This is a genomic window from Aestuariispira insulae, assembly GCF_003385955.1.
Classification (GTDB): Bacteria; Pseudomonadota; Alphaproteobacteria; order UBA8366; family Aestuariispiraceae; genus Aestuariispira; species Aestuariispira insulae.
In genome coordinates, this window is sequence record NZ_QRDW01000011.1 from 56,900 (window position 1) to 114,570 (window position 57,671).

Below are 57,671 nucleotides of genomic sequence, written 5' to 3' on the forward strand. Positions count from 1 at the left end.
TTGAACAGATGTTCCGGCAGATCGAGGAATATAAGCCCAATGGCGGCACGGATATTTATGCAGCGTCCGCACGCGGCCTGACAATCTTGAATGAATCCGGTCACGGCGACACCCATAGCCAAATGATTCTGTTGCTGACCGACGGCCAATCCCAAGGGGCGCCGTCCATGGTGCTGGAGCGGCTGTCGCCGGATCCGGCGGCAAACAAGCCGATCTTCTCCATCCTGTTCGGGCAGGCCTCTGAAACCCAGGTAGAGCAATTGGCCAAAGCCAGTGCCGCCCGAGTGTTTGACGGGCGTAAGGGGCTGGTGGATGCGTTCCGCAATGCCCGGGGATATGCAAACTGATGACAGATGGTCTGAAAGACACGGTCCGTGTTGCTCTGGCTGTCACCATGGCGGCAGTTGTCGGAGTGGTCTTGTATTTTGCCACACAACTGCATGAGTGGGTTGTGATTGCTGCGGCGTTGGCGGCTTTTGTCGTTATGATTCTGGTTGTGCCGAAACAACGGGAAGATCATGAAGTTATGATCGCCCCTGGGGTCAGTCTGGCGGATCAGAAAAAGGTGACCGGTGAAGGGGGGCATATCCTGGGCAGGGTGCGTGATGCGCATGATGCCATACCGGTCGCGGATGAAGCGCATCTGCGCGTGGCCGGGATCATGGATGTGCTGGTATCCATCTACCGGCATTTCAATGAAGACCCTGCCGAGATCCTTACAACAGCCCGGTTCCGCGAACAGCATGTGAATAAGGCGGTGGAACTGGTCGAGGTTTATTCCAGGCTGGTGACCGACCCCTTATTGGATGAGAGCGGGCGCGCCTATATCGATCGCTGCCGGGAACGGTTTGCGGGGATTGAGGCCGCCTTCGCTGCGCAGTATAACGCCATGCTGCGCCATGATGTATCGGCCCTGGAACAGGCCGGCCGCAATCTGGAAACGTCGCTGCGGTTAGAGCATGGATTGGAAAAAGTCGCGGCCAAGGCGCTGCGCAAGGAGGCTGTATCATGAAGAATATTGTTATCGGCGTGGTTGCTCTGCTGGTCATTGTTGGCGGCGTGATTGCGGTGGATCGAATGGGGGGCGATATTCTCAAGCGGGCCGACCGTCCGGATGATGTCACCATCACGGCGCTGGTCGGTGGGGAAAAAATCGAATTTCTCCGCAATGAAGGGATCCTGAAGATCCTCGATCAGCGGTATGGCATCACTCTGGATGCGCGGAAGGCCGGTTCCATTGCCATGGTGACGGACAAGCCCGCGGGGGATATCGACGCGCTCTGGCCATCCAACGAAGTGGCGGCGGAAATATACAATAACCGGCATGGCAAGCCTGTGGCGGACGAGCTGATCTTCAACTCTCCGATCGTGATGTATACCTGGAAGCCGATTGCTGAAGCGTTGATCCAGCAGGGCATTGTCGAGAAACAGGACAATGTCTTTTACGTGGTGGATACCCAGGCCATGATCCAATTGGTTCTGGCAAAAAAAGACTGGAAGGAAATTGGCGTGAAGGCCCTATGGGGTAAGGTTGCCGTTCAATCCACCAATCCTGCCAAGTCCAATTCCGGCAATATGTTTTCCGGCCTTATTGCCAATATGCTGTCGGGCGGGCGTGTGGCCGGTCTGCAGGATGTGGCAACACATGGACCCACGATCCAATCGTTCTTCAAGTCTCTCGGCCATATGGAGCATTCTTCGGGGGATATTTTCCGGAAATACCTGGATACCGGGATTGGTGCCAAACCGATCATCGTTGGTTATGAAAACCAGCTCGTGGAGTTTTTCATCGCCAATGAGCGCTATCGGGATCTGATCCGGAAGGAGGTCATCACCCTCTATCCGCAACCGACCATTTGGGCTTCACATCCGGTGATTGCGCTGAATACCAAGGGTAAGAGGCTGATTGAAGCGCTGTCAGACGAAGAGATCCAGGAAATTGCCTGGCGCGAACATGGTTTCCGCTCGGGTTTGAAGGACCGCCTGACCGATACCAGTGCCGTTGAAATTGAAGGCCTACCGAAAACCATCACCAGCGTGATGCCGATGCCTGGCGCCGAAGCCATGGAAAAAATAATCAAGCTGATCGATCCGGATGCCTGAGGGTGTGCGGCTCAATATGAAGGGGAAGAGGGATGAGTGAGACTGCAATAAAAGGCGCAACCGATCTTGTGCCGGTGATGATGCCGGCGGAAGCGGTGATTTTTGAAGAAACGGAATTTTCAGAGGACGGTTGGAAACGGGTCCGGGACCTGGCCGAGATGGTAGACGCAACAGACTCAAACCTGTTGCTGACCTATGGGGCAAAACCGCAGCGCGAGGTTTCCGCTGTTTTTGACAGTCTGCTTCGAACGGTCCGCACAGAGGATGCAGGGGTTGGCGGTGATCTGGTGATTGCCCTGTCGCGCGGCATGGAAGAAGCCAAAATTAGGGAAATGCGAGCCGAGTTGGATCATGGCGGTTCGAGCTTTGCCTATTTCCTGAACCAGATCCCGCTGATCGGGCCGTGGATTGCCCGTCAGATATCCGCCTTTCTCTATTTCAAACATCGCAAGGATTTCATCATCAAGCATTTTGATGAAATGGAACGGCAGATTGCGGTCAAGAAGGATGAGTTGCTGGCGGCCAATACCCAACTGGATATGAATTACGAGGCGACGGAAAAGAACCTCCAGGATCTGAAGGTCTATATTGCCGCCGGTGAACAGGCCGGATTGCGCCTGGTGGCGGAATCGAAAATCCGCTTGGAACAGGCTCAGGCATCGAAGGATCCGGTGGTGGTCAATCAGTATCGGGACTTTCGCGGCAACGTGGAGTCTTTCCTGACCAGGATTGTTCGCCTGCATACGGCCTATGCCAATGCGGCCCAGAATTTGCCGCAGATCCGCCAGATCCAGGAAACCACCAAGATCGCCCTGGCGGACATTGTCGATACCCTGCTGGTGGATATCCCGCAGATGAAACAGGCAATCTTACAGTTGACCGCGCTGAGAACCATCAAGGATGCCAGGGTTGGCGCGGAAAAGCGTCGCGAGATCAGTCGTGAATTGCGGGAAATCACGGCCAATGCCGCCAACGACAGTTATCTGGAAGCCAAGGCCAGCCAGGGCCAGTTTGAAACCGAACTGGTGCTGCTGGAAACCATGGCGGCCAAATTGAAAGAAACCGAACAACAGGCCCGCCAGATCGAAAGCCAGAATGCTGCGGCACGTGAGGACGCCCATAAGCGTTTGCAGACCGTGACGCAGGAATTGGCTGAAATCCAAACTACGGTCTGAACCGGTCCGTCGAGAGTGGTATGATAAGGGGCGGTTCATTTCTGAACCGCCCCTTATCTGGTCTGGAGCAATCGGTCTTTACTGGCAACATCCTTAGATATCGCCTCGTCAAATCATCTGGCCTTGTATTAGCTTGACGGCGATAGGCATGCCTTCATCGAGGCGGCCATCTTTTCAATCAACTGCAGATACATATCGGCACCAGGTTGGATTGAGGCTCCCAAGGGATCAAGCGCACCGGTTTTTGCGTTCGTGCCTTCCAGAATCACCGAGACCAGTTTCGGATCGAATTGTGGTTCTGAAAACACACAGCCGGCTTTCAGAGATTTCACCTGTTTTTGGATCTCACGGATGCGTTCGGCGCCAGGGCGTACATCGGGATTAACCGTGATGGAGCCGGTGGCGTTCAGGCCAAAGCGTTTTTCAAAATATTGATAGGCGTCGTGGAACACCACAAACTCCTGGGTACGGACCGGCTCAAGCATGTGGGTTGCATCATGGATCAGTTGGTCCAGTTTTTCGCTCATCTGCTTGGCATTGGCTTCATAACGGGCGGCATTTCCCGGATCTGTGGCGACCAGGACTTCTTCTATCTCGTGAAGGAAGGCCTTGGCATTCACAGGATCCAGCCAGAGATGTGCATCGAATTCACCATGACCGTGATCGTCATGCTCATGTTCTTCATGTTTCTCATGGGCATGTTCGTCATGCTCATGTTCTTCATGTTTCTCATGGGCATGATCGTTATGCTCATGCTCTTCATGTTTCTCATGGGCATGCTCTTCATGCTCTTCATGTTTCTCATGGGCGTGTTCGTCATGGCCATGTTCTTCATGTTTCTCATGGGCATGTTTGTCATGCTCATGTTCTTCATGTTGCTCATGAGCATGGTCATCATGGTTATGGGCTTCAAACGCACCGCCCTCGCGGAAAGGCAGCTTGATCAGGCCGTGGCTCTCGATCAGTGCAACCGATTTTGCATTTCCGGCAATGCTGTTGATCGGCTTCTCCAGAAAGGCTTCCAATTGCGGGCCGACCCAGAAAATAATTTCTGCCTCTTGCAGGCTGGCCGCCTGGGACGGTTTCAGGCTGTAAGTATGGGGGGAGGAAGCACCTTCGATAATCAGTTCCGGCTCTCCTACCCCATCCATCACCGCCGCGACCAGGGAATGGACCGGTTTGATGGAGGTGATCACTTTCGGTTCCGCATAAGCGGTTGTTGCGGTCAAAGCCAAACTGGTTGCCGTGATCAGCAAGCTGCGGAACGGGTTCATAATTTTATCTCCAAGCGGGATGTGATGTTATTATGTAACGTTATTGCGTAACGGTATAACGTATGTCATAACCGCAGGCAATAATGGAAATGCATTTTCTGGAGTATCCGGGTTGAAGGAGTTAACCCCCCTGGTATCCCTGTCTTCGGCGGGGATCGAGCGTGCGGGCAGGTGGCTTGTGCGCAATGTCGATCTGACGGTGCGGCCGGGAGAAATCGTCACGTTGATCGGTCCGAACGGATCGGGCAAATCCACCACGGCGAAAATGGCGTTGGGGGTTTTGCGCCCGGATGAAGGCGCTGTAGAGCGCAAATCAAAGCTGCGGGTCGGTTATGTGCCACAAAAAGTGGCGGTCGATTGGACCTTGCCGCTGACCGTTGAACGGTTCATGCATCTGACCGGGCGTATTCCAGTGGCAGAATTGGATAACGCGTTGGCTCGGACCAATATCAGCCATCTGCGCCAAGCCGAGGTCCGGGTCTTGTCCGGTGGCGAGTTTCAGCGCGCCATGCTGGCCAGGGCGATTGCCCGCAAACCGGATCTTCTGGTGCTGGACGAGCCGGTGCAGGGAGTCGATTATTCCGGCGAGATTGCACTTTATGAGCTGATTGGCAGCATCCGGCAGGAGCTGGGTTGCGGAATCCTAATGATTTCCCATGATTTGCATGTGGTGATGGCGGCAACGGATCAGGTGGTGTGCTTGAATGGGCATGTTTGCTGTCAGGGCGCGCCGACCACGGTGGCGGCCAGTCCGGAATATCAGCGATTGTTCGGGACCCACAGCGCCTCGGCCATCGCAGTATACGAACATCATCACGATCACACCCACCTGCCCGACGGACGGGTGCGCCACGCAGATGGCAGCATCACTGAACATTGCCATCATGAAGATGGTCATCATGATCATGACAGCGATCATCAAAAGGATCCGGAGGTGATGGCGGGGGAAGAGAAAACAGAGAAGGGGCAGGCCGGTCATGCTGGATGATTTCTTTGTCCGTGCGCTGGTTGCCGGCGTAGGGGTGGCTGTGGTTGCCGGGCCGCTCGGCTGTTTCATTGTCTGGCGGCGGCTTGCCTATTTCGGAGATACGCTTTCCCATGCGGCGTTGCTGGGGGTGGCGATGGCGTTCCTGCTGGAAATGAATATCACTTTGGCGGTCTTTATTGTCTCGGCTGTTGTTTCCGTGACGTTGCTGCTGTTACAGCGCCGGGCGACCTTATCCTCAGATTCGCTTTTGGGGCTTTTGGCCCATTCCTCCCTGGCGTTAGGGTTGGTGGTTCTGGCCTTCATGACCTGGGTCCGAATTGATCTGATGGGATTCCTGTTTGGTGACATTCTGGCTGTATCGAAGCCAGATATTGCGGTCATATATGGTGGTGGCGCCTTGATTCTCCTTGTGCTGGCGCTGATCTGGAACCGGCTGTTTGCCGCGACCGTCAATCGGGAGCTTGCCGAGGCGGAAGGAATGAACCCGGACGGGGCGAATTTGGTCTTCATGCTGTTGATGGCGACTGTAATTGCCATAGCCATGAAGATCGTCGGCGTTTTGCTGATAACCGCGATGCTGATCATTCCGGCAGCAACCGCAAGACGTTTTGCGCAAGGGCCGGAACAGATGGCCGTTCTGGCTGCGGTGATCGGGGCTTTGTCGGTGACTGGCGGGCTTTATGGTTCATTGCAATGGGATACGCCATCGGGGCCGACGATTGTGGTGGCGGCCCTGGCCCTGTTTCTGCTAAGCCTGAGCGGGGCGGCGGCAAGGATCGCCCGTTTCACAACCAAGCAGGGGGAATGACTTCTCATGGCCGACCATAATCATGAGCTCCCCGAAATGACCAAAAACCAGGCTTTGGTTTATGGCGCGTTGAACAGTGCGCAGGCGCCATTGAGCGCCTATACCATTCTGGATCAACTGCGTGAAGAAGGTTTTCGGGCGCCGCTGCAGGTCTATCGTGCTTTGGATAAGCTGGTGGAGTTCGGCGTGGTTCATAAGCTGGAGAGCCTGAACGCCTTTGTTGCCTGTGCCCATCCAGACTGCTACAGCCATGAGACGGTCGCTTTCACGATCTGCGAGAAATGCGGTCAGGTGGCGGAAGTTAATGATGACAAACTAGGCGGGCGCCTCGAAAAGATCGCCGCAGCCGGTGACTTCGCTTTGAGGCGGTCTATTATTGAGCTGCGCGGCATCTGTGCCGTTTGTCGAGGCTGACGGCTGGATGTTTCTCTAGGAGGCAAGGCGGGCAAGGGCGTTGGCCAGTAGCCTGGCACCCGCTTCAATATCCCTCCAATTCGTATCTTCGAGCGGGGAATGGCTGACGCCGTTGATGCTTGGGACAAAGATCATGCCTGATGGTGCGAGATTGGCCATGAATTGACAATCATGCCCAGCCCCGCTGGGCATGGTTAATGAGCCCAGCGACAAATGATCGGCCTCATCCGCGAGCAACCGCTGGATATCCGGGTTGCACGGGACCGGGCTCAGCCAGCTTACCTGACGGATATCTAGCTGCAAATCGTGATGGCGTGCTATGTCAGACAATCTGCCGGCGCAAATTTCGGCGAGAGTCGTCATGATGTTTTCTTCCATATCCCTCAAGATCAGGGTGAAGGTGGCACGGCCCGGTATGGTGTGGGGATAATTGGGTTTCAACTCGACCTGGCCAATGGTCAGGCGGCTTTGGTCGCTGCCGGCCTGTTCAATGATCTGGGGTATGGCGCTGGCGAATTCGGCGAGCCCGGCAAAGGCATCGGCGCGCATGTCCATTGGTGTGGTGCCGGCATGATTAGACCGTCCGGACAAGGTGATGGAATAATTGGCGCAGCCGGAAATACCCTCTACGATCCCGACCGGTATATTTTTGCGATCGAGAACCGGTCCCTGTTCGATATGCAGCTCGATAAAGGCGCGGATTGGGGTTTGATATTTCAATTGCAAGGCTTGTCTGGCATCCAAGCCATGTTGTGCCATGGCATCTTTCAGCAAGGTGCCGCTGTCATCCTGTGTGGTTTCCAGCCAGTCCGGATCAATGGCCCCGGCAAGGGCCTGGCTGCCGAGCATGCCGCCGAAACGGCCCTCCTCCTCGGAAGTGGCGAGTATCTCGATCGGGAAACGGGGGGAGAAGCCTTGTTCCTTCAGGGAACGGACCGCTTCAAGCCCCGCCAGCACGCCCAATGTGCCGTCAAAACGACCGCCATTGGGCACGGTGTCAAGATGAGAGCCGGTCATGACAACCGGCGCGTTGCTGGCGGGCCAGAGCCCGAAGACATTGCCGACCGCGTCCATGCGCGTCGACAGACCGGCTTTTTCCATCTCGGCCATTAGCCAGCGACGCCCTTCCATATCGGCATCTGAAAAGCTGGTGCGGCTGATGCCGCCGGTTTCGGCAATACAGCCAAACGTATTCAGTCCGTCCAGATCGTCACGCAGACGATCGACATTGACGTGGAATTTTTCAGGCAGCCGGTTTACGGGCTGCGCCACACTTTCTAAGGTGGAATCGGTTTGTATTGAGTCCATCAGTGGTTACATTCGTCATAATTATAATGATAAATATTGAATAATTTCTATTTATCATTATAAAAATGGATCGAACAACAGATAAATTCACTTTGGAGCAGGGGAAAACAATGAGACGATTATCTCGAATGCTCACCGCGGCATGGCTGGGAATGCTGGCCGTCCTGGGCATGACATCCGTCGGCGCGGTCGCGCAGACACCACCGAACGTCCTGATCGTGGGGCAGATCGCCGAACCGAAATCGCTGGATCCGCACGCGGTTACAGCGGTCAATGATTTCCGCATTCTGATGAATGTCTATGACGGTCTGGTGCGTTACAAGGACGGCACCTTGCAGGTCGAACCTGCCCTGGCCGAATCCTGGACCATCAGCGAGGATGGCAAGACCTATACCTTTAAGCTGCGCGATGGGGTCAAATTCCATGACGGTTCCGCGCTGACCGCGGAGGCGGTGAAGTTTAATTTTGACCGGATGTTGGATGAAAACCATCCCTATCATGAGACCGGCCCGTTCCCGCTGTCGTTTTTCTTCAGCACAATTGAAAATGTGACGGCCAAAGATGCGCTGACGGTCGAGTTCCAGTTGAGCGCGCCTTATGCGCCTTTTCTGTCGAACCTGGCCTATCCGACGGGTTTGATCGTCTCACCTGAGATGGTGAAACAGCATGGCAAGGATTTTGGCCGCAACCCTTCCGGCACCGGTGCTTTTAAATTTGCCGAATGGGAGAGCAATGCCAAGGTTGTTGTGGTGCGCAATGATGATTATTGGGATGGTGCGCCGAAGCTGGAAGCCGTGGTTTACCGTCCGATCACCGATGCCAATACCCGGGTTGCCGAAATGCTGTCCGGCGGGATCGATATGATGGTTGAGGTACCACCCGACAATGTGGCGACCTTTGCCGATGATGCAACCTTCCTGATGCATGAACAGGCAGGCCCGCATGTCTGGTTCCTGATCCTGAATGCTAAAGAAGGCCCGTTGGCGGATAAACGTGTCCGTCAGGCGGTGAATTATGCGATCGACAAAACAGCGCTGGTGAATAATGTCTTGCAGGGAACCGCGGAAGTTGCGGCCGGTCCTACCCCGCCTGCGTTTTCCTGGGCCTATAACGACAGTTTGCAGCCCTATCCCTATGATCCGGAAAAAGCCAAAAGCCTGATCAAGGAAGCCGGCCATGATGGCGCGGAGCTGACATTTTATGTGACCGAAGGCGGTTCCGGCATGTTGGACCCCATCCCGATGGGAGCGGCGATCCAGGCGGATCTGGCGAAGGTCGGTCTGAATGTGAAGATCGAGACCTATGAATGGAATACTTTCCTCGGCAAGGTGAACCCGGGGTTGGAAGGCAAAGCGGATATGGCGGAAATGGCCTGGATGACCAATGATCCGGACACGCTGCCCTATCTGGCGTTGCGCACCGATGCCTGGCCGGACAAAGGGGGTTTCAACTCCGGTTATTATTCCAATCCGAAGGTTGATGAGCTGCTGGAAGCGGCAAGAAGCTCCACGGATCAGGCCGAACGGGCTAAGCTTTATAAGCAGATGCAGGAAATCGTCCGCGAAGATGCCCCCTGGGCCTTCATCGCAAACTGGAAACAGAATGCGGCCACAAGCAGCCGCGTGGAGGGCTTTGCCTTGCAGCCGTCCTTTTTCCTGATCCTGCGGGATGTAACCAAGAACTGAATTGGGGGGAAGAGGCCTTCGGCGCGATTGTGCCGGAGGCCTTTTCTAACAGGGGCCGATGTCCAGTTACATAGCCAAACGGCTGTTATATGCCGTGCCCGTTCTCTTCGGGCTAACCATCATCGTTTTTCTGATCATGGCCATGATCCCCGGAGATCCGGCAACGGCGATTTTGGGGTCTTATGCGACCCCGGAAAATGTCGAACGGCTGAACCGGCAGCTGGGGCTGGATAAGTCCCTGGCGGAACAATATTGGATCTGGCTGGGGAATATGTTGCAGGGTGATTTTGGTCGCTCCTACAGCCTGAATCGGCCGGTGCTGGATGAAGTGCTGGAGCGGTTTGGCGCGACGCTTATCCTGGCGGGTTCTGCGCTTCTTCTATGTTCCATTCTGGGCCTATTGGCGGGTGTTTATTCCGCCGTGCGCCAATTTGGCTGGGGCGACCGGCTGATTACCCTATTTGTTCTGATCGGTATTTCCCTGCCATCCTTTTGGTTGGGGCTATTATTGATCTTGCTGTTTGCGGTTGAGTGGAAACTGCTTCCGGCCAGTGGCATGTATGCAATTTATGGCGGTGGGGATCTGCCGGATCTGATCGCGCATCTGACCTTGCCGGCCATTACGCTATCTGTTGTGGCGACGGGCGTGATCGCACGGCTGACCCGGGCTTCCATGCTTGAAATCCTGCGCCAGGATTATATCCGAACCGCCCGGGCAAAAGGGCTGGGCGAACGCCGGGTGATCGCCCGTCATGCTTTTAAATCCGCGCTGGTCAGTGTTATCCCGGTGATAGGGATCCAGGCCGGATTTGTGCTGGGCGGGGCGGTCTATATCGAAACCGTTTTCCAATGGCCCGGTATCGGCCGGATGCTGGTTCAGGCGATCGCCACCCGCGATATCCTGTTGGTTCAAGGTGGGGTGCTGATCGTCGCGGCAAGTTATGTTCTGTTCAATCTGCTGGCGGATGTTTTGCAACATAAGCTGGATCCGAGGCTGAAAACATGAGTGGCAAACAAAAAAATTCCGGCCGACCGACGGCCTGGCGTTTGTTCGTGAACAACCGGCTGGCCCTTTCCGGTTTAGTGATCCTGTCGGTCATAATTCTGCTGGCCCTTTTGGCACCTATTCTGCCGCTTGCTTCACCCGATGAGACGGCCCCGGCTCAACGGTTGATCCGCCCTTTGGGGGATGGCTATCTGCTGGGCAGTGATCATCTGGGACGGGATCTCCTATCCAGGCTTCTCTGGGGGACGCAGGTTAGTATCGCGGTCGGGCTGTCGGCCACCATTGTTGCTGCTTTTTTTGGTTCCCTGATCGGCCTGGTTGCGGGTTATGCCGGGGGCAAGGTGGACAATAGCCTGATGCGGGGCATCGATATGGTGATGGCCTTCCCCTATATCCTGCTGGCTTTGGCCATTGTTGCGGCTTTGGGGCCGGGTTTGATGAATGCGCTTTATGCCATCGCGGTCGTCAATATCCCCTTCTTTGCCAGGAACATCCGGGGGGTGACTCTGGGCCTGGCGCGCCGTGAATTTGTCGATGCGGCCAGGCTTTCCGGCAAAGGGCATATCCGCATTTTGCTGACCGAAATTCTGCCCAATGTTTTACCGACCATCGTGATCACCATGTCGACCACGGTGGGATGGATGATCCTGGAAACGGCGGGTTTGAGCTTTTTGGGCCTTGGTGCGCAACCGCCGCAGGCGGATCTGGGTTCCATGTTGGGTGAGGGGCGCAAGCTGCTGTTCACCGCACCGCATGTGTCGATCATACCGGGGCTGATGATCTTTTTGCTGGTGATGAGCATCAACCTGATGGGGGACGGCATCCGCGATGTGCTGGATCCCAGGCTGAAATCGGGCGCTCTGAGTCGGCCCATGGCCAAGACGGAAGACGCCAGGAATATTACTCCTGGCAACCGGGATCAGAAAACCGGCACGGCGATGGAAGTCATGAATTTGCGCACTGAGTTTCAGGTCGGGCAGGAAATCTACAAAGCCGTTGGTGGTGTGTCTTTTGATCTGAGGCCGGGAGAGTGTTTGGGGCTGGTTGGTGAATCAGGTTCCGGAAAATCTGTAACCGCCATGTCCCTGTTGGGGCTGGTGCCGACACCGCCGGGCAGGATTGCCGGTGGCGAGGTTCGCTATGAAGGGGAAGATCTGCTGGGCGCATCGCTCTCCCGGTTGCAATCCCTGCGTGGCGGTAAAATTGCCTATGTGTTCCAGGATCCGCTCTCGACCCTGCATCCGCTGTTCACGGTGGGGGACCAGATCTGTGAGGCCATCCGCGCGCATCAGCCGCTAGGCCGGGCGGAAGCCTGGAAGCGGGCGGTCGAACTGTTGAACAAAGTACGCATTCCCAATGCGGAACGGCGGGCCCATGATTACCCCCACCAAATGTCGGGTGGCATGCGCCAGCGGGTCGGCATTGCCATGGCGCTGGCCAATGATGCCGAAATCCTGGTGGCGGATGAGCCGACCACGGCCCTGGATGTTACCGTTCAGGCGCAGGTGCTGAAACTGTTGAAGGAATTGCAGCGGGAAAGTGATGCGGCGCTCTTGTTCATCACCCATGATTTTGGTGTGGTGTCTGAAATCTGTGACCGGGTGGCCGTTATGTATGCGGGACGGATTGTCGAGGTTGGCAGCACCGATCAGATCCTGACCCGGCCCGCCCATCCCTATACCCGGAAGCTGATTGATTGTGTGCCGGTGATGGGACGCCGGGAAAAACGGCTGGAGGCGATAGCGGGTCTGCCGCCGGTTGTGAACCGCCTGCCCGCGGGCTGTGCCTTCGCCGACCGGTGTGAGGCGGCGGATGACGATTGCCGGAAAGGAGAGCTGTTGCTGGAAGAAATGTCGGACAGGCACGCGGTGCGCTGTCGCAAGGCAAAGGAGGCTGCCTGATGGATGCGACAATATTGGAAGCGAAACAGCTGGTGCGCACTTTCGGGGGAGGGCGCACACTCTTTGGCCGGGAGAAACCGGGGGTTCATGCTGTCAGAGAGATGGAGTTGCAGGTCCGGCGGGGCGAGACGCTGGGGATTGTCGGGGAATCCGGATGTGGCAAATCCACGCTGGCCCGGATGCTTGTGGGGCTGGACAGTCCCACGTCCGGTGACATCTATCTGGAAGGCGCAGCCATGGATACCCAGTCCGCCCGTCAGCGGCATGACCTGGCCAAACGGATTCAGTATGTGTTTCAGGATCCTGTCAGCTCATTGAACCCGCGCAAGACCATCCGTGCTTCCCTGGAAGCGCCGATGATCCATCTTTTGGGGCTTGATCGTGATGCCCGGCGCCGAAGACTGGATGAATTGATGGATGCGGTCAATCTACGCCCGGAATTCCTGGATCGGTATCCGCATGAATTTTCCGGTGGTCAGGCGCAACGGATCGGTATCGCGCGTGCACTTGCCGCACAACCGGAAATCCTGGTGCTGGACGAACCTGTCTCGGCGCTTGATGTGTCCGTTCAGGCGCAGGTTTTGAACCTTCTGGCTGATTTGAAGGATAAATACGGCCTGACCTATATCTTCATCAGTCATGACCTTTCTGTGGTTGAAGCGGTTAGTGACCGGGTTATGGTGATGTATTTTGGTTCGGTGGTGGAACTGGCGGAGTCGGAAAGCCTGTTCCGGCAGCCCCGGCATCAATATACGAAGCTGCTTTTTGATTCCGTGCCGCTGCCGGGGAAAAGGGGTGTCCGGGGCGAAGACGGGTTGGCGGAACTGCCGGATCCGCTGAACCCGCCCAAGGGCTGCGCCTTTGCACCCCGTTGCGCTGAGGCCTCACAACAGTGTAGAGAGGCGATGCCACCGTTAAACCCGGTGGTGGATATTCAGCATTACACCGCCTGTTACCATCCTGTTGGTACCGGGCCCCAGGAAAGTCAAAATACGCGTGACCAGTGATAAAAACGACGGGTTGGAGCGGGGATCGCTTTCTGCGCCGCGCAAACCGCGTAAGCGCACCGACGAAATCTGTGACCGTATCAAGGACTGGATCGTCGAGCGGGATATGCAGCCCGGTGACCGATTGCCACAGGAACCGGATCTGATCCGGGAGTTTGAAGCGTCCAAGGGCACGGTGAGGGAATCACTGAAATCCTTGGAAACCCAGGGTTTGATTAAAACCCGTACCGGACCGGGTGGCGGGGCGTTTGTTGCCGATATCGACGGCGGTCGGGCGATGGAATTGCTCGCCAACTTCTTTTTTTTCCGCCAGCCAACCATCTCCGATATTTACCAGCTGCGCCGCCGCCTGGAACCGGACTTGGCCGTTAGTGTAATCGGTCTGTTGAAGGATGAGGATTTTAAGCGCTTGGAAGACACGTTGCGGCTCTATGATCATCCGCCGGAAAATCGGGGTGAAGAATATGAACAACGCCTCGCGGAGCTGGATTTCCATACGGTTTTGGCAGAATTATGCCCCAATCCCTTGTTGGGGTTCTTTTGCGGATTCCTGCAGAATCTTTTGCGCAACCAGACTGTTTGCCAGCATATCTATGAAAAACCCAATCCGGAATTGCGGCAGCATGCCCTGCATTATCAACTGCGCCTGCTTCAGGCATTGAAAGCTGGAAATGCGGAAGCCGCCCGTGAGATCATGTTTGAGCATATGTGTGCTGCCCAGGCCTATATGGAAAGCTGCGAGGCCGAGATGAAACGTGGTTTTCTGCGGGTAGGGGATAAGTGATTCCCAATTGAAACCGACAGGATTTATCAGTTTGTTAAAACCTCCGCCGTCATAATCGAGCGTGAGGAAAACACTGACTGAGGCAGAAATGACCATGGCGGCTGAATGCCTGCAAGCGGCCCGGAAACTGGATATCCTTCATGAGGATAACCGGTTATTCATGGAAAAATGGTTTGCCCTTCGCGGGAGGCGTATCATGCCGGATAAATCGGCATTTCGTCCGGAAGAGGTACCCAAACTGCTCTCCAACCTTATCCTTCATGAATTGGAGGCGCCGGATCGGATCCGGATCCGTCTTGTCGGCACACGGTTGGTGGAAAAATACGGTGGGGATGTCACCGGTCGGAACTACCTGGAATTCGTGGCTCCCGACCGGCAGGAGAAAGCGTCAGAGGCCTTGTGGCTGATGGGCCATCATCCAGTTGGCATGCGGGTTATCCTCCTGCAGAAGCAGTCCAGCGGACGGACGATCTATTCGGAGGCGATGGGCTTTCCATTTGAGGATAAGATTTCAGGCCATAGAATGTTACTGTTTCACAGCAACCTGATTGATTCGGTCAAAATCCATGAGTTGATCGATGACCAGCTCCTGAAATTCAATGTCGCACGGCGCGATTTCATCGATATCGGCAATGGTATCCCGGATTTCTCGGACTGAGTGCGGTTGCAAACCAAACCATCCGCTATCCTTCACGCATTAGACAAAAGGCTTAAGCCGCAGACGGGATTTAGACGCTTGCAAAAACCGTTCGGGACAAAGAATCTGTCAGGACGATCTGCGGTCATGATCCGAAACAGGGAAGGATAGAAATGTCGATGCGGACAGACTGGTCTGCCTATGCGCGGCTTTTTAAGACTAAACCCGACAAGCGGCGCTTAAATGTGCTGTTCCTTCCGCAGGCGGGCGGCGATACCAGCCTGTATAACCGCTGGCAGCCAGCATTATCGCCTCATATTCAGGTAATGCCGGTGCAATTGCCCGGGCGTGGTGCCCGGCTTGGCGAGGCGGGGCCGGACAACATGGATCAGGTCATGGAGCTACTTTTGCCGGCGATGCCGGCTTTTGAAGGCGCGCCCTATATCCTGTTCGGGTCCAGCATGGGCGGATGGATTGCCTATGAATTATGTCTGCAACTGATGGCGACGGGCCTGGCCAGGCCTGAGGCGTTGTTCATCTGCGCCTCCAATGATCCTTATGCCAAGAGGCGGCTGCCGGATCTCGAAGGAAAAGACCGTGCGCAGCAGGTCGCGGCACTGACGGCCTTTAATCCGGGCTTTGCCGAGGTTGCTGCCAGTGAGGAATTGCTGGATCTGCTGTTGCCGACCATCCAGTCCGATTTTCGCATCTGCCGCAGCTACCAGCCATCCAGCCGTGAAAGGACCCCGGTACCTGTACATGCCTTTGCCGGTGAGAGGGATCAGATTGTGCCGATGGAAAACATGACCGGTTGGCAACAGTTGGCGGCGGGCCCCTATCACCTGGATCAAGTGCCGGGTGATCATTTTTTCATTGAAGAGAAACCGGCGCTGATATGCGAACGGTTGATCCGGCATGCAGGGGTGTTGGCGCTTTCATGACGGGTTCAATCGGTCAATGGTACTTGCAACTGCGATCTCGTTGGCAGGCTCTGCAAGCCCGCCCCGAGATTGCCCTGCTGGCGGTGGTTCCTATCGAGGCGCCGGGACCGCCAGAGGGGCAGTTGCTGCCGGAAGAACAGGACCGGCGGGATCGCTATCGCTTTGACCGGGACCGGAATGCCTATGCCCATGGCCGTCTGCTGGTCCGCTGGTTATTGATGGGTGATGGAGAAACCCGGTCCTTTTCCGTTGGTGAGAATGGCAAACCTTTTCTGCCAGGCAGTGCAGAATTCAATATTTCCCACGGGGCCGGACTGGTTGCGGTGCTGTTCAGTCGCGCTGGCGCGGTGGGGGTGGATGTTGAGGCGCTCGCCAAGATGAAACGGCATGAAAATCTCCATGATATGGTCTGCCACCCCAATGAGCGGCAATGGATTGAAGAACAGGGGGCGGATAAGGGCAGGGAAGCCTTCCTGAAATGCTGGACCCGCAAGGAAGCACTGCTGAAAGCGACCGGACAGGGCATCTTAAATGATCTGCCTTCCCTGAATACCTGCCTTGATGATGATATGCCGGACACCCATCTGGCAAGCGGGCATCGGTTGCGGGATATGGCGTTGCCCTTTGATGGGGTTGGCTGCGCCATCGCCATTCCGGAGGGTGTCCGCGATGTTGAACTGGCCTGCCTGGATCTTGACTAGAAAGGTATAACACTGATGGGTGGCCCGGTCAGGCTGACCGGGCAATCTCCACCTGTTCAATCATCTGAGCGATGCGCCCGATTTGCGGCATGGTCATGATGGAGTAATGATCCGCCGCCATTACATGCGCGTCAAAAATACCGGTCAGTTTGGCGCGCCATAACTGTAGGGCGGTTTCCATCTTGATCGGCGTGGGAGCCATGCCGCTGGCCTTTTCCGCGGCCAGGAAGACCGTTGCCCTGGTCCGGTTCAGCGTGGAAAGCTGGTGGCCGGTCATGCTGGCGATATTGGCCTTGCAGCAACGGATGAGGGCTTCCGCATACCGGGCAATCCCGTCCGGCAATCCGGCCTTGGATAGATCCGCCAGTGTTTCCAGACTGCCTGCGGCTGGCCACCTCTGGGATAATTCCCGAAGGAAAACGGTCTCAATTTCCCGGTCGGTCATCAGTTCCATTGGTACCTGTTGGCCGGGGGCGGGTGGATCGATCAACGTGATTGCCGCCGCCGGGGGAGCACCTTTTTCCAGGAGAGCTGCCATTTCCTGGGCAATCCAGGCACCAAAGGACCAGCCGATCAGATGCCATTGGTAGTCCGCTGCAGGAAATTGATCCTCCAGGGCCTCACGATAGAGCCTTGCGCGTTCCGGGATTGATAACGGATGTTCCTGGTCACGTCGCAATCCCGGATCTGCAATCACACAGACATGACAATGGCCGCCAAGGCGCCCTGCCAGTTCACGATAGGCTTCCACATCACCGCCAACGGGGTGAATGAGGCAGACAGCCTGGTTGCTGTGGCCTCGTTGCCAGACATCAATGTCAATGGTTGGCAGGGTCGGATCAGCTGTATTCTCCGCTTCCAGATTGCTGTCCGCCATATTCCCGGTTGCCTGTTCCAGGAACCAATTGATGGTCGCATCCTGGGGAATCTCGGAAAGTTGCAGTTCCGCCCCACCCTGTTTTTCAAGATAGGCGACCACCTCCAACATCGTCAGTGAATCCGCACCCAAGTCATAGAGAAGCGCTTCGCTGGCAAGCGTATCCAAACCAAGTTCCTCGCAGAGCAAATCGCGTAAACCCTGTTCCAGGGAGGGCTGATGACTGCCTTCGGACGTTTGGGTCTCCTGTTTCAATGAGAGTTCCAACAGCGTTTCATTTGCTGTGGAATTGGATTGGTAGAAATAACTGCTTTCTTCCAGGTCGCAGACATTGATGGCGATCTGGGCTGCGTCCATGGTCATGGCCTGATCAAAACAGAAAACTGCTTCGTCATTGCCAAGACCCACGGACAGATGGTCCTGATGACGTTTGTCCGGGCGCCTGACATTGACCGCCATGCCACTTTCCCGCCAGGCATCCCAATTCAAACTGACTCGCCGACAATGGGGATGGTCCGGATGGCGGATATGGGCAAATCCATCCATCAATGCATTGGTTGCTGCATAATCCATATGACCTGCCCCGCCGAAATGTGCGGTCATGGAGGAACAATAGACCGCCCAGTCCGGTTTCAACTGGGCAATTAGTTTTTCCATATGAGCCAGTCCAGCCAGTTTAGGGGCACAGGCGATCCGCATGGCTTCAGGATCACGACCCGATATCAGGGCCCCGGCCCCGGCTCCAGCGGCATGGATGATGCCGGCCAATCGTTTCCCGCCTAAGGCCTGCCGAATGGCCGGTAGCTGATCATCCAACCCGATGTCGCCGGTAATGACTGTGATCCGGTCGCTCCAATCCGCGAGATCCGGATGCAGCTCAGGCCGCCGGGATAGAATTAGGATCCCGTCAGCGCCTTGGTTCAACAGATGGCGTGCCAATGTCCGGCCGATGCCGCCATTGCCACCAAGGATCAGCCAGTTGTCCGATATATGAAGCGCGCGGTTATTCTGCTCAACCTTGGTGAGGGTGCGTTCAAACCAACGGCCGTCGCGATACATCAGGCATCCGCTGCGGTGGGCAAGGCCGTCTAATAGATCGGGTAGCAAGGATGCCAGGGCCCTTTCAGACATGGCGGGCAGGTCCAGCCAGTTGGCCGCGATACCATATTCCTGAGGGATTACCTGCACCGGCCCGGCCAGCAGCCAGGGAAGCGGTTTGGCAATGGGGCCGGCCTGACGGTGCGCATCCTGACTCAGGAAAGATATTTTCGCAGGCTTTAACCCGGATTGCAGCAGGGCCGAAGGCATATCCAGGCTGGTGAGCATCCCCTCAGACATGGTTGCGGACGGCTGCAGTGTTGTGGGCAGGAGATTTAGACAGTGGAACCCGTCGGACAGGCAATCTGTTAACTGTCTCCAATGGGCCGGGTCGGCAGGATTGAGCGAATAATGGTCTTCCCGTATGAACTGGAAACCATCGCCCGGGCTCACAAACATCAGTTTATCAATGGGACCGGCCAGTGATTGTTGGATGGACGCGCGGGCCTCCTCCGGGCAAAGAATCATCCATGTTCCGGGTTTCGCAAGCGGAAGGGATGAGCTGTCAGCTAACGGCATCCATTTCGGGCGGTAGAACCATTGATCCTTTGGCAGGCGTTTCGGACATTCTGCGGTTGCATCCAGGCTGCGGTTGTCGTTGAAATGATAGCGCGCCAGGTCAAAGGGATAGGGGGCAAATCCATCGGGCGCCTGTGCCGGTTGAACCGGCCAATCAATGGGGGCGCCATCGATCCAGGCCTCAATCAGATGACCTGTGGACGCATTCGTTGCCATCAAGGCGGCCTCGGTATCCGAGGCTTTTTTTTGGGAAATCCGCACCGGTTCTATCTCGGATAATTGCCGGATAAGATCGTCCAGGCTGCTCACCTTAATCGCAGCGCGCCAATCATGATGTATCCGCCCGGACTGGAAATGACGCAACAAGGCAGGCAGGTTCTCCGGATGTTGGACGAGATAAGTGCTTATCTGCCCGACAAGGACGTCAAATGCAGGCTTGCTATGGGCGGAGATGGGCAGGACCGCGATCGGCTCTGCAAACCCATTATTATCCGTTGTTCGTCCCGGATGGGATAGGATGACATGGGCATTGGTACCGCCAATACCGAAACTGCTGACGGCGGCAATGCGCGGACGGTCGTCCGGCCAGGGGGTAACGGAAGCGGACACGTAAAAGCAGGTCTCTTCCAGGCCCAGCTCTGGATTGGCGCGGTTGAAGCCCAGATTGGCGGGGATCACCGCCTGTTCGAGGGCGATGGCAGCCCGGATGAACCCGGCAAGGCCCGCACCTGCGCCCAAATGCCCGATCTGGCTCTTGAGGGAAGAAAGCGCGCAGCTTTTTTCCCGACCGCCACCATAGGCCCTGGCCAATGCATTCACCTCGATCGGGTCTCCCAGATGGGTACCGGTACCATGGCATTCCACATAGCCGATGTCTGCGCCGGACAGCCCGGCCCGGGCCAGGCTGTCCCGGATCACCTCATATTGGCCCTGGGCCAATGGTGCGGTGTAGCTCATTTTTGCACCGCCATCGTTATTGAGGGCCGAGGCTTTCAAAACCGCATGAATATGATCGCCGTCCCGGCGTGCTTGATCCAGCGGTTTCAAAACCACAGCCAGCGCGCCACTGGCCCCGATGGTGCCGCTGGCATCCGCGTCAAAGGGCCTGCATTTTCCATCCCTGGAAAAAATATGCTGGGCTTTGTAGGCATAGCCCTCTTCCAGGCTGGGATCGATCAGGACGCCTGCGGCCAGCATGATATCCGCATCACCCTGGCGCAGCATGCCGGCGGCCATATGCACCCCGATCAGGGAGCTTCCGCAGGCGGCCTGCAGGGTGATGGCAGGACCTTTGAGATTGAGATGATAGGCAGCCTTGGTCGCCAGGAAATCCTTGTCATGGTGCAGGGCCATTTGAAAGCGGTCCGGTCGTTTGTCGGCCGGGGTTTGATCAAGATAATCCTGGAAATAGGTGTTTTCCCCGCAACTGGCGATCAGGCCGATCCGTGGAGCACGCCTGGCCTCCGGGACAATACCGGCCGCATGAAGCGCCTGAACACAGATCATCAGCATATGCCGCTGCTGCGGGTCCATGAGCCGGGCTTCCTGGAGGCTCAGGCCGAAATAGGCAGGATCGAAATCGAGAGGCCCCTTCAGCAGGCTGCTGGCACGAACATAGCCCTCGTCATGGGAACCGAATTCATCAATCCCGGTGCCACCCTCACAGATCATTTCTTTGAATGCGGAAAGATCGGCGGCGCCCGGCAGGTTGGCGGCCATACCGACAACGGCAATATCCTGGCTCATTTTGGCGGAAGTGTTGATCTGGTTGGCGGGCCTGGATTCCCGACCACCGGAAAGGTGGTGGGCTAACTGATCGATGGTGACATGGGCAAAGAGATCCGCCATCTGGATGGATAAGTCATATTGTGCCCGACAATGATTCCGGAACCGCATGAGATCCAGGCTGCTGGCCCCGGCGTCGAAGAAGGTGACACCGGGCTGGATGACATGACCGGTCACCTGCTTGAAGGCTTCTGCCAGTTTTCTTTCGGTTGCGGTGGTTGGCCTGCTAGCGGTGTTGTTGGGATCGGTGGTGAGAGATATCCAGGCATGCTGGTGCAGCCCCCGGCGATCGATCTTACCGCTTGGGGTGCGGGGCCAGCTGGTTACCTGCCGCCAGTCCCGGATTTTTATATAATTAGGCAGCCATTCCCTGAGATGGGCATTCAAGGTTTCAGGGCAAAGCGGCTCCCGGATCTGTAGATAGATCATGAGTGATCCCTGTTCGAGATCCGCGACCGCATTTTCAACCGCCCCATGCCGTATCACGGCCGCTTCGACCTGGCCAAGTTCGATCCTGTGGCCATCCAGTTTTATTTGCTGGTCGCCGCGTCCCTGATAGATCAGGTCGCCGGTCTCTGACAGGCAGGCCAGATCTCCGGTCCGATAGTAAGTCCGGCCATCTGGTTCGGCGGAAAAGAACTTTTGCTGATTGGAGGAGGCGTCGCCGATATAGCAGGGGGCAACCATCGGTCCGGCGACCACAAGATGCCCGGTCATGCCTTTGGGCAGGCCCCTGTCCTGGTCATCCAGGATTTTAAATTCCGCATTGCTGACTGGTCGGCCGATGGGCACATGCACCGGCCAATGTCGGCTATCTCCTTCCAACAAGGTGCCGCAAATGACATGGGTCTCGGTTGGACCATAATGGTTGGCAAGGGAAAGGCCCGGAAGATTGGCGGCCCAGTCCCGGATGGCCCGGGTTACGAACAATTGTTCTCCAGCCGAGATGACCTGTCGCAGGCTAGCGGGATACCGCCCGCTGGCAAGACCGGTTTCGGCCAGCATCTGTAATGCCACATAGGGCATGAAAATCCGCTCAATCCGCTTTTCATCCATATAGGAGAGAAGCCGCTCCAGATCCTGGCGCCATCCGGGTTCGATCAGGTGGAAACACCCGCCGGTGCATAGGGTGGAGAAGATTTCCTGGAAGGAGACATCAAAGGATAGTTTGGAAAATTGCAGGGTTGCCTTGCGCCCGGCTATCCCGCCATGCCGCAATTGCCAGGCCATCAGGTTGCACAGGGTCTGCCCAGGAACATCAACCCCCTTAGGACGGCCGGTCGAACCGGAGGTGAAGAGGGTGTATAATGGCCGTCTGCCGTTGGAAGAGACCTGATTCCTCCACCTATCCGGTAGGCGCGGGGTGGTTTCCAAGTCGGAAATCTGCACCGGGATCAACGGACAGTCAGGCAACTGTTCCGGCGCCGCGTCAGCAGAGGAACCGTCAAACAAGATTGCTGCCGGGCTGGCCTGATCCAGGACATCTGTGATCAGCGTGTCGGGATATCCCGGATCAAGCGGCAAAGCCGTCAAGCCGGCCTTGGCCAAGGCCAGCAGCGAAACAATATGAGCCGGCGATGTTTCCATCTTCAACGCGACCCGTGTTGTCTCGTTGTGATCATCGGCGGGCTGGATTTTTTCCATCAACAGATGCGCCAGATGGTCCGAAAGGTGATCCAGATCCCGGTAGGTGAAGGTCAGATCCCCCGCAACCAACGCCGGGGCATACGGTGTGGCCGAAGCCTGGAATTGGAACCAGTCAGCGGGATTTTGGAAGGCTGCCGGATCAATAGGGCCGGTGACGCCGTCTGCAGGTTGGTTCCGGTAGGGGGAGGCCAATTGCGATAGGCTCATGCTCCCCCCCTGGATCAGTTCCTCCAGGGTTTTCTGGAACAGATCGGCCATTTTTTCGGCCGCATTGTCCGGGAAGGCACTGTCACGATATTCCCAAAGGAAACGATAGCCGTCCTGCTGGGACAATGCGGTCAAAGTGAGGGCGCATTTTGCCGTTGCGCTTTTCAATGGCTGGAAGGACGCGGCTGTTTCGCCCAGGCGCAACTGCCGGTCATCGGTATTTTCCAGGACGAACATATAGTCAAACGGGCTGCCGTTTTCATCCAGCAACTCGGGGCAATCCTGCAGCAAATCCTCCAACAGCAGATCCTGCAAAGGTGTGCAGGCCCGGATCTGCTCCAGTTGTTGGGTCAATTGTTGGTCCAGGGTCTCTTCCTCGTCGACCGTCATCAGCAATAATTGGGTATTGCTCAGCATGCCGACAGTGCCTTCAAACATGCCTAGGGGGCGGTTTGCGACGGGGGTGGCGATCTTGACCATTTTTTGTCCGCGCAAGGTATGAAGGCACCAGGCATAAAGACTGGTAAACAGTTGAAACGGAGTCAGGCCGCGCCACCGGCAAAAAGCGGCAATGCGGCTATTGTCCGCGTCAGTAATCCGGCAGGCCAGAATGGTTGCCTGTTCCCCGATATCTCCGGATGCAGGACAGGCAATCCGGTCCGTGTCCTGCAGGTCCTCCAGCCGTGACAGGACATGATCCCGCGCGCCATGGCGCAGGTCATCATAGGCCGGGCTGCTCCGCCATTTCCGCTGCCAATCTGCCTGGGCGGCGAGGCTGGCGGCAGGACGCGCGTCCTTTTGATGCCCGTCATAGGCCTGGGTCAGATGCCGGAACAGGATATTGATGGAATGACCATCAATAAGGATATGGTGAAAATGCAGGATCAATATGCCGCCATCCGAAGAAAAGGGCAGCCAATAGACCTGGAACAATCTGTCCTGTGCTAGGTCGAACGGTGTTTCGTTCAGCAGCCGGGCAAATCCGGTCCAGCTTTTTTCGTCATATTGCCCGGGATTAAACACATGGAGGCTGGTGTCTCTATCGTGATCGTGCGTCTGCATGATGCGGCCCGAAATATCGGCAAAACGGCTGCGGATTTCCGGATGTTGAAGGAAGAGTTGGTCAACAGCTTCTGCCAATCGATGTTGGTCGATAGCGCCGTGGATGCGAAAGGCCAATGTTTCATTATAGGCGCATGATTTTGGATGTCGGGCCTGATAGAGCCAGAGGCGCGTTTGCTCGGAATTCACCTCCCACTGATCCGGGGCGATGGGTTTGTCCGGGTTCAAGAGGGGATAACCGCCGTTATCAGCACTCGTTCCCCGGGAAAGGGATGCTTCAATTTGCCGGAAGGTCGCGGTCAGGATGAAACTGGCGGAAAGCTGGATCGTCCAGTGTTCCTGAATGGCATGGCTGATCCGCATGGCGCTCAAGGAATCACCACCCGCCTGTGGCAGGGTTTGGTCGGGGTGGCTGGGCCGCGTGCCCAAAATCGTGCCGGCCAAATCCAGCAGTTTAGAAAGGTCTTCTGAGGTTTCCGGTTCACATTCGAAGCTTTGTTCTATCCAGACAGGATGATTCCCTTTCAGTAAGGCCCGGCCATCGATCTTGCCATTGGCGGTCAGTGGCATATTCTGCAGTCGGTGAAGCCGATGCGGGATCATATAATCCGGCAACCCTGTCGAGAGATGTTGGCTGATCTCTGTTGGCGTTACCCCGTCCCTGGCGACTATGAATGCCAGCAATAGATGTTGCCCGGAGGGGGCTTTGCGGGTGCCGACAAAGGCCTCCAGGATTTCCGGATGGCGGAGCAAGGCCTGCTCGATCTCGCCCGGCTCGATCCGGAAACCTCGGATTTTGACCTGGCGGTCCGCCCGGCCCCGATAGGTGATCAGTCCATTTTCATCCTGCTGAACCAGATCGCCGGTGTGATAAAAAAGCTGGCCCCTGTTTCCGGTGGCAATCGGCTTGAAACTATCCGCGGTTTTTTCCGGAAGATTGTGATAGCCGTCGGCCAGCGCCGTCCCACCAATCAGCAGCTGCGCGATTTCACCCGGCAATGCCTTTTTGCCATCCGGGCGGATCAGATAGGTCTCGGTTCCGGCGATCGCCCGTCCGATCGGGACCGACGCGCCCTGATGATCCCGGGGAACTGGCTGTATGGTTGAGAAAGTTGCGCATTCAGTCGGGCCATAGACGTTATGGATCACGCAATTGCTTTGCGGATTGGCCTCATACCAGGACCGGACGGTGGCAGCGTTGATTGCCTCCCCCCCGATCAGGAGATCCTGAAGCCCGGCAAAGCAACCTGGCTGCTGCTGAGCGATCAGATTGAACAGAGCCACGGTCATGAACATGGCCTCGACCTGCCGTGTCTCCAGAACGGTTTGCAGGCGTGCAGGATAGTTCACATCCTCCTGGTCGATGACGATGATTGTGCCGCCGGTCAGCAAAGGCACCCAAATGTCGAAGCTAAGCGCATCAAAGGCAGGGTTGGAAATATTGCCGTAGCGGCGGCCAACCGGCATGGGAATGAAGTGCGGGGGCCAGGACAGTCTGGCAATGGCGCGGTGAGGCACCCGCACCCCTTTCGGCCGGCCGGTTGTACCGGATGTGTAGAAAATGCAGGCGAGATCCCTGGCCCCGGTTTGGGTTTGGAGTGGGGTCTCCTCCGGTTGGTGAAGCAGGTCCGCGACAGGCATGGGCGCCAGGCATGGCAGATCCAGATTGTCGATCCCATCGTGCGTGATGACGGCTGCGCAACCGGCATCGCTCAGGATATAGTCCCGCCGCTCTGCCGGGCTGTTCCGGTCCAGTGGCACCATATGGCATCCCGCCCGAACGACGGCCAGCATGGAAATCACGAGATCGGCGGAACGCGGCAGCATCAGCGCCACACCATGTCCGGGGAGAAGTCCGGCGGCCTGCAGGGATTGTGCCTGTCGGCGGCTGGCGACTTCCAATTCACGATAGGTGAGACGGATGTCTCCTGCTTCCAGTGCGATCAATTCAGGCCAGGTTCCGGCGGTTTTTAGAAATCCCGCCACAAGGTTTGACTGGCCGGGATAGGATGCTGTTTCTTGTTCAGTCATCTGACAGGTGTCCTATGCAAATTTCCGGGTTTGCCGGGCCGTGGTTGCGGGTGCGCTGGAACGGCTGGAAAGTAAATCAAACTCGCGTTTCATCAGGGAGGCGACGCGATTGATCTCTTCCGTTTCCAACAGTTCCCAATGGTCACCCCGGACCAACGTGACCAGCATGTCGGTGGTCCGGTCCCGCCAGAATTTCCTCAACTCATGCAGCAGGGCACGGGGGTGGTTACCCATGGCCTGGACAAAAACCACGCGCCCGTCATGGGCCGGGCAATCGTAACCTGGCACCGACATGCGGTTATGGTTATAGACATGGAAATATCGTTCGATCTGGCCGTCATCGATACCGGGATACATGCCGTTGAACTTAATCAGCTTGTCCCGGAATTCGGCCATTTCCACCGGGGCCATAGCGTTGCGCAATGTTGGGTCGTCGGTTCCTTGCGTATCCAACAGGATGACACTGGTTCGGTGGTGGCCTCGGGCGCGCAACAGGCGCGCCATCTCATAGGCGACATAGCCGCCAAAGGACAGGCCGGTGAGAATAATGTCGCAATCATGGTTCAGATCCAGGCTGTTCAGATAGTTTTCTGCCATGGCCGGAATGCCGGGCAGGTATTCCTCCCCTTCATTCAGGCCCGGGGATTGGACCCCGATCACGCCAATCTCTTCGGGCAGGATCTTTGCCAAAGAGAGATAGCAAAAGGCCGTGCCACCGGCCGGGTGGATGCAGATCACTTTTTTCCGGCCCGTACCCGCCCGGAACTGGACAAGATTGCCGCGTTCCTGTTCCGGCTTGGCACCGTCCCGGATCCATCCGCCCAGGGCCTGGATGGTCGGCATGGTGATAAAATCGCGAACCGGTAGGCGGATGCCAAAATGCTCTTCAATCGCATGAACGACTTTGATGGCGGCGATAGAGGATCCACCGACATGGAAAAAACTGTCGTCAATGCCGATAGACGGGTGCAGTAACACACGTTTCCAGATGTTGTAGATGGTCAGTTCCACATGATCACGCGGGCTGGCCAGGTTGACCTTGTAGGGCTGTGTGCTTTCCTCGGCCCGTTTCAAAACGGCCTTTCGATCCGGTTTGCCGCTGCTGTTGAGTGGCATCTTATCCACAGGGATGAATTGTTGGGGGATCATGAAACGGGGCAGATGCGCCCCCAAGATTTTTTCCAGCTCATCGGTTTGATAACGGATGGATGGTGCTGAGGTTTGATAGACTGCCGCCAACTGATGGGCGCCAATTTCGCGTTGGACCAGAACAACGCTTGCTTCCTGGATTCCGGGGATTTGGCGCAGGGCGCTCTCAATCTCGCCGGGTTCCAGGCGCTGGCCGTTCAGCTTGATCTGGAAATCGGCGCGCCCGGAGAAGAAGACAGTGCCGTCGGGCTGGAAGTGACCCAGATCACCTGTGCGATACAACCGCTCACCGGGATCAAACCGGGCCGGGACAAACCGTTCTTCCGTCAGATCCGGGCGATTGCGATAGCCGTTGGCAAGGCCTATGCCTGCCATATGAATTTCGCCATCCACCCCGGCTGGGACCGGTTGGCCGTCTGGGTCGAGAATATAGACATGGGCGCCGTCAACAGGGCGGCCCACCGGCAGATCGGGGTGGTCCCAGGAAAGACCCGCCGGGAAGATATGATAGAGGCTGTTCACGCAGGCTTCCGCCGGACCGTAAACATTGACCAGGTCCGCCTCGGGCAATTTCGCCTGGAACTGGTGCAAAAGATCGATGGTTAACACACCCCCGCCGCAATAGACCCGTCGCAGGCTCTTACCCTGACCCGGTTTGAGGGCGTCCAGGAAAAGCTGCAGGATCTGGGGCACGAACTGAATGTCGGTGATCGCGTGATCTTCGGTCATTTGGACCATTTGTGCCGGGTTTTGATGGCCATCCGGTCCGGCGATCACCAGGCGCGATCCCGCGGCCAGAGGCCAAAAAAACTCCCAGATTGCCGCGTCGAACCCGCAGGGCGTTTTTTGCAGCATGCCGTCACCCGGATGAGCCGGGAAGGCGCGCATGCTCCAGCGGACCAGATTGCCTAGCGCGCGATGGCTGATGTCGATGCCTTTGGGCTGCCCGGTGGAGCCGGAGGTCTGGATAATATAGGCGATGGAATCCGCCGTGATGTGGGGCGGTTCTTGTACGGGGTCATCTGTACGGGGCTTCCCATCTGCAAGCCAATCTTCTTTCAGGGGGGAGATGGTCATCAACTGGCATGCATTCTGGCTGAGTTCGCCGGCCAGTCGGGCCGTTCCTTCATGGCAGAGGATCAGACCGCAACCGCTTTCCGCCAGGAAGGAGGACAACCGTTTGACCGGATGATCGGGGGGCAGGGGTAAGAAGGCTGCGCCCGCTTTCAAAATGCCCAGAATGGCGACGATCTGTTCAGGCGAACGCTCCATCAAAATGCCGACCGGGTCGCCGGTCCGGACTTTCCGGGAAATCAAATCCGCTGCCAGCCTGTCACTGGCGCTGTCCAGATCCTGATAACAGAGCGTGCCGCCATCCCAGACGAGGGCCGTTGCATCGGGCTGCCGCGTGACTTGATACTGGAAATGATGCAGGAAGGTGTGATCCCCATCGCAGGGCTCTCCATGCGACCAATCGTTGAGGATTTCTGCACGTTCCTCTTGCGTCAGAATGCGAATATCCTGAACCGCCTGTTTTGGCTTCAAACAGATCTCTGTCAGTGCGGTTTCAATATGCCGGGCCATGCGTTGCATGCGATCGGCGTCAAACAGATGGCTGTTATATTCAAAACCCAGTCGCAATCCCTGTTCACTGTCGAAAACTTCCAGGGTGATGTCATATTTAGCGGTCGCGCTATCCGTTTCCACCGGCTGGCAGGACAGACCGTCAAGGGAGAGTCCGCCACCTGGAATATTCTGATAGATCATCATCACCTGGAACAGGGGGGAATAGGCCGGATCCCGTTCCGGATTGACCGCTTCAACCATATGTTCGAAGGGAAGATCCTGATGCTCCATGGCCTCCAGCAGGCTGGCATGGGTTTGCTGGATCAATGTTTCCGCCGTGGTTTCCGGCGTGATCCTATTACGGATGACCAGGCTGTTGATGAAATGGCCGATCATGGGTTCCAGCTGGGCCAGGTTACGCCCGGCAAAGGGGGTTCCGACCAGGATGTCATCCTGGCGGCTATAGCGGGCCAGAACAAGGCTGAATGCGGTCATGAACAGGCTGAAGGGGGAAACGCCTATCTCACGGCAAAGGCTCCGAAGCTTTCCGGCGACTTGTTCAGGAATATCATGATGGCAATGGGCTCCGGTATGGATTTGGACCGGCGGGCGCGGACGGTCAGTTGGAAGATCAAGCAGGGGCGGGGCGTCTGCTAATTTAGTCTTCCAGTATTCCGCCTGCTCCTGCAGCCGTTCCCGGCCCAGTGTCTGGCTTTGCCATAGGGCAAAGTCGGCATATTGGATTTCCAGAGCAGGCAGAGGGCTTGGCTGGTTCCTGATCCGGGTTGAATAAAGCTTGCTCATTTCATCAAACAGCAAGCCGATCGACCAGCCGTCAGCGGCAATATGGTGCAGGTTGAGATGCCATAACGTGCGATTGTCACTCAGGCGCCAAAGCCGGGAGCGAAGCAACGCGCCGCCGGAAAGGTCAAAGGCGGTGCGGGCATCCGCCCTCGCAGCCGCGACAGCCTGATCCGTTGCCGCGTCCAGGCCGAGATGGCGCAGGTCGGAGACGGTTAGCTGAAACGGTTGATGGGGCTTTATCTGCTGAACCGGTGTGCCTTCCAACTCGACGAAGCAGGTGCGCAGGCTTTCATGCCGCGCCATGAGATCGTCAATCGCGCCTTGCAGGGCATCGATGTCAAGCTTGCCGTCCAGGAACAGCGTGATTGGGTTGTTGTAGAACGGGTTTTCCGGTTCCAGCGCCTGCAGATACCAGAGTTGGCGTTGGCCATGGGATAAGGGGAAACTGGCTCGGTCATCGGTTCGTGGCTTCGGGCCTTCCGCAGCGAGCCGGTCGGTCAACAGGCTGATCAGTTGCGGTTTCATCTGCTTGAGCAGCAGGACCCGTTCTTCCGTCAGGAAACCTTTTGGTGCGCGGCATTTTATATTGCCGTCCACCAGGTGAAGTTGGGCGTTATGCTGAGTGAAGAAATCGATCAGCTGTTGCGGGGTCATATTTCGATTTCCTCAATTTCTTCTTCCACCTGCATGGCGGGGGCCTGGTTTAAGGCTGATTGGGGGGCAACGGCTTCGGCAAAGACCGGGGATGGTTGGCTGTCCGAGCGTCGCCCGCCGATCATGGAATAAATCACCTGATGGCTGGGGCTGAGTTCAAACAAAGGGGTGAGTTCTTCGGTCTCAACGGATCCCATGCCGCACAGGCCAAGTCCTGATGGTGCGGCTTCCATGGTCAGCAGTTGGGCGACGGAGCCCGCTTCGATCAGGCAGAAATCACGGGATTGCGGACCATAGAGCGGTTCGATGGCGGCCATGTCGGCGATCATGAACAATGAAAATGCCGCCTGCTCGAATACCGGACGGTTGACGAAATAATCATAGCCCAGGCCGGACAACAGATTGCCCGATCCGGTCCGGATCAGCTTCCGCGTGCCGGGATGGTAATAATAGCCGCCGGCTTCCAGACCGCTGACCCGGCCTTCCTTGGCAAAGAGATATACCTGCAGAGGATAGAGGCCGCCAGCCGATGCATATTGATAACGCGGTTGGTCCGGGACCGAATTGCGCGCCAGGCAGGATAGCAGTTCCGTCAACTGATCCAGTGAAACCGGATCGGCGCGGTAACTGCGAACCGAGCGGAAATCGTCATAGCGTTTGCCATTCGAAGTCCGGGTCTCATCGGTCAGATCAACGCAGGCGCGGTCGGCGGGCAGTGTGCGCAACCCATGTTCGGCCAGTTTGAAGGCCTGCCGTTCGGCGGGGTCGTCAATCGCCTTGATGGAGGTGTTATCCTTTGCTTCGCTTATCTGGGGGGCTGGCTCATGATCCCGCCATTGCCGCAGCAGTTCGGCGACGCTGGGCACGGCCATGAAACGCGCCAGTTTGGGTCTGAAACCGGTTTGGGCGGACAGTGCATTGCTGATCCGGACAATATCGATACTGGTGGCGCCGGCCTGCAAAAGGTTGTCTTCCCGTTCCAGCGCCGGGTTGTTTAAGACTGAGCGCACGATCTCCAGGATTCCGGGATCATCCGGCCCGTTGGTATCGTGACTGATCTTAGGTTCATCTTTTGCGTTGGCGGCACGCGGTGTCGGCAACTGTTTGCGATCCACTTTGCCGTTGCTGCTCAATGGCAGCCGGTCGATCACCGTGAAGCTGCCGGGTACCATATAGGCGGGAAGCCGTTCGGCCAGATGGGCGGCCAAGTCGTGCGCCATTGTTTCATGGTCCGGCCAGTGGCTGTTTTCCGGTATCACATAGGCGGCCAGGGTTTTTTCCGCCTGTGCGTCCCCCCAGATCTTTGTCACGGCTGTCTGGATGCCGGGATGGCTGGAAAGCACGGTTTCGATCTCGCCTAATTCCACCCGGAAACCCTGGATCTTGACCTGATTGTCGACCCGTCCCAGGAATTCGATATTGCCATCCGGCAACCAGCGCCCCATATCCCCGGTCCGGTAAAGTCGCTCGCCGGTAACAGGGTGTTGGATGAAGCGGTGGGCGGTCTGTTCCTCATCTCCCCAATAGCCCATGGCCAGTCCGGTGCCGGAAATGAACAGCTCGCCCACGGCCCAGACCGGGCGCGGGCACATTTGGCCATCCAGAATATGGAACTGTTGATCCTGCATCGCCCGGCCATAAGGGATTGAAGACCAGTCGGGATCAATTGTTTCGACGGGATAACAGATCGACCAGATGGAGGCTTCGGTCGCGCCGCCCAGGCTGAGCAGGGAGGCGCGGCTGGCGATGGCCCGCAAACGCTCCGGCAGGGATAATGGGATCCAGTCGCCCGACAGCATGACCATGCGCAGACTGTCGGGCAGGCGGGTCCGGTCGCTTTCACAAAACTCCACTAACAGGGTCATCAAGGCCGGGGCGGAATTCCACAGGCTGATATCATGCTGCCAGATCAAATCATGCCAATGGGCGGGATCGCGGGCTTGTTCCGGATCCAGCAGGATGAGCGCCGCCCCGGCGGCCAAGGTGCCGAAAATATCATAGACCGAAAGGTCGAAGCCCAGTGCTGATATGGCCAACACCCGGTCATCAGCCCCGACAGACAGGCGGTGGTTGATATCGAGCAATGTGTTGACGGCGCCCCGGTGGTTGATCATCACGCCCTTTGGCTCCCCCGTGGAGCCGGAAGTGAAAATCACATAGGCCAGATCAAGGTGGCTGGTTGATACGGCTTCCGGTTCCTGATCATTGCTGAGCAGGGATCGGGTCAGTGCGAGCGAGGTGAACCGGTCAGGCAGATCTTCAACTTGTCCTTCCTTGATAAGGATGATCTTGGTGTCGGTCCGTTTGAGGATCTGGCAGCGCCGGTCTCTGGGTAATGCCGGGTCCAGCGGCAGATAGGCCCCACCCGCATAGAGGATCCCCAGGCATGCAACCACTTGTTGCCAGCCCTGATCCATCATGACGGCGGTAAGCTGGCCTGCAGTCAGTCCTGCCTGTTGCAGGTGGCTTGCCAGGGATAAGGCCTCCTTGCGCAATTCACCATAGGTGAGCGTCCGGTCCGGCGCGATGAGGGCGACGGCGTCCGGTGAAACCAAGGCCTGTTCATCAAACAAATCCTGGATCAGGCCGCGCCCGGCTGGAAGAGGCCTGTCTGCCGGAATAGGCATCGGGGCGGCAAGGGGTTCAGACGGTTTTTCCGCCCAGCAGGCTTCTCCAGCCAGTTGATCCAGCTGCGCATTATAGGCCGTGAACATATTCGCGATCATTCCCTCGGGGAAAAGCGCGTCAATGCTGTCCCAATTGAAATGCAGGGCACCGTCAATTTCCAGGATCGTATGATCCATCCATACCTGAGGGGTCTGGGTGATGGTGGCGATGGTTTCGGCCTCAAATGCGCGGGTCAAGGTTTCCGCCTCTTCCCGGCCGGCCATGTCGATCAGCGTGCTGTTCATTACAATGGGCATGGCGCTCTGCTGCTCGCCGCGATGCTGGGATAATTCACGCAGCACCTGTACCCCGCTGACCGAACGGTGATCCATATCCCGCCAGAGCTGGGCCTGGATTTCCCGGGCAAAATCGGCGAAATTCCGGTTGCGCCTGTTTCTAATTTCCAACAGCGTGACGGAGGTGAAATCTCCGATCAGGCGGCTGATGTTTTCATGCAGCGGCGGCCGGTTGAACAGCGGTAACGTCAGGCTGAAATCGGGGCTCGCCGACCAGCGCGCCAGGGTCTCCGAGAAGGCGGCCAGCAGCAACCCGGTCGGAGTGATGCCATGCCGGCGTGCCCGATCCTTGATCGCCTGCCACAGGTCGGCCTCAATAATGCGGTCGCGTCTTGTGAAGGTCGGGTTGCTCAGCTGTTCCGGCCGACAGGCCAGGGGCAGGTCCGGGCCTGGCGGCAATTGATCCAATCGGGCGCGCCAATAATCGAGATCCTTTTGATAGCCGGAGGATTTCTTGAAATTTTGCTGTGCGATTACACAATCGCGGAAGGTCAGGTCAATTGGCGGCAGATCCCGCTCCAGGTCCCGGTAAAGCGCGACCAGCTCATGGGAAAAAACCTGGCTGCTGGCGGCATCCATGATGAGGGCATCCATGCTGAGATGCAGATGGCAGCGGTCATCCTCCAACTGGCTGGCGCGGAACTCGAACAAGGGCCACTGGCTGGCATCCAGCACCTGATGGGACATAGCCTGCCGGGTCTGTTCCAGGGCGGTTTTCTGTTCATTTTCCGACAAGCCGCGCAAATCCTGTGTTTGGATCTGATAGCTTGGCACCTGGCTTAGAACCCTTTGGCTGCCGTCCGCATCAAAAACCGCGCGCAGCATGCCATGCCGCTGTATCATACGGTTCAATGCTTTTTCCAATCGGGGGATGTCCAATCCCCGGATCGCCAGTTCCTCATAGGCATGGGCGCTGACCCCGCCCAGGTCCAAATGGCTGTCCCGGCCGATCCAGTATGCCTGCTGGATATCGGTGAGGGGGAAGGGGGCATCGGCCTCTTCTGGCGCGGGGTTGAAATAGTCGGCGATCTCTCCGTCAGAATGAACCTCGTTGGCGTTGTCACTCGGCATGGTCTCAAGACGCGAAAGCAGCCGGCCCACGGTTGGATATTCAAATAACATGCTGAGCGAGACGGCACTTCCGGCGGTTTCGCGTAGAGTATGGACCAGGCGGGTCGCCATCAGGGAATGGCCGCCCAGCTCGAAAAAATTGTCATCAAGGCCGACGTTGGGGACCTGCAGGATCTCAGACCAGATCCGGCAGGTTTCGATCTCTAACGGTGTGATCGGCGCGCGATGGGAGATTTGATCGCCAAAATCCGGTTCCGGCAGGGCCTTTCGGTCCAGTTTGCCATTGGCGTTCAGCGGCAGCTTTTCCATGGTAACCCATTGGCCGGGGATCATATGATCGGGCAGTTGTCGGCGCAGATGATCCTTCAAGGCCTCATGGGGTGCGCTACCGCTCACATAGGCGACCAGTTGCTGGCTGGTGGCCTGTCCGCCTTTCAGGATCACGGCGACATCCCGAATATCTGGATGTGCTCGCAAGAGATGTTCAATCTCGTTCAACTCAATACGGAAACCACGGAATTTTATCTGGTCATCCTTGCGGCCGATGAATTCCAATATGCCGTCACCACGCTGCCGGGCCAAATCGCCGGTGGCATAGATGCGTTCTTCGATGCCAAAGGGCAGGGTGATGTCACGGAACCGCTCTGCGGTCAGATTATCCTGGGCCAGATAGCCAGCTGCCAGGTTCGCCCCGGCGACATGAATCTCGCCAACCACACCTGGCGGCACCGGTTGCTGTGCCTTGTCCAGCAGATAGATCCGGCTGTTGGCGATGGGTTTGCCGATCGGAGGATGGGTTTCCCAACGGTCCATCTCGGCGCAATTCAGGCGCTGTTGGCTCGCTACATGGGTTTCAGTCGGACCATATTGGTTGCACAGATACCGGCTGCCCAAATAACGCAACAGGTTTTTCAGGCCGTCCGTGACAGTTACCGCTTCGCCCGCCGTGATGATATCGCATCCGTTTGCGGCCGGTTCGGCCAATTGATCATCGCCGTCTGCCTGCATCAGCGCCATTTGCTGTAAAACGGCAAAGGGCAGATAGGCGCGATCCAGGTCGTTCTTGCGGATCAGATGCGGCAATTGACCGAGATCCAGGCGTTCTTCCTCTGTCGGCAGGAAAAGGGCGGCACCGCTGGCCAGGCTGCACAGGATTTCCTGGAAAGAGACATCAAAATTCAGGGAGGCAAATTGCAGGACGCGGGTTGGCAGGCTTGCGGACTGTTGGTCCTCCGCCTGCTGCCAGGCCACAAGATTGCGCAGCATGCCCCGGGTCTGGACCACCCCCTTGGGCCGCCCTGTCGAACCGGAGGTATAGAGGATATAGGCCGGATCATTGTCGGTTGCAGGAACCGGGGCCTCTGGCGGAATGCCACCCGACATGTCAGCATCATCCAAGCAAATTTCTTGCGTGCTTCCCATAATGGGCCGCAAGGTGGCACCTGTGGCGGTCGAGGTGACAACCAATCCCGGACCGGCTTCCTGGATAATCGTCTCCAGTCGGTTGGCCGGATAGTTGGGGTCCAGCGGGATGACCAGATTCTTGTTGAACAATGCTGCCAAGACGGCGGCAATCATATCCGTGCTGCGCGGCAGGCAGATCGCGATTGGGGTGCCGGGTTCCAAACCGGTTTGTCTGAATTGTCCTTGGATGAACCCGCACCGGGACAGAAGAGCGCCAAAACTGGTTTCTTCCCGGCTGGACAGAAGGGCTGGCCGGTCGGGCTGATCTGACGCCCAGGAAAAGATCTGGTTCAGCGGGTCTTGGTCAACAGGAACTGGAGAGGCTGTGTCATTCCACGCGAGCAGGACCTGCTGCATTTTGCTGTCCGCGATCAGGGGTAGCCTTGAACAGGTCCGGGCATCTTCTTCGAGAACAGCCAGCGTCATGCGGGTGAATTGCCCTGCCATCTCCTGGATGGTTGCCGGTTCAAACAGGCTGCTGGCAAATTCAATCACCGCCTGAAATTGCCCATTCCGGTCCCCCATGGACAATAGAAGGTCGAACTTGGCCCCGCCAGGGGCAATGCTTTCACGGCTGGTGGTCAGTCCGTCGAGATCGTAACGCTCATCATTTTCGCTGCCTTCCCAGGCGAACATGACCTGGAAAATCGGGGCATGGGAGAGATCCCGCATGGGATTGAGTGTTTCAACGATCTGATCGAAGGGCAATTCCTGATGATCTTGGGCCTCCAGGATTGTTTGCCGCATCCGTCGCAGATATTCGGCGGAGGAAACATTCGGATCATACCGGACCGGTATCGGCAGGCTGTTAGTAAAGAAACCCAATATTCCGTCCAGACCGGGGGCGTTGCGATTGGCGACCGGGGTGCCGATGACAAATTCATCCTGGCCGCTGCGCCGGGCGAGATACAGACTCCAGCAAGCCAGCAATAACATAAAGGGACTTGATTGCTGACGATCCGCGAAAGCCATGATCCGTTGGCTTTCCTGCCGGTCAAAAGTAAAGCTGACACGTGCGCCTTTGAAATCCTGCCTGGGCGGGCGCGGATGGTCGGTCGGCAGGTTCAGGACCGGCGGCATTGTCTTGAGTTGATCAACCCAATAGTCCAGCTGTCCGGCCCAGGCACCTGCTTCCAGCTGGTCATTTTGCCAGGCCGCATAATCGGCATATTGCAGTACCAGCGGCGCGAGGTCCGCCCCATTATAAAACTGGCTGAATTCACGGGCGAACACGCCCATAGACCAGGCGTCGCCCAGTATATGATGGAGGGTAACCAGAAGGAGATGTTCTTCCGTGCCAAGACGGATCAGGGAGGCCCGGGCCAGCGGGCCTTTGGCCAGATCAAACGGTTTTGAAACTTCCTCTTCGATCCGTCGACCGAGATGTCCATCCTTGGCGGAGAGGTCCAGACATTCCAGCGGGAAGGGCTGGCCCGGCGGATGGATTTCCTGGCGCGGGGTGCCGCTTTGATCAGGAAAGGAAGTGCGCAGGCTTTCATGTCGGTCCTGTAGCCCGTTGAGCGCCTGTTGCAGCCTGACCCGGTCCAACGGGCCTTGCAGCCGGAGGCCTAGCGGCATGTGATAGGCGCTACCGGTCTGCCCCATCCGGTCCAGGAACCACAGGCGCTGTTGCGCGAAGGAAAGCGGCAAGGGCTTTGACCGGTCGGCCTTGGCGATCTGCCGTTGCGGAGGTTGTTCCAACCGGTACAGGCTCTCCAACCGGAACAGGCTCTGGGCAAGATCCTTCAGCACTGGCTCGGCAAAGAGGGCCGTTGGCGGATATTCCAGATTAAAGGCTTCGCGGATGGCCGCAGAGAGGCGGATCGCCAGCAGGGAATGACCGCCCAGGTCAAAGAAATTGTCGGTGCGCGCGATATCCTTACGCTTGAGAATCTTTGCCCAGATCGCAGCCAGTTTCTCTTCCCGCTCCCCCTCAGGCTTGGCCAACAGGGCGGGATCACGGACGGTTTCCGGAACAGGCAGGGCCGCTTTATCCAGTTTCCCGTTGGCGGTGAGCGGGAATTGTCTGAGGGGGATTACCGCAGCCGGGATCATATGGTCCGGCAGCTGGCCGCGCAGGTGATCAAGCATCTGATCGGCGAATGGGCTGTCGCCTGCGGTCTTTTCTCCTTGGCAGATGACATAGCTCATGATCCGGTTACCGGCCTGCAGCAGGGTGACTGCATCGCAGATTTCCGGATGGCTGAGCAAGGCGGTATCAACCTCGCCCAGTTCCGTGCGGATTCCGCGGATCTTGACCTGGGCATCATCGCGCCCCAGGAATTCCAGTCCGCCATCCGGGTGCCGCCGGACCCGGTCGCCAGTTCGATAGAACCCACCGGTGGGGTGATTAGGAAAACGCTCTGCCGTCAGATCATCGCGCCCGTGATACCCGTCGGCCAGTGCGGGGCCGCTGATGCATAATTCACCGGCGACCAGGTCTGGCACAGGGTTAAGATCACCGTCCAGAATGTGAAAACGGCAATTGCCAAGCGGTTGGCCTAGTGGCAGCCAGTTGCGCCCGGCCAGGAGATCAAGGGAAAGTTCCTGCGCGGCATTGTCGATAGTGGCCTCAGTTACGCCATAGGCGTGATAGATTTGGGCCTTGTCGGCGCTGAGCGCACAGAGACGGCGCGCCTGGGCAACGGACCAACGGTCGGAACCGCAAATCACGGTCTTCAGTTTTTCCGGCCAGTCAGATGTTTTCTCCAACTGTTCAATCAATGGATTGAGGAGGGCTGGCACAAAATCGGCAAAACTTACCTCTTCTTTACGGATTAGCTGGAATAGGGCCGCACTGTCCAGCATATGGTGCCGCTGGGGAATGATCAGTGTTCCGCCAAAACACAGGGCGCGCAGCATATCCGCCAAATAGACATCAAAGGAAAAACCAGCCATCTGCAAAAGCCGCGTTTCCGGACCCAGCGTGTAAACCTGCGGCCAGGCAGTGACCAGGCTTGCAAGCGCGCCGTGGCTGACCTTGACCCCTTTCGGTCGGCCGGTGGAGCCGGAGGTGTAAATCAGGTAGGCGGTATCGGTGGCGGATTGTTCGGGAAATGGCTCTGGGGAACTGTCTGTATCACCGTTGATCCAATGATCGCGGATTTGGTCCAGGTTTTTGATCCCGGCAGTTGTTTCAGCTTGTTCAACTGCTTTGGCGAGGGCTTCTTCGGTAGTCCGGTCCGCTAGAATGATGGCAGCGCCGCTATCGGCGAGCATCATGCTCAACCGGCTGGCGGGATAGCTGGGGTCCATCGGCATATAGGCGGCTCCGGCGCGCCAGGCAGTCAGGATGGCCGCCAGCCGGTAAAACGGATCTTCGAGGCAAAGTGCGACAACAGCCCCCGGTTCAAGTCCCTGGCCTCGTAGCAAGGTCGCCAGTTTCTCCGAGCGCTCCAGAAGTTCCTGGTAAGTCCATTGCTGGCTGTCCTGGCGGATTGCGGTTTGGTTCGGATGCTGTTGAGCTATTGCCGCAATGGTCTGGAGGACGGGAACTGATATCTTGTCCGGATCACAGATCATGGGTGTTGGCCCGTCGGATATGTTGGCGAGCGTCAGGGATGCAAGCGACTGATCCGGGCTGCTGATCAGGCTTTCCAACAGGCAGAGAAAATAACGGGCGAACCGGGCGGCTGTTGCCTCGGAGAAAAGCGCGCAGGCATATTCCAGGCCGCCGGAAAAGACGTTCCCCTCTTCACCCAATTCCAAGGTCAGATCGAACTGGGCATGACCGGCAGGCAGATCCAATGGGGATGCAGCGGCCCCAGAAAATAAATCTCCTGATGTTTCGGCTGCGCGCCAGGAAAAGAGAGTCTGGAACAGTGGTGAAAAGCTGCGGCTGCGCCTGGGGTTCAGGCGCTCTACAATCTCGGACAGGGGGAAGTCGCGATTGTCCTGGGCATCCAGCAGATTGATTCGGATCTGTTCAAGGAAATCACCGGCTGCCATGTCACGTGCCATGGAACAGCGGATCGGCAGGGTATTGATGAAAAGGCCGCAGCGCTCTTCCTCGCCGCTGGTCCGGGTATCCATGGGCATGCCGATGGCGAAATCCGACTGGTCGGAAAGCCGCCCCAGCAGAATGGCGTAAGCCGCAAATAGGATCGTGGCGGGCGAGCATTGCCATTGCCTGGCAAAAGCGCGCACCCGGGCAGACAGGTCCGGTGAAATGGTCAGCGGCAGAAACCCGCCTGAAAAATCCTGTATTGCGGGCCTTGGATAATCCCCAGGGATTTGAAGCCAGTCCTGTACACCGGCCAGCGCGCCTGTCCAATATTCCGCCTGACGGTCATGCCTGTCGGCAGACAGCTGGCGGGAAGGGCTTGGTTTTGGGACTGGCAAGCTGTTGCCGGCATAGAGCGTTTTCAAATCCTCGATCAGGATGGCGAGCGAGGTGCCATCGGCCACGATATGATGCACGGTCAGCATCAGCCAGCTCCGGCCTGGCTGGCTCACCAATGTCAGGCGGCAGCACCGGCCATTCTCCAGGTCAAATGGCCGGTTGCGTTCCTGGCGGCAGATCCGCAAGGCCTCTTCCTGGCCGGGGGTATCTTCGTTGAGAACGAAAATCTGGTAATCGTCTTGATCCAACTGCTCAGCCTGCGCACAGCGCAGTTGGCCCTGATCTTCCCAGAATCTGGTCTTGAGAATGGGATGGCGATCCAGCAGGGCTGTGAAAGCCTGCCGCAATTTGTCGCCGTGAAGCGGGGCCTCAATTTCGAAACCGCGGGAAAGGTGATAGCTGCCGCCGATATGATCAAGGCGATTGAGAAACCAGAGTCGTTCCTGTTCTGGTGAAACCTCGGGGGCCTTTTGGGGGCGCGTGGAAGATTTTCCGGCGGAAAGCATTGCTTTCAACTGGTCGGGGGTCAGGTTTCGAAGATCGGCGTTTTTTGTCATTATCTTAAGGCCTTGTTATGCTGTGCTCTTTGGCGTCTGGGCGAAAGGATATCGCTCAGGACGCTGCCTCTGCGTCAATCTCACCGAAAATGTGATCCAGCAGGCCCCGGATGGTGGGGCGCTCGAAAAAGCTCCGGAGCGGGATTTCTGCCCCCAGCAGATCGCGGATCTGGGCGGTCATGCGGGCCGCCAGCAGCGAATGCCCCCCGCAATCGAAGAAACTGTCATCCAGGCCGATTTGATCGAGATCCAGCAAACCGCACCAAATCTCGGCAACCGCTATTTCAAGCGCGGTTTCCGGACGGGCTGTGATTTCTTCCCGATAACCGGGGGCTGGCAGGGCAGAGCGGTCCAGCTTGCCGTTTCGGGTCAGCGGGATGCTCTCCAGGCGGATGAAATGGCCGGGGACCATGTAGGGCGGCAGGCATTGTTCCAAATGCTGGCGCAGTGCCTGGCCGTCGGGAACCATCGCTTGGTCCTCGGGCAGGAAATAGGCAATCAGCTGCTGGTTGCCGGAGGCATCGGGATGGGCGGTGGCAATGGCCTGCCGGATATCGTCGTGCTGTTCCAGCTGATACTCGATCTCTCCGGCTTCAATCCGATACCCCCGGATTTTGAGCTGGTGATCCTCGCGGCCCCGATAACGGAACGATCCATCGGGGTTGCCGATGGCCCGGTCCCCGGTGCGGTAAATCCTCAAACCACCCCTCTGCTGAAAGGCCTGGTCGGTTAGATCGGGCCGGTTGTGATACCCGATTGCAAGACCCGGTCCGGCAATACAGAGCTCGCCTTCCACGCCGGCGGGCAGGATATTGCCGTAATCATCAAGAATGTGGACGGCATTGCCGTATTGCGCCGATCCGATGGAAACGATTGCGCCCTCTTCCTCACTAACGAGGCTTTCCGCTGTGACCTCATGCCAGCAGCAATAGATCGTGGCTTCCGTCGGGCCGTAATGATTGATCAGCCGGGCAAAAGGCAATTGCTGGTGGAATATGCGGGCCAGCGCCACCGGAAGGGCCTCACCACCGCTGTCGACCTGTTGCAGGCTGGTACAGGTTCCGGCGGATCCATCCTCCAGGAAATGGCGCAAGAGCGAAGGCACAAACTGGCAATGGGTGATGCTTTCTCCTCGGATCAAGTCCGATAGTCTGCCGGGGTCCAGCAGATTGGCCGTTTCGGCAATCACAAGGGATGCCCCTTCCGTCAAGGGCCAGAAGATTTCCCGGAAGGATATGTCGAAACTGAGAGAGGTGGTGCACAACACCTTGTCTGTTTCGTTAAGCGGCTCGCCGGTTGCCAGCCCCTGGACATAATTACTCAAGGCGCTGTTGGGGATCACCACGCCTTTCGGTGTGCCGGTGGAGCCGGAGGTGTAGATGATATAGGCGGGATCATCCGTTGCGGCGGCGCGCGGTGAAAAGCTTTCCCGGCCGCTGAGATCATGGGCGGAAAGATCGGTGGTTTGGGCAGGTTGCCCTGCCAGGGCGTTTGCACGGTTGGCGGTTTCGACAGATAGCTGATCGCAGATGATTTGGTCCGGGCGGCTGTCGGCCAAGGCCTGGGCGAGGCGCTGTTCAGGATGGGCCGGGTCCAGCGGAATGAAACAGCCGCCCGCTTTCATCACGGCGAGCAGCGCGACCGGGATCCAGCGGGTTCTCGGCAGGCAGATCGCCGCTTTGCTCCTGCTGCCAAAACCGCTTTTCTTTAGCAGGCCTGCCAGCTGGTCGGAATAGCGTTCCAACTCCCCGTAGGTAAAGCAGCCGTCCGGGGCGGATATCGCAGTTTTATCAGGTGTCAGTCCGGCTTGTTCACTGACCCTGTTGAGGATGGGAATGGCGGGATGCTGAGGTTGTGCCAGCGTGTTTTCCGGCAAGCGAATCCGACAGGCAGGGGCCTCGGTCGGTTTGTCCAGCTCCCGTGTCATCTCCTGCAGCCGTTCCAAGAGACTATTCATCACCAGATCGGCATCAATGCCGGAACGGGCCTGCAAGGTGACCCGGAAACCGTCGCGGCTGTCATCGACAGCCAGCATCAGGGGGTAATTGCTGCGTTCCTCAGCGCCTAAGAACCGGGAACCGGGCAGATTACGGATATCTCGATTGGTATCAGTCTGTTCCATCCTGTCGGAATGGCGGTAATTCAGCAGGCTGGCAAAAAGCGGTAATGGCGCCCGGATCTCGCTGCATTGCTGCGCCTGGGCGAGGGATGCCGCCTCGTGCTGCAATAGCTGCGAAAGCTGATCCTGGACCTCGGTGAGCATCCTTGCTGCCGGTGTTTCATCCAGACGGACCCGGAAGGGCAAGGTGTTGATGAACGGGCCCAGGATACGCTCGGCCCCGGCCATGCCCTGAAGGCGGCCAAACAGCACCGTGCCGAAAACAACATCCAACTGGCCCGATGTCTGGGCCATCACCTGGGCCCAGGCCATATGGAAGAGGGCCGCTGGGCTGGCCCGGTAGCTGCGGCAGGTTTGATAGATCCGGCCGGCCAGTTCGTCCTCCAGATGGAGGCGGCGTTCCGTGACCGAGCCGCCGTCATCATAGATATCCGACTGGCCGAAGGGGATGGTCGGGGTTTCAAAATCCGAAAGCAGGGTCTCGAAATACCGGCGATGGCGTTCTTTCTCTGCCGGGTCGGCCGCCAGGGCGACATAGTTGCGGAACGGCAGGGCGGGCGGCAGCCGATCAAAATCACCTTCCAGATCCGTCAGGATTTCCGACTGCATCTGTTTTAGCGAACTGTTGTCGTCAATCAGGTGATGGAACTGCATCAATGCCAGCCATCCATCGCCTTCCGGGGCCAGATAGATCCGCAACAGCGGTGCCTGTGTCAGATCCATGAGATTCTGCCGACTGCCATAATGGTCGATCAGATAGGCGCGCGGATCATCTGTTGCAGGCGGAATAGAAACGGTTTCAACCGAAAGCGTCACTTGGCGCAGGACGACCTGAATTGGCATGTGCAATCCCTGCCAGATGAAGGCGGTGCGCAAGATGTCGTGACGCTGGATGACCTTTTGCAAGGCGGTCAGATACCGGTCGAGATCCTGCCTGCTGTCAAACCGGTTGAGATGCCAGAGAAGATAAGGGTCGCTGTCCCGGCTGATTTGATGATGGAAAAGGATACCTTCCTGTAAGGGCGTCAGGGGATAAATATCGGCAACATTCTCCAATCCGCCGGGCACCATTTGACCGATCTGGTCCAGATCGGCCTGTTCGAGAAACACCAGGTCGAGGTCTTTTGGTGAAATCACACCGGTGGGGGCAATGTGCTGGCCGGGTTCCGGATCCGATGCCCCGGTCAGCGGGCGCAAATGCAGGGCCTGTTTTTCCAGAACAGGATGGGTGAGCAGGCTTGCCGCATCCACCTGGTATCCTGCTTTCCGGAGGCTGGCCTGAACCCGGACCGCCAACAGGGAGTGGCCGCCCAATTCAAAGAAATGATCGGTCCGGCCGATCGCTTCCCGTTCCAGGATGGTCGACCAGACGGAAGCCAGGATCTCTTCTTCCTTGGTCTGCGGCGGCTGGTGATCGGTTTGGATATTGCGCGGCATTTCCGGCGACGGCAGGGCCTTTCGATCCAATTTGCCATTGGTGGTGAGCGGGATCTGATCAATCTCAATGAAGGCCGCGGGGATCATGTAATCGGGCAGGAAGGCGGCCAGATGCTGTTCCAGTTCGGATCGTTCGGGAAATGATGCCCCCTCCGGGATGATGCAATAGGCCACCAGCATCCTGGTGCCATCGGGCAAATCATGGGTCGAGGTGACACAGTTTGCCACATCGGGATGGGTGGAAACCCGGTTTTCGATCTCCCCAAGCTCGATGCGGTATCCCCTGATTTTGACCTGATCGTCGTTGCGGCCCAGATATTCAATCGTGCCATCTGCCAGATAGCGCGCCAGATCCCCGGTCTTATAAAGCCGTTCTTGTGGGTGATGGGGATTGGCGATGAAGCGGGCCTGGTTCAGGTCCGGCCGGTTGAGATACCCCCGGGCGACACCGGCACCGCCGATATGGATTTCCCCGGCCCGTCCGGGAAGCACCGGTTTCAGATCTTCGTCCAGGATATAGAAAGACAAGTCATCCAGGGGACGGCCTATCGGGCTGCCGGTGGTTTTTTGACGGCAGTATTCGGGGCTGAGTGCCAGGAATGTCGCATGCACCGTGATCTCGGTGATGCCATACATATTCACCAAGCGGCAATTCCGGTTGGCTGCCTCACCATACCAGGGGACCAGCATGCCGGCATCCAGGCCTTCGCCGCCGAAAATCACTTCGCGCAGGCTGTGTTCGGCACCGGCCTCCCTCTGCGCTGCCATGAAGGCGCGGAAGGCGCTGGGGGTCTGATTGAGGATGCTGACCTTTTCCTGGCAGCAAAGCCTGTAGAACCGGTCGGGGGAGCGGGTTGTTTCTTTAGGGACAATGATCAGCGTTCCCCCATGGCCAACGGCGCCGAAAATCTCCCAGACGGAAAAATCGAACGCATAGGAATGGAACAGAGTCCAGACATCATCGGGCCCAAAATCGAAATGCGCCCGGCAGCTGTCAAACAATCGGGCGGCCTGGCGATGCTCAATCATCACGCCTTTGGGTTTCCCCGTGGAGCCCGACGTGTAGATGATATAGGCGAGGCTGTCGGGGCGGATATCGACCGGTGCCAAGCTGTCGAGGGGCTGGACCGCGCCCTCCCGGCGGGTATCAGCGATATCCAGAAGGGTTAGGATGCTGTTTCCAGCGGCAATCTGGTCCAATTGCTTTCGGCCGGTGGCATCGCACAAAACGGCGGCTGGTTTGGCGTCATCCAGTATGAAGGCCATCCGATGCTGCGGGATTGCCGGATCAATCGGCAGATAGGCCGCGCCGGATTTGAGGATGGCAAGCATCGCGATGATGAGATCAAACGACCGATCCATGCACAGGCCGACCTTGTCCCCGGGGCCGATGTCCCGGTCCTGCAATGCTTTTGCCAACTGGGATGCCTGGGTTTCCAGGCTTTGATAATCGAGGGTGCCGCCGTCAAGGCGAAGAGCGGTGCGGTCCGGCTGTAGCTTTGCCATCTCTTCAAAGGGCTGGTGCAGCAGTTTGCCCTCGGGATGGGTGGCTTTCGCGGCCCAGTTCTGGATCATCTCTTGGATCTCATCCGGCGTTGGTGATTGCAGGCTGGCGACCGGTTGGGCCGGGTCCCGGAGACAGCGATCCAGCAGCTTTAGATACCGGTCCAACATGCCGCGCATGGTCTCTTCCCGGAAGAGATCTGTTGCATAATTCCACAGGAATGTGATGGTGCTGGCATCCCCCTGGCTTTCCTGGCGGGCAGCGGCACGGGGCAGCATGACAATCTCGAAATCAAATTTGCAGGAATTGTTGCTGTAGGCCTCAAACAGAGAAAGGTCGAAATCATCACGCTTCAATTCCGGCAGGTCGGAATTATGGAAGCTGAACCCCACTTGGAACATTGGGTTGCGGTCGGGGGTACGGTCCGGTTGCAGGGTGTGGACAATCTCTTCAAAGGGCAGTTCTTCGTTGTCATAGGCGTCGGCAACAGTGCCCACAACCCGGGACAGTAGATCCCGGAAACTCGCCGCGCCGGGTAGGTCGGAACGGATCACGACACTGTTGACAAACATGCCGATCATTTCTTCCGAAGCGCTGCTCTTGCGGTTGGCAACAGCGGATCCGATCAGGAAATCCTGTTGCCCCGCCTGTTGGGCCAGCAGTATCTGAAACGCCGCCATCAAGGCTGAATAGAGAGTCACGTTTTCGCGTGCACAGAAGTCGCTCAGCCTGTGGAACAGATCCACGGGCATTTCATGGCGGATCTGCCGCCCGTTGAAGGACATGCGCGCGGGCCGCGGGAAATCGGTCAGCATATCCAGGCGGGTTGGCGCGCCCTCCAGTTTGGTGCACCAGAAATCCAATTGCCGCTGATAGGTTGCTTTTGCCGCATCACTTTTTTGCCAGGCGACATAATGCCGGTATTGGGCCGGTGGCGTGACAAGGGCGCGGTCGGCAGGCGCGCCGTCACCGATCCGGTCATAGATGGCCAGCATCTCTTTCAGGAACAGGTTGGCGCTCCAGCCATCATGGACGAAATGATGTTCGATATGCAGCAGGGCATGATCGGTGGCAGTCAACCGGAATAAAACCCACCGCACCAGGGGCAGCTGATCCAGGGTGAAGGGTTTTGATACTTCTTCGCTTACGGCGGCCTGCAATGCGGCCTCCATGTCACCGCCATTTTGCTCAAGGGGCCTTTCGGTCAGACTGGCCGGTGCGCTGGCATGCACTTTTTGAAACGGATTGCCATCCTCATCCATATGAAAGCTGGTGCGGAAAATATCATGGCGGGCCACAACTTCATCCAGGGCCTGCTGTAACCGGTTCTTGTCCAGATTACCGCGGATCCGGATCACGCATTGCGCGTTATAGGCCAGGGAATTCGGAGCCAGTTGTTCCAGCAGCCAAACGCCACTTTGCTGGCGTGACAGGGGATAACAGTCATGTTCCTTGAAAGCATCAAACTCGATTAACTCCCGAAGGTGGGCGCTCTCGACAGTGCTGTGTTTTTCGATCTTTTGGGTGATGTCTCCGACAGTGATCCCCTGGAAGATTTCACGCAATTGCAGGACAGGGCCGAAGCGGTTCCTGATCCTGGTTAGGAACTGAACCGCGTCCAGGGAATTGCCGCCAAGGCTGGCGAGCGTGTCATTGCGCCCGACCTGGTCAAGACCGGTGACCGTACGCCAGATGTCCGCGATTTCACTTTCCAAACCGGCGTTGGGCACCAGGAAATCGTTGGTGCCAAAATCGACCCTGGCAGGTTCAGGCAGGCGTTTCCGATCTATCTTGCCACTGGGGCTGGTCGGAAGCCTGTCCATGGCGATAAAGGCCGACGGTATCATGAAGTCTGGCAGGGTTTTTCGAAGGATGGCGGTGAGACTCTCCCTGTCTGCGTTATGACCGATTGCAGGCGTGAAGTGACAGATCAGGCGGTTTTCACCTGATGCACTGCGAAGGGCCGTAACGACAGCGGCGCGGACCTGTTCCAGGGCCAGGACGGTATTTTCAACTTCGCTGCATTCAACCCGGAACCCGCGGATTTTGACCTGATCATCATCCCGGCCGAGATATTCCAGCCGGCCATTCTCGCCCAGGCGGCCAAGATCGCCACTGTCATAATACCGGCCCTGATGCCCCGGAATTGTATGGAACCGATCCGCGGTCAGGTCCGGGCGGTTCAGATACCCGCGCGCCAATCCGGCGCCGCCAATCCAGATCCGGCCCTGCTGTCCTTTAGAGACCGGAACCAAGTGATCATCCAGAAGCAGGATATCGATACCGGCCATAGGATAACCGATCGGCACGGGACCGTTCTGATCTTCATCCGGGCCCAACTGGATGGCGGTGGCACAGACAGTGGATTCCGTCGGGCCATAGGCGTTGATATAGGTCCGTCCCTCTGACCAGCGCCGAACCATCGGCCAACTGGGGGCTTCCCCGGCGGTGACGAGTACCTTGACCGTTTCGAAGCCATGGCAGTCATCCAGCCGCGCAAGCACGGCGGGCGGCAGGGTGACGTGAGAGATCCGGAACGCTGTCAGAGCCTCAATCAGTGCTTCGCCGGCAAGAATTTGGTCAGGGTCTTCAAAACAGAGTGCAGCCCCGCTGGCCAGGGTCACGAATATTTCGGAAACCGAGGCGTCGAAACTGAAAGGCGCGAACTGGAGAACGCGCGCCTCTTTCGTCATGTGAAAGAGATCGGCTTGGGCGCGCGCCAGATTGGCCAGGCCGCCATGTTCGATCATCACGCCCTTGGGCTGGCCGGTGGAACCGGACGTATAAATCACATATGCGAGATCACTGGCGGAAGGGTCGTGCCATTCCCCTGACGGTTCCTGCGCGATATCATCACCGGTCTTTTCCAGGGCAGCCAAGGTTTTGACCGGGATCGACTGGCCAGCCTGATCAATCAGGTTGGTCACGTGGTCCAGGTTTTCGTCGTCACACAAGATCATTTTCGGCCCGCTGTCTCGCAGCATGTAACAGAGGCGGTCCACCGGATAATCAGGAGACAGCGGGATATAGGCGGCACCGGCGCGCATCACCGCCAGCGATGCCATGACCATATCCGGCGATCGGTTCATGCAGATGGCGACAAAATCACCTTGTGCGATCTGATGTTGATGAATGGCCGCCGCGATCAGGGCGCTGCTGTGGATCAGCGTCCTGTAGCTGATCTCGCGGTTGCGGCAGACCAAAGCAGGCCTGTCCGGAGCGCTGGCGGCTATCTCCGCTATATGGCTTAAGACAGTCTCAGGCTGCCCGCCGGGGGCATCGCCGTCTTTCAATTGTGAAGAAGATATAAGGTCCTGAGCAATAATGACATTTTGCGCATCGGTACCGTCTGAAAATTTATTCTGCATGCCGCAGACCCTTACCTACTTCTGTTCCATCACTTCAGGAAATTGGCAGGACAGGGGTACAAATACCTTTAGGCAAAAGCCGACACATAAAAATGGCCAGTTCAGTCGCCCGACGGCCGATGGACACCGCGGGGCAGTGAACGGCCTTGGCTGGCTTCCAGATGCCCGCTCTGGTTATCTGTTTTTGGCGCGGACTACCTGGAATATGTGAACCCCTGTCAGTGTTTCCTGACTATTGTTATTTAGGTTCTCTGCGGCATTTATACTTAGGCGATTGTTCGTGAAACCCGGATGATGTCAAGAGATATATCAGGTAATGATAGTGCGCAGTTGTTATCTTATTGAAAAAAAAGGTAAATAAAAATTTTGTTTCCAAAATCCGGAAATTGAGTAGGGTCTGAGCGGGCGGCCCAATGGGCTGCTGCTAATGATAACACACGTATAGCGAGTTGATGGCTTGCGTGGAGAATAATGTGACAGGGGTGGTTGTGAAAATCGAACGCACCATGCGTCACCGGACCATTGTCTGATGTCGGTGCCGGAAAAAATTGATCCTTGGCGGGTGGCTGCCGGGCTGTCCGGTGCGGCGAAGGTTCTGCTGTTCGGCACATTTTGTGCGCGATTGTTTTCCTTTATGATCTGGCCGTTTTTCGCCGTGATGATGACACGTAAGTTTTCAACACCGGTGACGGAGATCGGTTGGCAATTTTCCATTGCGGCAGTGATCGCGATATTCGCCGCGCCGGTGAGTGGCATGCTGGCGGACCGGTTTGGCCGGGTCGTGATCATGGTAATTGCCGGATTTGTGGCGATTATCAGTTATCTGGCCATGTATTTCATTGGAACCGAACAGGCGTTGTTGACCTGTATCTTGTTGAGTGCACTGGCCAGCGGAAGTCTGGAACCGCTGCTCCGCTCCCTGCTGGGGGATTGTGCCAGTCGTGATGAAGAACGCCCCGTGCTGTTTCACATCCGCTATTACATCATCAATTTTTCCGTGGCCGCCGGGCCTTTGGCCGGGATGTGGTTTGCAGACCACGGCCTGGACGGTGTCTTTTTGCTCGGCGCATTGGGGAATGCCATTTTGCTGGTTTCCATGATGGTGGCCAGTGCCCATAGCCGGGGCGGGTGTGACAATGGTGTTTCCGGTAATCCAGGGATGAAGGCAGCGACGGTAGCCTTCCTGCAAAACCGGTTTTTCCTGACCCTGTTCCTGTCCAATTTTTTCTTGGTTTTCCTGTACGCGCACACCGACGAACCGTTGACTTTCTACCTGATTACACAAGGGATCGAAGGCATTACCGGCGTGATTGCATCGATCAATCTAACCAATACACTGGTGGTTCTGGCGGCGCATTTATTCTTGTTGAAATGGCTGCTGATGCTGGATGAGCATCGGGCCTATTGCCTGGCGTTTTTCTTTCTCGCGGCTGGGCTGGCATTAATCAGTGTCAACAGCGCCAACCTTGTCTGGGTCTGGCTTGTGGCCATTGGCCTGGCCACGCTGGCGGAAATCATCGCGATGCCGTTGCTGGCGACCTTGATCGACCGTGAAGCCCCGAAGAAGTATCGCAGCAGCTATGCAGGCCTTTATATCATGTCCAACCTGGGCGGAGCGGCGGTGCCTTTCCTGGGAGCCTTGGTGATTGAAAAGGCGGGCGGTGATATTCTTTTTGCCGCCGTGGCCTGTGCCTGTCTGCCGGTTGGATTTATAGGATACCGCTTGCTGGGGAAATCCCGCAGCCTGCGAAAAAAATACGCGGAGGAGGCCGCCTGATGAACCCTTACGAAACTTATCCGTCACGCCAGTTCTGGCGCAGTGCGGTGGCCCAGGCGGATCTGGACCATATGGCTGATCTGTGGCGACCGAAGGTTGCGGGATTGGCCGAATTGCCAACGGTCACGGCTGGTTCCTGTTTTGCCCAGAATATCGCCCGCAATCTGGTGGCGCGCGGGCTTGAATGGCTTGATTGCGAGCCGGTGCCGGAAGGGATGGATCCCGAGAGCGCAGCAGAGCGGGGCTATGGCGTCTTTTCCTTCCGGACAGGCAATATCTATACGGTTGCGCTGCTGAACCAATGGCTGGAATGGGCCTTGGCCGGACAGGAGCCGCCCCGCGAGATCTGGATGGAAGAGGGGGCCTATTTCGATCCCTTCAGGCCGGGCCTGGATGGCGCGGGTTTCAATAGTCCGGAGGCGGTTCATGCAGCCCGGGAAATAACCTTGCAGGCGATTCGAGATGCGGTGGAAAAGGCCGGACTGTTTGTCTTTACCATGGGGCTGACCGAAGCCTGGCTGAATGATGCGGGCGGGTATGTTTATCCGGTCTGCCCCGGCACGGTGCGCGGCCGGTTCGATCCCGACAGGCATCGGATGCATAACTATGGCTGTGGCGAGATGCTGGAACTGATGCACCGATCGCTGGAACTGATGCGGTCGGTTAATCCGGATATCCGTATCCTGCTCACCGTTTCGCCACAGCCTCTGACCGCAACAGCAACGGATGATCATGCGTTAAGTGCCAATACCTATACCAAATCGGCTTTGCGCGCGGTTGCCGGTGAATTGGCACAGGCCCATGACTATGTCGATTATTTCCCATCTTATGAATTGGTGACCGCCTATCCATTCAAGGGCCGGGCCTTTGGTGATAATCTGCGCACCGTCACCAAAGACGGAATCGCGGAGGTGATGGCCCTGTTTTTTGATGGCCTTGCGTGCGGGCCGGAAACGCTCTCCGCCAGCAGTGGATTGGCGGCGGCCAAGCCCGGTGGGGATCAACCTCCAGAAGATGATGTGATTTGTGATGACGCCATCCTTGAATATTACCAAAGCCTGTGAATTCCTGCTGTTAGGAGATTCCCACGCCGCCGCGATCGGTCGCGCTGCGCGAGAGATGGGAATAGATTTTGCCGGAGGGCCGCTTGGCTCCGGGCGCGAGTTTAATGTCGGCTTTTACCGTTGGCAGGGCCAGGATCTGGAATTCAAGGCCAAAAGGTCACAGGAACTTTATCGGAAATTTCTTGAAGACTGTGCGGTTTCGTCTGTTGCGGAACTGGATAAGCCCGTGGTCTGCACCTTCGGGCTGGGATTACATTTCTTTGCGACCACCGAAAATTGGGACATCTATCGGGATGATTCCGGGCTATTTGCGGACGGCTTTCTGCAAGGGCCGCTTTTTGCCGACCTGATTGCGGCTATGGCGGAAGATGCGATCCGGTTTTACGGGGATTTGGCAGACCGGAACATCCGGGTTTTTGCGGTGCTGCCACCCCAGCGGGTTCCTGATCTCTCCGAGCCGGATGTTTTTCTGGCCGCGCAGGAAGTGATGATGGCCAGGCTGAAGGCGGTTGGCGCGGATATCATCGATGTCCGTACTGTGGCCTGTGATGAAACAGGATGGCAGAAACCGGAATTTGCCCAGCAGGGCGATCCGCTGCATGGCAATGCGGCTTTTGGTCGGCTTGTGCTGGAAACCTTGTTGCCCCGCATGCGCCAGGCGGCGTGAATCGATTAATCTGTTGCTGGTGTCGGATCCTAACGTCAGGCTTCCGGTTTCTGGCCCAGCAAAGTGATCCGTTCACCCGCCCGGTTCAGCGGATAATAATCCCAAATCGCGTGATGCTGGGTACAGCGATTGTCCCAAAGAACCAATGTGCCGGGCTGCCACCGGATGCGGCAGTTGAGCGCTTGAATTTTTTCAGGCAGCGCAAAGAGGAACGCGAGCAGATGGTCGCTTTCAGCGGGGCTCAGCTGGGGGATATGGGTGGTGAAGCCGCCATTAACAAACAGGCATTTGCGCCCGGTTTCCGGATGGCGGACCACGGCCGGATGCTCGGCCTTGGGCAGGCCCGGCGGTGCTTCAAATCCTCTCCAGGGAACCGCGCCATCATGGATGGCGGTCAGCCCATCGAGCAGCCCGCGCATGGCTGGTGACAGCATCTCATAGGCCAGATGCATATTGGCAAACAACGTGTCGCCGCCAGCCCCGCCTTCTGGGGTTTCATGCATATAGAGCATGGATCCCATGGAAGGGGCCTCTTCTGCGGTGCCGTCGGTATGCCAGACGGCGCCAGCCACATAACGAGATCGTTTGCTGGCACGGATCAGGGTGATTTCCGGATCATCGCCGTCAATATCCTCTACCGGCAGGGCGCGCAGCTCGCCAAACAGCCGGCCGATTTCCTTGTGACGTTCCCGGTTCAATTCCTGGTTCCGGAAGACCAGAACATGATTTTCCAGCCAGGCCTGGCGCAATTGGTCGACGGTCTGCTCATTAAGCGGCTGCGCCAGATCCAGACCGGTGATTTCAGCGCCGATGACCGGTGTCACGGGGGAAAGGCCAAAGGCGGTGAAGCGGGTCCGGTGCCGTTGGGTTTGGCGTTCCAATGCTTCCAGCGCAAATTCATCCATAGATGGGGTCTCTTTCTCTAACGATCGGTCTGAGCGGCTTTTAGCCGTGTCATGGCCATTTGGTGGCGCTGATCAAATTCTGACGGCAGGAAGGCACCGGCATAGGCCGCGGCGCAGGCCCGGACAATGGCTGTCTGGCTTTCCCAATCCGTGCGGGGGGCTGAGGCCGGATCAGCGAGGAAGGCCGTTAAGCGGCGGGCATGGACCTTGGCATTTGCAGCGGCAAAGGCCTTCCGGCAAGCCCTGGCATTCAGATCGGCGTAATAGTCGCTATAAGCCTTGGCGCTGCCAAAGGCATCATCGATCATTTTCTTATTCTGCCCGGCATAATCGCTGGCGCTTGCGTAGGCCTTGTCATAGCTGGTCTGATAGGGGAAGGCGGCAGTGAAGAGCGCTGAGAGCATATCTTCCAGATCCTGATTGGCCTGCGCAAAATCGACCTCTTGTCCCGAAAGCCGGGCGCGATGATGGTCTGTCACCCGGTCCAGTGCTTGGCTTAGATCCCCATGCAGGGCAAGTGTTTCCGACAGCATCGGCAGGAAGTTCTCCAGATGCCAGCGGTGAAAGCCGGTATTTGCATTATCCGGACCGGCATTGCCGGACACGGTTTGATCCCCTGTAGGCAAAAGGCTCATTCCCCCGTTGCAACGACCAATTGTGATTTCTTGTTGCGGAAACGGTATCCGCGTCACGGGGGAAGATCAACGCCCTATTTAAGAAACGGTCCTAAGGGAAGAGGATCGGTCGGCCTTCCGCTGCAGACTGATCGCGGGTATAGCTGGCGACCTGTGCGATATCCCCGTCCGGTGTCTGCAACAGAATTTCTCCGCCTCTGTTTCTAAGCACGCCCTGGCCGGTGGGCAGTGTGAATTTGTAGATATCCCCTGCAGAAAGCTGGATATCCGCCAATTCAAACCGCATGCCGTTGGGTGCGACGATTCTCCAGCCGGCAAGCGTATTAGATTGCGCGCCAATATTGGCTATTTGGAGGAATTCCCGTCCGCCCTCCGGGTTGGTGGGGTTGATCATCCCGGCCAGGATTTTGAAATCCGGATTGTCGGCTGATCTGTTGTTATCCTGCTCACCATTGCCGTGGGATAGATCATCAATAATCACGGTGTCGGAACGGATGAAGCGCGGGAAAAATGTCCTGATCGCATTTGGTTCCCCATCGAGGCGATGCAGATCCAATTGGTATCGGGAACCATTGATGTTGGCGATCTTGCCGCTTTGTGTCCTGGCCCGCACCAGGCCGAGTGCCATCAAGCCTTCGGGGCTCAGCCCGACAAAGAAACCGCCTATGGGCTTCTCCAATGTCCGGCCTTGACCACCATCGCCGGCCGGTGCGTTCCAGATCAGGGACAGGGTGACAACTTCGGGCACCAAAATGCCCTGGCCTGGTTGCTCGGCACCGCCATATTGGGTGCCGCGATATTCAATCCGGTCCACGCCCGTCACGCCATCAAACCGGCGGCCCGCATCATCAAGATGGTATTTGTGCCAATAGTGATAGCCGCCGACCTTGGACGGGCGGCTAGACTGTTCACCAACGAAGACATGTTCAAAGCCGGTGGCGTCACGCTGGTTTCCGGCATTACCAAATTTGAACCATGTTTCGTGGATCATGCGGGCCAGGGTTTCATCACTGATGGAGAGATTTTGCGATTGCTCGATATAGGTCTTTGCCCGCTGAATGGGCGGGGTTGGCAAGATGGCCTGGACGAAATCAATCTCTTCTTGTCGCTCTTCCGGGCGGATGACCTCTGTTGCGGCCCGTTCAAGCGCGTAATTGTCGAGAACCGCCTGGCATAGCCGGTAGGTTGGACGCTTGGCCTCCGGAATGTGAACCTCTGCCAGTACTTTATGGTTGGTGCCAACAGTGGTGCTGCGCTCATCCACGACCACATAGCCGGTCGCCTCATCTTTTTGCTCATCAGGCCGTAGGGCGGGAACACCGTTGCCTGCCATGTCGGCATTCCATATTTCCTGAAAAATATCATCCATCAGATTTGCTCCCGATCAGCGATAAAGATTGCGAAGGCGGTCATGGTATGAACCGGCATTGAAATGGCGCGCGACCCAACGATCATCCGGCTCCAGGATGGCGGCACGGCGTGGATTGCCGGTGCCGGAAAGCGCGCGCCGCACGGCGACGGTCCGGAAATAGAGATGGTTGAAAAGGCGCATGAACTCGGTCAGATAAATCTGCGCGACCTGTTTATAATCCGGTCCACGCATGAGCAGCATATTTTCGTCATTACCCTCGACCGACGGGTCCGAAAAATTGGCAGAGCCGGAAAAGATCTGCGGGTTTTCAGACAGCGCATCCAGCAGCATGAATTTGGTGTGGATGTAAAAGACATGCCCCCGTGTTCGGAAATGTTCTTCCGCCCGGAACCATTCATCCAGCCGGTATCCGTTGATCTTTTTGCTGATGGCGGTGCTGTTCAGTTTGGTGCCGAGCGCAATGCGGGTATCGCGATCGGTCATCAGGCGGGCCTGATCTTCTCGGTCCCGCCGTTCCATGAGGATGAATCGGAGGTAATCCTTGTCTTCCTCGAAAATCTCGACCAGTTGATCGGCAACACCAAAAGCGGCGGTAAACATCACGCTGTTTTCCGCTTTGTCCATTTCGCGGGCAATCCATTCCAGAAGCCCCTTTTTCCGGGGAGAGAACATGGTCTGGATCGAATTTTCATGCAATGTGCCCTCGGGGTCTGGAAAGGCTGTATTGTTGAATCGTTTGAAATCCCGCGTGCCAGGATCCCTGGCCAATTGTTTCCAATAGCGGTTATACCGTTCAGCCACCCCGGGATCCCGCACCACATGGGCAACGTTGCTCTGCCCCAGAAAACCGGACGGGGTGATGTTGGTTGATCCCGTCAGGATCTCGATCGGTTGGTCATCTTTAAGCAGGACAAAAAACTTGTTGTGCGGAATTTTGGAGAACATGGTGCGCGGGTGAAGTGTCAGATTCGCCACCTGATTCAGCCGCATTGTTTCAACGGCGGCTTTGTTGGCGGTGCTGGTATTGTTATAGGTGATGGTGCCGTCCCGTTTGCGGTCGCCCCCGTCATAACAGACCTGTATTTTGGCTCCCGTTCCGGCAGCGGCTTTCAGGGCTTCGATGACAGGCGGGTAAAAGAATTCATAGGCCGCCACGCGCAACTCGTACCGGGGGCCGTTGGCCGATCGAATGAAGGTTAGAACCGCGTCGAGCAATCCGCGGGAAAGCCATTTCACTTTCTCATTGTCCGGATCGTTCATTTCGTCGCCGCTTGGCCCGACATTGCCAAAACGGTCCGCAAAGGCCTGGGAGGGAATGGCACCACGATTAAAAAACACCGAATGTTGGTCGGATTCGTCATTGCCTGTGGTGGCGGAAATCTCAATCTCGGGACCATAACTCAGATCCGTGGGCGAACCATACACCGCTTGAATGACATAATCTGTCGTCGTGGCCGGTTCTGCGCCGTAATCTCCCCACTGAAATCCCTGGATCGGATGTTCGCGTGTTGAACGCCTTTCCCCCGGCTGGGGATCGGGAACCGTCTCCTCAAAGAACTTGAACCCGCGCATCCATGATATCTGCCCGGAACCTGGATTTCTCTTGCCGAGCGTGAAACCAAGCAGCCCCTGTTGGGCTTGTGGTGTTGCGTCAAAGCCAAAAAGCACATTCCTGGCCCCGGCGATGGCATGTACGCTGATCCCGTTTTTCTCAACTCTCATTGATTATCCCCCTGTGGATTGACCCGCGCCGCCAAGATGCCGACCGCCCTTTGTAAACAGCCACTGGGGGTATGCTTGATGAACATATACCCGTATGAAGGAACCTAGTCGGGATCGAATTTGGAATTCTATCTCTTTTTCCGCTTATTTTCTACCAAAATACAGATATAGGTTGTGTTTGTTTCTTAAGTTTTTATGACATGTGAGAGCTGGAGAACGGAGCCGTCAGTGCTGTTTTCCTTTAAGCCAGGGGGCACCGTTGACGGGCGGTTCTGGTGCCGGAGGTCCGGAAAGGGGCCCTTCGGTTTAGGTGAAACCTTGCGGGGGGCCTCCTCTCCGGTAGGGCCTTACCAATGTTTAGGCGGCAGACCGGTCTTTCAGCCAGTCCAGGATCTTTTTCGTTGTTTCTGTTGGCTTTTCCTGTTGGATCCAGTGGCCGCAATCCAGACTGGTCACATCCACATTGGGGACGAATGTGGACAGATTTTCCGATTTTGGAATGATATCCCGATCCCCATAGATCATAAGCGCAGGCTGTTTGATAATGGGATCCGCCCCAGCCAGAATATGCCA

At 57.1% G+C, this 57,671-nt stretch carries 29 protein-coding genes (2 of these 29 running past the window's edge); 18 read left to right on the plus strand and 11 right to left on the minus strand.

What is annotated here, in order from left to right:
- The 4 genes in view from DFP90_RS19045 to DFP90_RS19060 are tightly spaced (at most 32 nt apart) and all read left to right on the plus strand, a layout consistent with a single transcriptional unit that may run on beyond the window.
- On the plus strand, positions 1-347 hold the final stretch of the coding sequence (locus DFP90_RS19045; protein ID WP_115938381.1) for a substrate-binding domain-containing protein. Its footprint begins 1,255 nt before the window's first position; only the last 347 of its 1,602 coding nucleotides appear in the window; its start codon lies off the left edge, out of view; it ends in the stop codon at positions 345-347.
- Positions 347-1,012, plus strand: a complete 666-nt coding sequence (locus DFP90_RS19050; RefSeq protein WP_115938383.1) for a 5-bromo-4-chloroindolyl phosphate hydrolysis family protein — start codon at positions 347-349, stop codon at positions 1,010-1,012. Before DFP90_RS19045 ends, DFP90_RS19050 begins: the two co-directional genes overlap by 1 nt.
- Positions 1,009-2,103, plus strand: coding sequence for a hypothetical protein (locus DFP90_RS19055; RefSeq protein WP_115938385.1), 1,095 nt, complete (start codon positions 1,009-1,011; stop codon positions 2,101-2,103). The genes DFP90_RS19050 and DFP90_RS19055 overlap by 4 nt, the downstream gene beginning before the upstream one ends.
- Before the next feature lie 32 nt (positions 2,104-2,135).
- The gene (locus DFP90_RS19060; RefSeq protein ID WP_115938387.1) at positions 2,136-3,278 is read left to right on the plus strand and encodes a toxic anion resistance protein; all 1,143 of its coding nucleotides are present in this window, start codon (positions 2,136-2,138) and stop codon (positions 3,276-3,278) included.
- A gap of 128 nt (positions 3,279-3,406) precedes the next feature.
- Here DFP90_RS19060 and DFP90_RS19065 read toward each other — a convergent pair whose 3' ends face one another.
- A complete protein-coding gene (locus DFP90_RS19065; RefSeq protein ID WP_115938389.1) occupies positions 3,407-4,552 on the minus strand; it encodes a zinc ABC transporter substrate-binding protein in 1,146 nt (381 codons plus the stop codon).
- 112 nt (positions 4,553-4,664) lie between these two features.
- Between DFP90_RS19065 and DFP90_RS19070 the strand changes: the two genes are divergently transcribed.
- Genes DFP90_RS19070 through DFP90_RS19080 form a run of 3 tightly spaced genes read left to right on the plus strand, consistent with a single transcriptional unit; the run spans position 4,665 to position 6,762 of the window.
- Complete coding sequence (locus DFP90_RS19070) at positions 4,665-5,540, plus strand: ATP-binding cassette domain-containing protein (protein ID WP_218044741.1); 876 nt, start codon at positions 4,665-4,667, stop codon at positions 5,538-5,540.
- Positions 5,530-6,348: a metal ABC transporter permease gene (locus tag DFP90_RS19075; RefSeq protein WP_115938391.1), complete on the plus strand. Its 819-nt coding sequence runs from the start codon at positions 5,530-5,532 to the stop codon at positions 6,346-6,348. The genes DFP90_RS19070 and DFP90_RS19075 overlap by 11 nt, the downstream gene beginning before the upstream one ends.
- Positions 6,349-6,354: 6 nt before the next feature.
- Positions 6,355-6,762: a Fur family transcriptional regulator gene (locus DFP90_RS19080; RefSeq protein WP_115938393.1), complete on the plus strand. Its 408-nt coding sequence runs from the start codon at positions 6,355-6,357 to the stop codon at positions 6,760-6,762.
- Positions 6,763-6,777: 15 nt separating this feature from the next.
- On the opposite strand, the gene DFP90_RS19085 is transcribed toward DFP90_RS19080, so the two are convergent.
- On the minus strand, positions 6,778-8,070 hold the full coding sequence (locus DFP90_RS19085; RefSeq protein WP_115938395.1) for a Zn-dependent hydrolase: 1,293 nt from the start codon (positions 8,068-8,070) through the stop codon (positions 6,778-6,780).
- A 110-nt stretch (positions 8,071-8,180) separates the two neighbouring features.
- Here DFP90_RS19085 and DFP90_RS19090 point away from each other — a divergent pair, with 110 nt between their 5' ends.
- The 8 genes from DFP90_RS19090 (at position 8,181) to DFP90_RS19125 (ending at position 16,732) form a co-directional block, all read left to right on the plus strand.
- The gene (locus DFP90_RS19090) at positions 8,181-9,755 is read left to right on the plus strand and encodes an ABC transporter substrate-binding protein (protein WP_218044742.1); all 1,575 of its coding nucleotides are present in this window, start codon (positions 8,181-8,183) and stop codon (positions 9,753-9,755) included.
- Positions 9,756-9,813: 58 nt separating this feature from the next.
- The gene (locus tag DFP90_RS19095; protein ID WP_115938399.1) at positions 9,814-10,761 is read left to right on the plus strand and encodes an ABC transporter permease; all 948 of its coding nucleotides are present in this window, start codon (positions 9,814-9,816) and stop codon (positions 10,759-10,761) included.
- On the plus strand, positions 10,758-12,662 hold the full coding sequence (locus tag DFP90_RS19100; RefSeq protein WP_115938401.1) for a dipeptide/oligopeptide/nickel ABC transporter permease/ATP-binding protein: 1,905 nt from the start codon (positions 10,758-10,760) through the stop codon (positions 12,660-12,662). The genes DFP90_RS19095 and DFP90_RS19100 overlap by 4 nt, the downstream gene beginning before the upstream one ends.
- A complete protein-coding gene (locus tag DFP90_RS19105; protein ID WP_115938403.1) occupies positions 12,662-13,669 on the plus strand; it encodes an ABC transporter ATP-binding protein in 1,008 nt (335 codons plus the stop codon). Before DFP90_RS19100 ends, DFP90_RS19105 begins: the two co-directional genes overlap by 1 nt.
- On the plus strand, positions 13,659-14,453 hold the full coding sequence (locus tag DFP90_RS19110) for a FadR/GntR family transcriptional regulator (protein ID WP_218044743.1): 795 nt from the start codon (positions 13,659-13,661) through the stop codon (positions 14,451-14,453). The genes DFP90_RS19105 and DFP90_RS19110 overlap by 11 nt, the downstream gene beginning before the upstream one ends.
- 88 nt (positions 14,454-14,541) lie before the next feature.
- Positions 14,542-15,111 carry a PAS domain-containing protein gene (locus DFP90_RS19115; protein ID WP_115938405.1) on the plus strand — a complete coding sequence of 190 codons (570 nt, stop codon included), beginning with the start codon at positions 14,542-14,544 and terminating at the stop codon, positions 15,109-15,111.
- Positions 15,112-15,263: 152 nt separating this feature from the next.
- Positions 15,264-16,031, plus strand: coding sequence for a thioesterase II family protein (locus tag DFP90_RS19120; protein ID WP_115938407.1), 768 nt, complete (start codon positions 15,264-15,266; stop codon positions 16,029-16,031).
- Complete coding sequence (locus DFP90_RS19125; protein WP_181905459.1) at positions 16,028-16,732, plus strand: 4'-phosphopantetheinyl transferase family protein; 705 nt, start codon at positions 16,028-16,030, stop codon at positions 16,730-16,732. The genes DFP90_RS19120 and DFP90_RS19125 overlap by 4 nt, the downstream gene beginning before the upstream one ends.
- A 28-nt stretch (positions 16,733-16,760) precedes the next feature.
- Here DFP90_RS19125 and DFP90_RS19130 read toward each other — a convergent pair whose 3' ends face one another.
- From DFP90_RS19130 to DFP90_RS19145, 4 genes are read right to left on the minus strand one after another with little or no spacing between them, the layout of a single operon-like run.
- A complete protein-coding gene (locus tag DFP90_RS19130; protein ID WP_115938411.1) occupies positions 16,761-25,958 on the minus strand; it encodes a non-ribosomal peptide synthetase in 9,198 nt (3,065 codons plus the stop codon).
- A 12-nt stretch (positions 25,959-25,970) separates the two neighbouring features.
- Positions 25,971-30,131 carry a non-ribosomal peptide synthetase gene (locus DFP90_RS19135; RefSeq protein ID WP_115938413.1) on the minus strand — a complete coding sequence of 1,387 codons (4,161 nt, stop codon included), beginning with the start codon at positions 30,129-30,131 and terminating at the stop codon, positions 25,971-25,973.
- Positions 30,128-40,528, minus strand: a complete 10,401-nt coding sequence (locus tag DFP90_RS19140) for a non-ribosomal peptide synthetase (protein ID WP_115938415.1) — start codon at positions 40,526-40,528, stop codon at positions 30,128-30,130. Before DFP90_RS19140 ends, DFP90_RS19135 begins: the two co-directional genes overlap by 4 nt.
- Before the next feature lie 55 nt (positions 40,529-40,583).
- Positions 40,584-48,956, minus strand: coding sequence for a non-ribosomal peptide synthetase (locus DFP90_RS19145; protein ID WP_115938417.1), 8,373 nt, complete (start codon positions 48,954-48,956; stop codon positions 40,584-40,586).
- Positions 48,957-49,485: 529 nt separating this feature from the next.
- On the opposite strand from DFP90_RS19145, the gene DFP90_RS19150 reads away from it, so the two are divergent.
- From DFP90_RS19150 to DFP90_RS19160, 3 genes are read left to right on the plus strand one after another with little or no spacing between them, the layout of a single operon-like run.
- Entirely contained in the window at positions 49,486-50,733 is a 1,248-nt protein-coding gene (locus DFP90_RS19150; protein WP_115938419.1) for an MFS transporter, read from the plus strand.
- Positions 50,733-51,797: a GSCFA domain-containing protein gene (locus tag DFP90_RS19155; protein WP_115938421.1), complete on the plus strand. Its 1,065-nt coding sequence runs from the start codon at positions 50,733-50,735 to the stop codon at positions 51,795-51,797. The genes DFP90_RS19150 and DFP90_RS19155 overlap by 1 nt, the downstream gene beginning before the upstream one ends.
- A complete protein-coding gene (locus DFP90_RS19160; protein ID WP_115938423.1) occupies positions 51,763-52,464 on the plus strand; it encodes a hypothetical protein in 702 nt (233 codons plus the stop codon). Before DFP90_RS19155 ends, DFP90_RS19160 begins: the two co-directional genes overlap by 35 nt.
- A 35-nt stretch (positions 52,465-52,499) precedes the next feature.
- Here the strand turns inward: DFP90_RS19160 and DFP90_RS19165 are convergent, their stop codons facing one another.
- From DFP90_RS19165 to DFP90_RS19185, 5 genes are all read right to left on the minus strand, one after another.
- Positions 52,500-53,369, minus strand: a complete 870-nt coding sequence (locus DFP90_RS19165) for a TauD/TfdA dioxygenase family protein (RefSeq protein WP_115938425.1) — start codon at positions 53,367-53,369, stop codon at positions 52,500-52,502.
- A gap of 17 nt (positions 53,370-53,386) precedes the next feature.
- Positions 53,387-54,004: a hypothetical protein gene (locus DFP90_RS19170; RefSeq protein WP_147301064.1), complete on the minus strand. Its 618-nt coding sequence runs from the start codon at positions 54,002-54,004 to the stop codon at positions 53,387-53,389.
- A 91-nt stretch (positions 54,005-54,095) separates the two neighbouring features.
- Positions 54,096-55,373, minus strand: coding sequence for a hypothetical protein (locus tag DFP90_RS19175; protein ID WP_115938430.1), 1,278 nt, complete (start codon positions 55,371-55,373; stop codon positions 54,096-54,098).
- 15 nt (positions 55,374-55,388) lie between these two features.
- Positions 55,389-57,098 (minus strand): phospholipase D-like domain-containing protein, encoded by a 1,710-nt coding sequence (locus DFP90_RS19180; protein WP_115938432.1) that lies wholly within the window; start codon positions 57,096-57,098, stop codon positions 55,389-55,391.
- Positions 57,099-57,455: 357 nt separating this feature from the next.
- A protein-coding gene (locus tag DFP90_RS19185; RefSeq protein ID WP_115938434.1) for an alpha/beta fold hydrolase crosses the window boundary here: on the minus strand, positions 57,456-57,671 show its final stretch. 729 nt of this gene lie beyond the right edge of the window; only the last 216 of its 945 coding nucleotides appear in the window; the start codon falls outside the window, past its right edge; its stop codon occupies positions 57,456-57,458.

What these genes read in the sequence shown, in the direction of transcription:
- DFP90_RS19155 (WP_115938421.1), top strand. Translation starts at nt 50,733, where the DNA reads ATGAACCCTTACGAAACTTATCCGTCACGCCAGTTCTGGCGCAGTGCG.
- DFP90_RS19145 (WP_115938417.1), bottom strand. Translation starts at nt 48,956, where the DNA reads ATGCAGAATAAATTTTCAGACGGTACCGATGCGCAAAATGTCATTATT.
- DFP90_RS19150 (WP_115938419.1), top strand. Translation starts at nt 49,486, where the DNA reads ATGTCGGTGCCGGAAAAAATTGATCCTTGGCGGGTGGCTGCCGGGCTG.
- DFP90_RS19065 (WP_115938389.1), bottom strand. Translation starts at nt 4,552, where the DNA reads ATGAACCCGTTCCGCAGCTTGCTGATCACGGCAACCAGTTTGGCTTTG.
- DFP90_RS19055 (WP_115938385.1), top strand. Translation starts at nt 1,009, where the DNA reads ATGAAGAATATTGTTATCGGCGTGGTTGCTCTGCTGGTCATTGTTGGC.
- DFP90_RS19135 (WP_115938413.1), bottom strand. Translation starts at nt 30,131, where the DNA reads ATGACCCCGCAACAGCTGATCGATTTCTTCACTCAGCATAACGCCCAA.
- DFP90_RS19160 (WP_115938423.1), top strand. Translation starts at nt 51,763, where the DNA reads ATGACGCCATCCTTGAATATTACCAAAGCCTGTGAATTCCTGCTGTTA.
- DFP90_RS19130 (WP_115938411.1), bottom strand. Translation starts at nt 25,958, where the DNA reads ATGACTGAACAAGAAACAGCATCCTATCCCGGCCAGTCAAACCTTGTG.
- DFP90_RS19165 (WP_115938425.1), bottom strand. Translation starts at nt 53,369, where the DNA reads ATGGATGAATTTGCGCTGGAAGCATTGGAACGCCAAACCCAACGGCAC.
- DFP90_RS19080 (WP_115938393.1), top strand. Translation starts at nt 6,355, where the DNA reads ATGGCCGACCATAATCATGAGCTCCCCGAAATGACCAAAAACCAGGCT.
- DFP90_RS19170 (WP_147301064.1), bottom strand. Translation starts at nt 54,004, where the DNA reads ATGAGCCTTTTGCCTACAGGGGATCAAACCGTGTCCGGCAATGCCGGT.
- DFP90_RS19100 (WP_115938401.1), top strand. Translation starts at nt 10,758, where the DNA reads ATGAGTGGCAAACAAAAAAATTCCGGCCGACCGACGGCCTGGCGTTTG.
- DFP90_RS19075 (WP_115938391.1), top strand. Translation starts at nt 5,530, where the DNA reads ATGCTGGATGATTTCTTTGTCCGTGCGCTGGTTGCCGGCGTAGGGGTG.
- DFP90_RS19060 (WP_115938387.1), top strand. Translation starts at nt 2,136, where the DNA reads ATGAGTGAGACTGCAATAAAAGGCGCAACCGATCTTGTGCCGGTGATG.
- DFP90_RS19105 (WP_115938403.1), top strand. Translation starts at nt 12,662, where the DNA reads ATGGATGCGACAATATTGGAAGCGAAACAGCTGGTGCGCACTTTCGGG.
- DFP90_RS19090 (WP_218044742.1), top strand. Translation starts at nt 8,181, where the DNA reads ATGAGACGATTATCTCGAATGCTCACCGCGGCATGGCTGGGAATGCTG.
- DFP90_RS19125 (WP_181905459.1), top strand. Translation starts at nt 16,028, where the DNA reads ATGACGGGTTCAATCGGTCAATGGTACTTGCAACTGCGATCTCGTTGG.
- DFP90_RS19120 (WP_115938407.1), top strand. Translation starts at nt 15,264, where the DNA reads ATGTCGATGCGGACAGACTGGTCTGCCTATGCGCGGCTTTTTAAGACT.
- DFP90_RS19050 (WP_115938383.1), top strand. Translation starts at nt 347, where the DNA reads ATGACAGATGGTCTGAAAGACACGGTCCGTGTTGCTCTGGCTGTCACC.
- DFP90_RS19085 (WP_115938395.1), bottom strand. Translation starts at nt 8,070, where the DNA reads ATGGACTCAATACAAACCGATTCCACCTTAGAAAGTGTGGCGCAGCCC.
- DFP90_RS19140 (WP_115938415.1), bottom strand. Translation starts at nt 40,528, where the DNA reads ATGACAAAAAACGCCGATCTTCGAAACCTGACCCCCGACCAGTTGAAA.
- DFP90_RS19115 (WP_115938405.1), top strand. Translation starts at nt 14,542, where the DNA reads ATGACCATGGCGGCTGAATGCCTGCAAGCGGCCCGGAAACTGGATATC.
- DFP90_RS19095 (WP_115938399.1), top strand. Translation starts at nt 9,814, where the DNA reads ATGTCCAGTTACATAGCCAAACGGCTGTTATATGCCGTGCCCGTTCTC.
- DFP90_RS19180 (WP_115938432.1), bottom strand. Translation starts at nt 57,098, where the DNA reads ATGAGAGTTGAGAAAAACGGGATCAGCGTACATGCCATCGCCGGGGCC.
- DFP90_RS19175 (WP_115938430.1), bottom strand. Translation starts at nt 55,373, where the DNA reads ATGGATGATATTTTTCAGGAAATATGGAATGCCGACATGGCAGGCAAC.